Raw genomic sequence first — 57,671 nt, forward strand, 5'->3', positions numbered from 1 at the left:
GTAGTATAATATATCTCCTTATACTTCTATGTACCTTTTTGGTAGCAACATTAATAACAGGAAATACAGGTTTTGAATTTCCTGTTATGATTCAAGACAGCATTACCAAAGAATGGCATGCCATAAGCTCAATTGCATTTTTAAAAGAATGGTTTATTATTGGGGCTTTGTTTTATTTAAGCATATGCTTTTTCACTTATAGTATATCAGCCTTTATAAAAGAAGATGGAACTCTATTTTTAACAACTATATGTATGATTTTGGGTATTGCTTATTTACCCTCTGGATTAGAATCACTAAGAAGCATTTCTCATTTTTTACCTACTACATACATGAATTTTATCAAAGTTGCATCAGGTGAATTGGCGATTGAATACTCTAATATAAGTATAAATTTATACACGGGGATTGTTGTTCTTATTATATTTACGATTCTGCTATTTATATTTTGTATAATAAAAGAGCAGATGAATAAGACTAGCTATAGAAAAACACGATAAGGTTCATAAATAATATTATCTATTTTCATCTGTTCTTCTTTTGTTTTACTTCTATAATATTTCAATAATGCAACTTCTTCTTTATTTTGTAATATGATCTCTTCGCTTGGCTCTGCAAGTATACCGCAATACTTATTAACATCTACTTTCTATATATTACAAAAACGCAGAAATGTTAGAATATCAGGTGAGGCTGTACCATTTCTCCATCTGTTTATCTGTATAGGTTTTACTCCTATTATGTCGGCAGTCTCTGCTGTTTTCAAGTCTGTCATTTCCAAGCTGAGATCAATTATTTCTGATACAATTTCATTTCTCATGCGTCCACCTACTAATATCATAGAACGAATAAAAGAACTCGGAGGCTATTGTTCAGAACAATATTTGTTTCCTGACGAGGTGTTTAAATAATTACTATATCATTGATCATGAATTTCTTAGTCATACTTTAAGTTACAGTCAACGCTTATCCTGTGTTGAAAATAAAAGAAATAAATGATCACATTAATTTAAATGATATTGAATTTAATGATTTATGTCAGAAATTCCTTATTATAAGATAAAAAGTGCCTATTCGAGTGGCACTTTTTATTCTCTCAAACTGGAATTATCTTCTGACTTTTCCTCGTTAATACAATAAATCTTTAATATTGCAATATGAATATTTAATTTAATGCTAATTTAATAAATGTACTTCAAAAATCATTTGCGCCCATTTAGATTTCCATTCTTTACCAAAATTTTAATTTGAAATTTTGCTTATTTTGTGCCATTGCGATTGACAAACGTTTAAAAATAGTAACTAAAAAAATTCTAATAATCAAAGGCAGCGTAAGGAAAGCACTCCTTTTGTGTACAGGTAAAATCAGTAACTCTTTCTCAGTGGGAATCGCGGTATGGTAATAAAATGAAAATCGTGGAGAGTTTGTTGATGAAAGCCATGAAGGAAGCTATATTTTCGCACCGGCATCTGCTTGACAGCTATCGGTATGCTGCGATTCATCAGTCTGCACGCGAAGCGGGTTCAACGCCGGCTCCTGTGATTGCTTTTCACGCTCTCTGCGCTTTTTCTCCTCCAGTAGGGCCCCCATGATATCCTCAGCCATCACCGGTTCGTTATCCGGCAGGAGTACGCCCTCGAAAAACAGCTTCATATTCTGATAGCATGTCCAGCTGACCTCCGGATCCATCAGCAGACGATGATGCCCGTCATGTAGAAGAATCAGCTTTTTGCGGCTGTGTGGAATTTTATTGTAGGCCCACAGGGAGCTTTTTACAGAAATGACCTCATCGGCATTCCCATGAATGATAAAGACCGGACACTCCACAAAGCCGATATATTTCTTCAGGTTTTTTACCAGCTCCGTAAAGGCGCCGTAAAAGGCACGCGGGAGCTGGATTTCCTCTTTCTTTTCATTTCCCATCAGTGAGGATGCGGATTTTGTAAGGACACCGGTGATTATATCAACATTCATATAGCTGAATGCGGGAGCCAGCAATAGAAGGCGCTTTACGGGGCATACAACAGCCAGGTAGGAAGCAATCACACCGCCCATCGAGAAGCCGGCAAGATAGATATCTCTACCGCTGTCTCTATAGGAATCTACGACCTCCTTCGCTCTGGAGACCCATTGCATCCAGTCATGATCCTGTTCATCAAACAGATCATACATGTCAAACTGTATGATATCAAAGCCGTCCTGTTTACCCCAGGCAGCGAAATTATCAAATTCATTTCTGCGTCTTCTGCCATAGCCGTGTATCGTGATGATCACAGGCTTTTGTACGGCAGGCGGCAGTTCTTCTTTCTTTAACAGATGTTTCAGCCAATCCAGCATATTTCTCACCCTTTCTGTTTCAATTATACCATAATTCTTTTCCCATTCGACGCTTTTTGACGTATAATAAAAGAAGTCAATGTGAGGGATGTCCGTGAAGAAACGAGCTACGCTGCTTATCATAAATCTGGAAAAGATCTACACGATGGATATGGTCAACAAGCATCCGCTTGTTTTTCAGCATGCCTTTATCGCCATCCACCATGAGCGGATTCTGGCGGTCGGCTGCGGCAGCTGGAGGGAATATGCGGATAAGGATACCCGGATTCTGGATGGCAGAGGTCATATTGCAGTACCTGGCTTTATAGAGGTAGAGGCGCAGCTGAGTACAGCCTCCAAACGCGACGGTCTGCGCAGACAGCTGGAGGAGGGTATGACGTATATGCGAAACGGGACGCTGACACTTGCCTGCAGGGGTGGCGGTGCAGCAGCCCTTCGTGAACAGCCCTGCTTTGAGATACTGGATGCAAACCCTGCGTGCATACCGGTTATGTATCCGTATGCAAGCCTGTTCCAAAAAAACAAGAAGCGCCTTTGCCGCTTTTGTATCAGCGCAGCCGGGAATTATGCGATTCAGGATCAGCTGTGTGCGGCACAGCTCATGGGGATGGCGGAGGTCTATGATGCATGGACATTGCTGCAGGCACTGACTGTATGGCCTGCAAGAGCACTGGATCGCGGCGAGCTTGGACATATCCAGAGAAATGCACAGGCGGATATCCTTTTGTTTGCTCACACGGATATCCATGCACTCTTTCATACGCTGGGCAACCGATACCTGACACAGATTATAAAAAAAGGTATTCGCGTCTTTCCGGATATTCTTATTTCATGAGGAAATTCGACAGTTTTCCTTACTCCTGTCATATAGTATGGTAGAGAGGTGAAAACTATGGAAATCATTCAACATGAACAACAGAAGCATAATATTCTTCTGACATCGGATTATTGTCCGAATCAGGCGATGATCAATGAATTTCAGACCATTTTTTTTACATGCAAGCTGCAGCGGATCGAGCTGTGTGAAAAGGAGCTGAAGGATTTTATCGTCGATGACGGTGCCAGATTTCTTATGCTGCATGTGACGATACGAAATATAACCAATGAGATCCTGACAATGTATAAGGATGACTTCATGATAACCTTTGATAATGAGGGGCCGTTTGAGGCTGAGGATAATTTCGGAATCCGCAATCAGCTGCCGGACGAATATGCCCTGAAGCCGCAGGAGGAAATCAGTGGCTGTCTGGTGTTTATCATCTCCTCCTCGGCGAAGAAAATCATGCTGAGCTATACGGAGTATTTTGATGATGAAAGTGAAGGCAAGACCTATAAGCTGAAATATAAAATCGGCTGATTTACAGGAAAAAGTTTCATAAAAAGAAAAAAAGAGAAAAAGACTTGACGATTTGATTAAAATAAAGTAACATAATGGGCAGATAAACAATGACGTAGAAAAGAAGAGTAGGCACGTAGGCTTTTAAAGAGAGTTTCCGTTTGGTGAGAGGAAATAAAGAGGAACTGCTGAAAATGGTCTTGGAGTCGCGCAGTCGAACAAGGTAGGCTGCGACGTGTTCGCCCGTTACAGCGATAGGGTATAACTTTCCTTCAGGAAAGCGTACTTGATGAGGTTTCCACTGTGAGGTGGGAATAAACTTAGGTGGTAACACGAAATTCAGCTTTCGTCCTATGGGATGAAGGCTTTTTTATATGTAGAATACAGGAGGAAGAGGACATGATCAGATTAGAGCATGTCAGTAAGACATTCGACAGCAGGGCGGGGAACGTGCATGCCGTGCAGGATGTTACACTGACGATACAGGATAAGGAAATCTATGGAATTATCGGCTTCAGCGGTGCCGGCAAATCAACACTGGTACGCTGTATCAATCTGCTGGAGCGTCCAAGCAGGGGAGCAGTCGTGATTGATGATCAGGATATCACAAAAATGAAGGATAAAGAATTAAGAGCGATGCGCAAGAAGATCGGTATGATTTTTCAGCATTTCAATCTGATGCGCAGCCGTACCGTCTATCAGAATATCGCATTTCCATTAAAGGGAAGCGGATTAAGCAAGGCGGAGATGGATCAGAAAATTCGCAGATTGCTGGAGCTGGTGGATCTCAGCGATAAGGTCGATGCTTACCCATCGCAGCTCAGTGGCGGACAAAAGCAGCGCGTGGCGATTGCGCGGGCACTGGCGAATGATCCCAAGGTGCTGCTGTGTGATGAAGCAACAAGCGCACTGGATCCGCAGACGACCAAAAGCATTTTAAAGCTGTTGAAAAGGGTGAATGAGGAGCTGGGAATCACCGTCGTATTGATTACGCATGAAATGGCCGTTATCAAGGAAATCTGTGACCGTGTGGCGGTTATGGAAAACGGATATGTTGTGGAGGAGGGAAGCATTATCGACATCTTCTCAAAGCCGCAGGCAGAGGTAACGCGCAATTTCATCGCTTCAACCAGTAATGCCCATCGTGTGCAGGAAATGCTCGATGCCGGTGCCAGTGTGACGAGACTGGAAAAGGGACAGCGCATGGTGAAGCTGAACTATGATTCCGTCAGCACAAGCAAGGCGCTGATTTCGGAAATATCCAGACAATTTCTGGTGGATACCAACATCATTTTCGGAAATGTGGAAATTATCAAAAATACACCGCTTGGTGATTTGATTGTTATCCTAAGCGGGGAGGAAGCACATATCGATCAGGCACTTGCCTATCTGAAGGCGCATGAAGTAGGCGTGGAGGTGATGAAATCATGCTAGAGCTTTTGAATCAATTCATACCGAATATCATGGATAAGCTGCCGGATTTCTGGACAGCTATTCTGGAAACCTTCATCATGCTGGGAATCGTCGGAGTGATTTCCTTGTTGATCGGCACCCTGTTCGGTGTCATTATGGTCGTAACCAAAAAGGAAGGTATCCTGGAGAATGCAATTCTTTATTTCCTGATTGGAAAGGTGATTGATTTCTTCCGGGCCATCCCCTTTATCGTACTGATTTTTCTGATAGCGCCAATGACCCGTGCCATTGTTGGAACGACCATCGGATTGCGGGGGGCCATGCTTCCACTGGCAGTCGGTGCCATCCCCTTTGTGGCCAGACAGATTGAAAGCGCGTTATCCGAAGTGGATAACGGACTGATCGAAGCGAGTCAGGCAATGGGCTGTTCTCCGCTGGAAATCATATTCCGCGTATATCTGAAGGAAAGTGTACCGGGCATTATCCGTGCAACAACGATCACGCTGATCACGCTGATTGGCTATATCGCCATGGTAGGAGTCGTTGGCGGCGGCGGACTTGGTGACTTCTGTATCCGTTATGGCTATAATTCCTTCCAGTTTGATGTGATTTATGTGTGTGTTGCAGTGCTGCTGCTGATCACTTCACTCATTCAGGGAATTGGAAATTTTGCGATTCGTAAAACCACGCATTGATGTGGTAAGGGAGGGACACTTGTGAAGCACATGCTGAAGCAGAATTGCCGGATCTGTCGAATGTGCAGCTCACAGATTCGACAGAAATAATCCGGAGCCAGATGTGTGTATGCAGATACACAGGCTCTAACGCATAAATTAAAACAATATAGAAAGATGAGGGAAAGAACATGAAATTAAAAACATTGGCAGTTGGATTATGTACGATTGCACTGCTGGCAGGCTGCGGTGCAAAGGGCGATGATGCCAAAAGTGAAAAAGAGGACAAGACGATTCGCATCGGTGCGAGTGTAACACCGCATGCGGAAATTCTGAAGCATGTGAAGCCGGCACTGGAAAAAAAGGGCTACAAGGTTGAAATCGAAGAATTCACAGATTATGTAAAACCGAATCAGGCACTGGTCGATGATGAGCTGGATGCAAATTTCTTCCAGCATAAGCCGTATTTGGTCGACTGGGCAAAAAAGGCTAATGTCTCAGACAAACTCACAAGCGTGTTTGCGGTACACTTTGAGCCGCTGGGTATCTATTCCAACAATCATACATCATTAAAGGAGGTTGCTGACGGACAGAAAATTTCCGTACCGAATGACCCTACCAATGGCGGACGTGCGTTGAAGCTGCTGGCAGATAACGGAATTATTACTCTGAAAGAGGGCAAGGGTGTCGATGCGACGAAGCAGGATATCGAAGCATATAATAAAAAGGTGGAAATTATTGAAATGCAGGCAGAAACCTGTGCGACAAGTCTTCCGGATGTTGATTTTGCAGTTGTTAACGGAAACAATGCCCTGAATGCAAAAATCAGTGACAAGGTGCTGGTGACGGAATCCAAGGATAGTGAGGCTGCGCAGACCTATGCCAATATCATTGCGGTACAGACAGCTCACAAGGATGATGAGAAAATCAAGGATTTGATTGCGGTGCTGAATACCGAAGATGTAAAGAAGTTTATCGAGGAGAAATATAACGGGATCGTTGTACCACTGGTACCGGTAAACGAATAAAAGAAGAGAGATATAGATGCTGGTTTTATCGGTATTCTATATCTTTTTCTTTTCTCTGCCTGCTGATGAAATGAAATTGTAAGTGTTTTCTTTGTGTAAAATGATGTGATTTCCCATGAATATGACAAAAATCAGTGGCTTTCTACTATGGAAAACAGTATAATAGAGAGTACATAAGGAGGGCATATGAAAAACATTAAGACATATCTGAAAAAGAACGGCTTCTTTGTTTTCTTGCTGACTGTCATACTGTTGATTATCATTGCCTTATCCGTCTATATCTTTGTAAATACGCAAGCGCAGCAGGAACCGGTGAAGCCGGTGGTGACAACACCGGAGCCTGCACCTGCAAAGACAACAGCGGAAATCACGCAGTTTGAAGGAGAATATCGAAAGGATTTGCGATATATCGATGTCACCTGGAGCTATGAAAAGCATTCTTCCACAATCAACAGTGTAGAATTGTACATCAACAATACGTATGTTGACAATGTATCGGACTACAGCAGCTATCAGATTTCAAAGGATGCATACAATTATGCAACCGGAGAAAATGTGCTTCGCCTGATTCTGAATTTATCAAATGGAAAGACTGTGGAAAAAAAGACAAAGGTTTTTGTTAATTATGTAATCAGTATGGAGCAAAGCGTAAGGCAGGTTGGCAATGCCACGGAGGTAACCCTGAAATATCAGTATGATAAAGTGCATCCTGTCGATGTGCCGAGCATCTTTATAACCGATGCCAGTATCGTCAGCGGGGAAATTAAGTATATCGGCACACAAACCAAAACCAGAGATGGCAGCGTGTATGCGGAAACGACCTATCAGATCAACTGGCCGGAGGCAGTGGTCACCTATCAGCAGTTTGATGTCCGCTGGTCCTTTAAGGATATACAATACAGTAAGGATTTTCTGGCAGAAAAAGGAAAAGCAGTGGAACAGGCAACGGAGTAGGGCAGATAAATCTGCCCTGTTTTCAGGTAAGGAGGACAGGAATGAGAGTATTACATACGGCAGACTGGCATTTGGGAATGGATTTATATAAGGTGACGCTGATGGAGGATCAGCGCTGGTTTAAGCAGCAGCTGAAAGCGATTATCGAGGAAGAAAGCATCGATGCCGTGCTGGTGGCGGGAGATGTGTATGATACGATCCTGGCCAGTAAAGAGGCGATTGAATTATATGATGATATCATGTATATGCTGTGTATGGAGCTGAAAAAAAAGGTGATTGTAATTGCCGGCAATCATGATTCGGCAACCCGTCTGGCATCCCTGTCAAGGCTGCTGGAGGGGATGGGGCTGTATATCATCGGAAGTCTGAAGGAAAAGGTGAAGGGAATCCGGGTGGATGACTGTATGATATACCCGATTCCGTATTTCCATGTGGAGCAGGTAAGAAAGGTCTACCAAAAGGACGTGCATTCACAGGCGGAGGCTTTCAGCTGTATTTGTACGGATATTCTTTCTACGGCAGACTATGCATATCGGCCGATTGCCATGGCGCATGGCTTTCTGGCAAATGCCGAGGTATGCGAGAGTGACCGATTTGCGAATGTGGGTGGAGCGGAGCTGGTTCCCTCCGCTATATTTGACGGGTTTTCCTATGTGGCCATGGGACATCTGCACCGCCGTCAGCATGCCGGTGGGCGTGTTTGGTACAGTGGCTCACCGTTGCCGTATTCCTTTTCGGAGGCTGATCAGCCCAAGGGTGTGCTGATTTATGACAGTCAGACGGATACGGTAACAAAACGGGATATTCAGCCTCTGCATCCACTGCAGGTATGCAAGGGAAGCTATGCGGATTTAAAGGAGAGAATGCTGAAGCATACAGTGCCGGATCATGCCTATGTGAAAATTGAGGTCACGGATTTGCCGGTATCCTATGAAATGCTGGATTACTTTCGACAGGGCTATGAGAATCTTCTGCAGCTGAGTGGAAAAAGCATGGAGCAGGAACAGACGAATATCACGATACGATTACAGGATTTGGAGACGATATCCGATTTGGATATTGTACAGCAGTTCTTTCAGGATTATTATGGGGAAGAGCTGAGTGAAGCAGCGAGGCAGCTGTTTTTACAGGCACAGCAAAAGCTGGAGAAAGAGGAAATGTATGCGACCTGAAATATTGAAGCTGCAGGCCTTTGGTCCTTATGTAAAACAGCAGTGCATCAATTTTCATGTATTTGACGAACAGCATCTGTTTCTCATACAGGGGGAGACAGGAAGCGGAAAGACGATGCTGCTGGATGCGATGACCTATGCGCTGTATGGGAAAAGCAGCGGTTCTCAACGGGAGGATCTGTATAGTATGCGCTCCCGTTTTGCCGAGGTGCAGGATGCGACCGTCGTTGATTTTCAATTTCAGCTTCATCAGCGAACCTATCGGTTTGTGCGAACGATTACGATGCGTAAAAAACGCAATCAAGAGCTGACTCCTCAGATGCAGATTGATGCCGGAGAAATAGTCGATGGGGAATTTGTACCTTTCTTTGAAAATCCGAAACTGAAAAATGTTGAGGAAAAGGCGGTGGAGCTGCTGGGTTTGAGTTATGCGCAGTTTGTACAGGTTATGATCCTGCCGCAGGGGAAATTCGAGCAGCTCTTAACAAGCAAAAGTGAAGAAAAGCAGGAAATATTGAAAACACTGTTCCAGATGGAGCGCTGGACCGGAATCAATCAGGCTCTCAGCGATACCATGAAGCAGAAGCGGGAACAGCTGGATATGAAAAAGCAGCGCAGGGAGGCATTGCTGAGCGGAATAGAAATGCAGAGTCCTGAAGAAATCACAGTATGGCTGAAGCATGCCGGAAGCACGCGCAGAATACTGGAACAGGAGGTAAAGCAGAAGCAGGAGTTGCTGGAGCAAATCAAGCAGGAAGCAGCACAGCAACGACTGAGAAAAGAACAGCTGACACTTTTGCAGCAGGCAGAGCTGGACTGGGAGCGATTGCTGCAGCAGGAAGAAGACATGAAGCAGCTCTATGTTTATCTGGAAAGACAGAAGGAGCTGATAAAGGTGCTGCCGGAATGGAATACATTGCAGCAATGCCGCAATATATGGAAACAGCGCGTCGATAACCTGCATGCTGTGGCGAAGCAGCATGAGCTTCTAAACCAGCAGAAGCAGGCAGCCCCGCTATGGCAAACGCAGCTGCAGGAGTATAAGGGGCAGGAGCAGAATCTGCGTCAGAAGCTGCATGAAGCACAGGAGCTGCGCCCGCTGGTTCAACAGCTGCAGCAGCTGCTTGTTAAAGAGAATGCTCTGCGGGAATTGCAGGATAAACAGCAGCAGCTGGTGGAGCAGAAACAAAAGCATTGCAGCGAGCTGAACAGCAACAAGGAGCAGCTTCGACAGAAAATAGAGACAGCTCAGCTGACACTGGATGGACTAGAGCATGCTGCGCAGCACTTTGCGGTATGGAGGCAGGCAGATTACCATGAGCAGCAAAGAATCCAGCATTCCGGTAAGCTGAAGGCTGAGGAAGCCGAAGAAAAAGAGCTGATTCTGCAGATAAAGCTGCGGGAAGAGCAGCTGATACCGCTGCAGCAGGCCTATGATGAAGCAATGCGTACCTATCTGAACAACAGTGCGGTACAGCTTGCGGCTTTATTAAAGGAGCATGAGCCCTGTCCTGTATGTGGAAGTACGACGCATCCCGCACTCGCTGAAACGAAGGCGGCGTATCAGGATGTTGTGCAGCTAAAGCAGCTGCAGGAACGTTTGGATCAGGAAAAGGAAGCAGTGCAGGGAATACAGCAGCAGCTGGAGCATGTGCGATTATCCATACAAATGAGACTTACTGCTATGCAGGAGCATGAGAAAGCCATACAGACACTTTTGCAGCAGCCGTTTTCCCAGACGGAATTTACCAGACTGCAGCAGAAACAGCAGCAGGCTGAACAGCTGAACCTGGTTCTTCATGAGCTTCTGCAGCAGCAGGAGCGATTACAGCAGAAGCAGGAGGAGGAGGATGCCGCATTGCAGCAGCTGCAGCAAAAACAGCAGGAGCTGCATACGGAGGCTTTGTTGAACGATCAGCAGAGAACAGTACTGCAGGACAGTATTCCCTGTGAGCTGCGCAGTCCGCGGGCGCTCAATGACTGTTTGCAACAGCTGCAGCAGGAGCTCGACCTCACAGTCGCACTGGTGGTAAAGCAGGAAACAAGGCTTCGACAGCTGGAAATCAACCTGGCACAGCAGCAGCGGGATCATGAGCATGCACAAAAGGAAGAGCAGCAGGCAAAGCAGGCACTGCAGGCTTCAGAAATATCTTGGCAGGCGGTGGCACAGAACAGGATTCAGGAGGAGGAAATGCAGGGGCTAAAGCAGGAGGATCTGCAAAAGCGGGAACAGCAGATGCAGGAATATGCGCTGAAAAAGGAACAGCTGAAAACAAGGATACAGGATCTTCAACAGCGCTGTGCTGCGATTGCAGAACAGAATCTGGAGGCATTGCTGGCACAGCAGGAGCAGCTGATGCAGGAGGTGGAGCAGCTGCAACTAAAGCTTGCGGATATTACGACACATGAAACGATGTATTTACAGGTGCAGGCCTCCATCACGCAAATTCAGAAGGAGCTGGATGTTGAAGAGCCTGCATTTGTAGAGCTGGCTCATTTCGTCAGAGCCATGCGTGGTGATAACGGTATGGGGATTGAACGATATGTACTGGGAATCATGCTCGGCAGTATTACGCAGCAGGCAAATCAGCTGCTAAAGCTTGTTCATAATGGACGCTATCAGATTTTCCGCAGTGATGAGGCGAGTGGCAGAACACGAAAATATGGTCTTGAACTATCCATATATGACAGCTTTACCTGCAATACCCGCAGTGTCGTTTCCCTGAGCGGCGGTGAGAAATTCCTGGTTTCGCTTGCGCTGTCACTGGCATTATCCGCCGTTGTACAGGCAAGAAACGGCGGTATTCAGCTGGACACCATGTTTATCGATGAGGGCTTTGGAACGCTGGATGAGCACAGCATAGCAGATGCACTGGCTGTATTGCAGATCATGAGCAGCAGTCGCGGCTATGTCGGCATTATTTCCCATGTGGAATTGCTGAAGGAAAATATACCGGCCGGTATTCTGGTGGAGAAGAGCAGAGAAGGCAGTCATGTACAGATCAGAAAGGTGTGAAGCATATGTATGATGAACTAAAAAAAATACTGACACAGAGTGACAATATCGTTTTTTTCGGTGGTGCGGGTGTCAGTACGGAAAGTAATATTCCGGATTTTCGATCACAGAGCGGTATTTACAGTAAGAAGACCTATCCGTATCGTGCAGAAACGATGATCAGCAGTGAGTTCTTTCATGAACATCCCGAGCAGTTTTATGATTTTTATTTCCATGAAATGGTCTATGAGCGGGCACAGCCAAACGATGCGCATCTGGCGTTAGCAAAGCTGGAGGAAATGGGAAAATTAAAGGCAGTTATCACGCAGAATATTGATGGTCTGCATCAGAAGGCCGGCAATCAAAAGGTTTTGGAGCTTCATGGCAGCATACACCGCAATCGCTGCCAGCGTTGCCGTGCAGAGTATGATCTGCAGGAAATGCTGAAGCAGAAGAAGCAGGTGCCGCGGTGTCCGAGCTGTAACGGCATCCTGAAGCCGGAGGTTGTATTGTATGGAGAAAGTCTGGATATGCAGGTCATGGAGGAGGCAATTCTTTTCCTTTCACAGGCAGATGTGCTCATTGTCGGAGGGACCTCCCTTGTGGTATATCCGGCAGCTGGGCTGCTTCAATATTTTCGGGGATCAAAGCTGATATTGATTAACAAAGAAGAGACTGCGATGGATCATAGAGCGGATCTGGTTATTCACGATGCTATTGGAAAGGTCATGAAAGAAGCTGTTTTGGTATAAAGTAAGGAAATCTGAAAAACAGCTTTGGCGATAAGCTGTCGCATACTATCAAAGTAAAGTCTGTCACAATTCCTGTGTTCTTTCTTACTTTGGGGTGCTTGCAAAAAAGAGAATTCGAATGCTATTGATAATATACAATAGTGTGGAATTCTCTTTTTTTATGTATTCACGATTGTGTAAAATCCGATTCCTGTACAGCTTTTTTATGCTTACCGGCGTTTGTCCTTTAACACGGTATACAGCAGCCACATGCCCAAAAATACGGCGGTCATATAGCCGATAAACCCAATGGCGGGTATACCGAGCACCTTGGGCGTCATATCGGTTGTACAGATCAGGGAGCTTGCCATGAGCAGACCGCAGGATACGATTCCGACAACCAGCTTATTGACCATGTGATTGATGGTTTTTAAGGGTACACTGGAATCCATGATTTCCAGATTCAGCTTGATGCGTCCCTTGGTGATCATCCGCATGAGCTCACTGAACTGGATGGGAATATCGAGTGTGCGCTTTCCGGTCTCATAGAGCTTTCTTCCCGCATTTACCGCTTCCTTTTTGGCATCCAGCTTTTTGAATATATGCTCGCTGACATGGGCTGCCGCTATCTGAATGATATTCGTCTTCGGATCCAGCAGCGTCATCGTGCTTTCCATGGTTACAAGTCCTCTTGCCAGCATGCTGATGCCTTTCGGCATGGATATACGGTGCTTGTGTGCAATGGTAAAGACCTCCTGAATCGCATCCCCCAGATTGATCTCATTCAGGTCCATATGGATATATTTCTTCATGAAGATTTCCATATCGTCATAAAACAGTGTGTAATCAATCCGGCCGTCGTGAACTCCCAGCGTCAGGATGACATCGACCATCAGCTCGGTATCATTGCTGCCAATGGCCTGCACTGCCTTTTTCATAAGGTCCTTGTCGCTGCGCTGCAAGGTTCCCATCATGCCAAAATCAATCCAGATGATCTTTCCATCCCGTATGCGAAGATTTCCAGGATGCGGGTCAGCATGGAAAAAGCCGTCGTCCACGATCTGCTTGATGTAGTTCTCTGCCAGCTTGGAGGCAATTTCCCGAAGGTCATAGCCGCCTTCCTCCAGTGTTTTGCGATCGTCAATGACAATGCCGTCAATGTATTCCATGACCAGCACCCGGCTGGTCGTGTAGGCCTGCTCAATCAGCGGCGCACCGATATAGGTGATAGACTGATGATTCCGGGCAAATTCCATGGCAAAGCGCGCCTCATTCAGAAAATCCATTTCCTGCTTTGCGGTAAACCAGAATTCATCCATCACGATATTGATATCGATGACGCTCCCCAGCACCTCACTCAGACGCAGCAGCTTTCCAGCTTTACGAATCAAGGAAATATCCCGTTCCATCATCTCATAGATGTAAGGACGCTGCACCTTGACAACGATTTCTCTTCCATCGAGCAAAGAGGCCTTATGCACCTGCGCAATGGAAGCGGAACCCAGAGGTATACGCTCAAAGCTGGAGAATACCTCCTGCATGGGACAGCCGTATTCTTCCTCTATGACGCGCTGTACATCTGCAAAGGGCAAAGGTGCGACATTATCCCGCAGCTTGACAAGCTCCTTGCAATAGCGTTCACTGAACATATCCTGCCGGCTTGCCATGATCTGTCCGATTTTAACGAAGGTAGGACCCAGATCTTCCAGAATTTCCCGAAACTTAACCGGATCAACTCCCTTTGTGATATGATGCTTTTTCAGAATTCCCAGAATCTGAGCAAGCCGGCGTTTACTGCTCAGCGTTTTCGCTTCATTCGGATTGCTCATTCTCCATGCCTTTTTCGAGTTCTTCAATATGGGCCTTCAGCATTGCAAGGTCGTCCCTGCTGACCTTTTCCAAATCCTTGCGGATGCTTTCCGTATCAGCCGGAGTTCTCAGCTTTTCCCGAAGATCATGCTTCAGCTCCTCATTCAGAATTTTACCCTGTTCAACTGTTAATTCACCTTTTTTCACAAGAGCATCAATTACGTCCTTTGATTTTTCTGCTGTAGTGGCAACGGCACCAATCCCTGCCAGCATGATTTTCTTAATATCCTCACTGATGGTATTCATAAAAAATGCCTCCTTTTATTTATATTTATTGTAACACGTTTTCTGTAAAAGTATGAATCTTTTCTGTGAAAAGAATTTCTACGTATGTGCTGCCTGCGATACACGCTTGTGGATGGATTAACAGCTATTTGCGAATCCGGCACTTATCTTCACATAGTCTGCCTGTGTCTTCATTATCACGGGGTAATCAACTGTCTATAAATAAAAAAAAGAAGTCAATTGACTTCCTGATTGTTTTCTATGGGGCGACTGATGGGAATCGAACCCACGAATGACGGAGCCACAATCCGTTGTGTTAACCACTTCACCACAATCGCCATAGCGTTCCTGACATTTTATCAGGCGAGTTATATTATAGCCTATTCATTATGTTTTGTAAATACTTTTATTGAATTTTTTTGTAGAAATGTTATAATGCCTTTTAAGGAGTGATTCCATGAAAAAAATAGCGTTGATGTGTGATTCCAGCGCAGATATTACCAAAGAAGAGGCTGAAAAGCTTGGGATACATGTTTTACGGATGCCCATTACCATAAATGGAAAAGAATTTATCGAGGAAGAAACAATTTCCGATCAGGATATTATCGAGGCACTTGGTCAGAATAAGAGTGTTAAAACGGCACAGCCGATCATCGGTACGATGACCCGTATGTGGGATGAACTGCTGGAAAGCTACGATGAAATATTTTACATACCGCTGACAAAGGCCTTATCCGGCACCTGCCGTGTTGCGATGGGGATAGCGGAACAATCACCGTATCAAAATCGCGTGTTTGTTTTGAATTCTGATTTCGTGTGTTATCCGGTTGTTCATATGCTGTTAACCGCTCGCGATATGTTTGAAAAAGGATATACGTGTGTACAGGCAAAGGAAAAGATTGAGCAGGAGGGTGAGCTGTTTGCTATTCTGATTCCGGAAACTCTGACCGCATTAAAAAACGGCGGACGCATTTCGCCTGCTGCCGCAGCGCTGGCAGGATTATTGAAGATACAGCCATTGCTGAAGGTGGAGCATGGGGCGATTGATCTGGTTGACAAGGTGCGAACCCTGAAAAAAGCTTATAAAGAGGGGATCGAGGTTGTTTTAAAGGATATCGATCCAAAGGAATATGACTGGATGATCATTGATGCCTATAATCGAAAGGTCAGTGATGAGCTGAAGGCAGCATTGGAGGAGGCGTGCGGACAACCGGTTGAACAGCGGATTTTCAAGTCTGTCATCATGTCACATACCGGACCGGGAACCATCGGCTTTGGAAGAATTAAGAAAATTCGTTATTAGAACTCAGGCGGACTGAGTTTTTTCATAAAAACCAGGAGGGAATGTATGGATGGACATATTACATTAAAGGGGAATTATCGCAAGGATGTGCTAGATGCTTTTGTGGAGCAGGCGCAGAAAACAAAGCTGTCACAGCTGGTGATTCTGGAGCCTTCCAGTATGTTTCTTGAGTGCGCTTCCTTATATAAAGAGGTTAGGGCGACATATCCCTGCCAGCAGGAATGGTATCAGGCACAGAATATCTGTTCCATTATGGACTATCATGCGTTCATAGATGCGATGCGCAGGGAATCGTTTCCAATCCCTGTGAAATTTGGTATCTGTGTCGATTATTTTACACAGCATGAAATACTTTTATCTCAGATGAAGGCGGCCTATTCCTATGATTGCTTTGTGGGATGTATTCGCTTTATTGACAATATTGCATATTCCTGGGACCCGCAGTCAAAGGAGATGCTCTGGGACAAATACAATGCGGCATTTTTATACCGGCGCTATTATGAAATGATGTATGCATTGATCACCTCCCGTTTGTTTGACGGAGTGAGCGGCTTTGATAATATTCATCATATGCAGATGAAGCCGGGATATTCCCTGCAGCATACCTATAACAAGCTGGCGATGCTGCTTGCCCTGCAGCATATGTATGTGGAGGATGATGCAAGGGATGTGCTCAGTGTGCGGGGAAGCAGCGGAAGACTGAGTGAGGCATTTCGTGAAATTTGCATGGCAAAGCATATACGCATCGTCCCCTGCAGCTATGCGGAAAGACCGGAGGAAATGTGTTACTGATCTTTTTGATACCGGCAGCTCATGCTGCTGTTTAATAGGGCTGCTATGCATTTGATTCAGGTGAACAATTTAGAAAAAGTATGATACTGCTTATGCAGGGAATCTGTTTGCTTTCCTCTTTTCATGCATGCAATTCACATTCAAGAAAGAGTTCCTGATGTCGATTATCAAGCTGAAATTCATTGTGTATATAGATCAAGGAAACCAAAAACCGGAACTCACAGCGCCAGGGCACACAGGAAATAGAAGATCAGGTCTAAGTTTGAAAATCGTTTACGGGTATTGGAAAGTGATATAATTTAAAAAATTATTATAACAATTCAGATGATGCAAAATATGATCATTCAGTTTGTGAATGGAATAAATTTTCAAAAGATTTTGCCAGGATCAAAGAAATGCTCGATTCACGACAAATGGAAGGCTGCTTCTATTCTCTGGAACGTTGTTAATGAGTCATCATCACCTAACATTCATTCCTATGATTTCGTTCCATCATACAATATAAGGATGCAGTATACAAAATTAAGAAATTATATTAGGTTATCAGCGATTCGTCATCAGATAGTAATCGCTTTTTTTTCGGAAAGGAGTGTTACATGACACTTCTTAACTATCAAAAAAGCGTAGCAAAGCTTTTGCCTGATACCTTGTTTATAGTTACTGTGCCGGTTATTCATTTTTTTGTATGCTGTGCAGAACATAATTCGATATGATTATCTTGTTTTCTGATAACAGCATGCCTGTGTTTTGCATAAGTATCTTTTACCCTGATTTTCAGTCAGCGTAAGCATAAACAAAAAACGTCCCGTATGGGACGTATATTATCAATGGCGGAGAGCATGAGATTCGAACTCACGGTAGCTTTCACTACGCCACCTTTCCAAGATGGTGCCTTAAACCGCTCGGCCAACTCTCCAAGGTTACCTCTATTATTTTACTTATTTTCAAAGAAATGTCAACAATAAATTGTATAATTTCCTATTTTTTTGTTTATTCAAAGCTGCTGTTCGCCCGTTTTATTATAAGTATAGCTTTGATAAGGAAAAAAATACCGTCTGGCAGTAATCTCATACATAAAGGAGTATCCTCTCTCGTATCCCTGAGCGATGCGTGATGACTGTTCGAACAGGGAGAAGTGATGTTCTTAAGTATACGGTATTGTGATGCTGCTTAATACTACCTCCATTTTGTACTATGTATGCATTCGAAATCTACATACTGATAGAGAATCTATACAGCGGTATGCAGATTCCTTCATATTTAGTAATCTGCATATTAGCGCTTATCGTTTGTGCGAATGGCTTTGGCAACCCGGAAGAGGTCTGTCTCAAATAAAAAACAGAAGCTTCTCAGGGCTCCTGTCCGTTACTGCTCCTGCATCAGATTGAGATTTGCACTCAACAGCTTTTCCAGCTGCGCATTATCACTGCTCACCATCCAGACATCCTCTGTTTTCTTCAGCTGTATCTGAACATCCGTAGTTTTCATGACATCTGTTTTCTGCAGACTTTTAAAGAGAACAGTTGCGATGGCTGCTTCGGTTTCCGCATCGCTGACATCCTTTTTGCTAAGCTCCTGTACCTTCTTCTCCGCCTGCTCCATACCGGATTTCAGAGTTTTTGAGAAATCGTACTGCTTGATTTTCACTGTGACAGTTGCCTGATTGTCCTGGATGGTTTCCTTGCCTTCCTTATGCTCAAAATACATCATTTTCTCATATGTCTGCTTCTGCAGCTTTTTGTCAACAGAATCCATATAATCACTGTCATCGACTGAAAATGCTTTTATATTGAAATTCTTCCAGTCACTGGAAGCTTTTACCGCATCACTGTCCTGATTTTGAATGCCGTTTAAAAAGGCTGCCGTCGTTTCCGCAGGGGACCGTGGTGTTTCTTTTTTTGTACAGCCGGATACAGTACAAAGACACATCAGTGCAAGCAGTGCAATCCATTTTTTCATATCGGTACCTCCATATGCGTAATTGTACCACAGCTTTCTGCTTTTTTGACATCTGTGATTGGAAATAATAGAAAGATTTACATGAATTAGCGGATTTTTTAGGAGTTTCCCGATTTTAAATCGTATAGATATAGTGTAAGGAGGTGTTTTATCCTTTCCTGTCGAATGAGGTATGTGTCAAATGCGGGATGCATATGGTTAGGGTGAGGTGATGCATGTGGAAAATAAACGGCTGATTATGCTGTTCGGTATTCTGTTTTCCGTGGTATTCTGTCTGATGTATTATGTGCTGTTTTCCTTTACGCTGGGAAAAGCGAATGATGATAAGCGAACGCTGTATATGAATCAGGTGGGATTATATGAAAAGGCACAGAGTGTGCAGGATATGCAGGAAAAGCTGGAAAAGGAAGGTCTGAAAAGCTATACGATGAAGCAGGATAAGCTGACGGCTGTCGTTTGCGGTGTAAGCAGTGATGAAAAGGAAAGTCAGCAGGTTCAGCAGAAGCTGAAAGCGTTGAAATACAGCTACATTCCGAAAAATGTTACCGTAGAGAATTCCGATGTGGTCAAACTAATTGATGAGCAGGCATATGACAAGGCGCTGGAAAGGATTGGAAAATGAAAGTAAAGGAATTAAACAAGGAGGAGCGTCCAAGAGAAAAGGCGCTGCAGCACGGAATAGCGGCGCTTTCCAATCGGGAGCTGCTGGCTCTGGTATTACGCAGCGGCACGCGTTCCATGTCCGCACTGGAGCTGGCAGATGAGGTGCTGAGGCACTGGAGCTCTATGGGGGATTTGGGAAAGGCGAATATGCAGGAGCTGATGGGACTATCGGGAATCAAGGAGGCGAAAGCCATTTCTCTTATGGCGGCATTTGAGCTGGGACGCAGAATCGCTTTTGATGAGGTGCTGCATGCGCCGGGCATCCATCATCCGCAGGATATTCTGGAATGGGTCAATCAGCAGATCGGCTATGAACAGCAGGAGCATTTTCTCGTACTGTTCCTCAATCAGAAAAATCAGCTGATCAGCAGCCGCGTGATGTTTGTCGGCACCCTGACCAATGCGAGTGTGCATCCAAGGGAAATCTTTCGGGAAGCGATGCAGCTTGGATGTGCGAAAATCCTATGTGTCCACAACCATCCGTCCGGTGATCCGCAGCCATCCTCAGCGGATATCTCTTTGACCAGAAGTATTGAGGAGTGCGGCGTCATGACGGCGATTCCACTGATGGATCATATTATCGTCAGCCGCAATACATATTTCAGCTTCGCACAGAAGGGACTGCTGCAGCCGGGACTTTCCTAAAGTTTTCTTAAGATTTTGACAAAAACCAGATTGTCATTGAACTATTTTTCTTTCCCCTATATAATATATGGGAAACATGAAGAAATAGGTGAGAGCATGTCAAAATTGAATCGTTTTCAAAAAATAATCTTAGGCGTTATCGCGTTCTTTGTGATGATAGGTATCCTTTTAAGGAGTATGAGCGGCTCTGTAACAAGCAATATCGGCTATGATGTAGTCACGATGCTGAAATATGCACTGATTGATTATCCGACAGAAACCGTAAAAAATCTGTTCAGTGATTTTGCAAACCTATGGAGCGTGAATGAGGAAAATGACCGGCTGCGCTATGAGCTGAGCAAAAATCCTTCCTACAAGGCAAAGTATGTCAATGAGAAACAAAAAAATGCAGAGCTTGAGGAAGCATTGGGCATCAAAACGAGTGATGATACATATAAACGGACATGGGCGAAGGTTATTCTGCGTGATCAGGCTACCTGGAACAATGAGATTACCATTGATAAGGGCAGCAAGGAAGGCATTAAGGCCGGTATGGCAGTAGAAAGTACGAATGGCATGGTTGGAAAGATCAAGAGTGTTTCCGCTCATACCAGCGTTGTCAAGCTGCTGACCAGTGAAGATAAGCTGAATTCAGCATCCATTAAGATTCTGCTGGATGAAAAGAAAAGCTCTCTGGGTGTTTTGCAGAGCTATGATGTCAAGCGCGGCTGCTATATCGTTTTGCTGTTTGATGACAGCAGTGAAATCAAAAAGGGAATGCAGGTCGTCACAAGCGGCAAGGGCGGCGGCTATCCAAGCGGACTGCTGATCGGCACCGTGGACAGTGTGCAGGCGCTCTCCAATCAGACCGGACAGACCATCTATGTTCGGCCAATTGATGATTTTCAGACGTTCTCAATTGTTAGTGTCATCGTTGAAAAGGGAGATGAGTAGGCATGGCGCATATCGTCTTTGTCATCATCTGCTTTCTGATCGATGAAATACTTACCGTGATTTTTCCCAACAGCTATCTGATTAACGATCTGCTGTTCATACCGAATCTTGGCTTCTGTGCCATGGTGCTGACAATTCGTAAATTCAGTTTTCTGGATTCCTGCCTGTTCGCTTTTGGCTGCGGTATGATTTACGATTTCTGTTTTGCGAACACGTTTCTGCTCTATGCGATTATTTATACCGTCATAGCGTGTCTGCTGCAGCTGTGGAGCAAGCATATGACGGAGACGCTGATTGAATCGCTGGTTCTCTGTATTGTGACAATTTTCGTCAAGGATCTTCTGATATACTGCTATATGAACTTTCAAAGAATTACCAGTATGTCGCTGATGCTGTGGGCGGAGCGTTATGAGCTAATGACCTTGCTCGCTAATGCGATTCTTGTCATGGTTATTGTATTCCTCATTCGTATCAAGGACGACTATCTGGAAATGAAAGCACTCCGTATACGAAAAGGGGAGAAGGTCGAATGGTTCAGATTAAAATCAAAGGAATAAACGATACCTATCACATTTATGCGCAGTATGATGATGCATCTGCATTTTTCCAGCAGCTGAAGGAAAGACTCAAATTCTGTCAGAATAAGAACGGACAGTATTTTGAGGCTTTTTTTCATATCGAAGGCTTGAAGCCGCAGCATCTGCAGGAGCTGTTTCAGCTTTGTGCAGATTGTCACACCCTGATTGCCGGCATCAATGAGCTGCCGCAGGAAAAGTCAAGGCGCATTCTGGAACAGGAGCTGCGGGGTGGAGAGCACTACCGCTTTCATGAGCCGCTGCTTTTGCTGGGCAATATCCGTAAGCAGGCCTTCGTGACAAGCAGTGAATCGCTGTATGTACTGGGCAGTGTGCAGGGCAGTGTGGATTTACTGCATGAGGATTGCGTGCTGGCGGCTTCGCATATCGATGGAAATGTGCGGATATGTGATACTCATTTCCAAAATATGACATCCTTTGCGCCCTGCAAAGTCTATTATGAGAACAGACATTTGGAAATGAAGGAATATAAGGAGGAGAGAATGTGGGAGAGGCAATAGCAATTACTTCCGGAAAAGGCGGCGTTGGAAAAAGCAGCGTCTGTATCAATATGGGCATGGTCCTGGCGCAGAAGGGCTACAGGGTTTGTCTGATCGATGTGGATTTGGGCTTGAAAAACCTGGATGTTATGCTGGGTTTGGAAAACCGTGTAATCTATGATTTAAAGGATGTGATGGAGGGGCGCTGTACCCTGGCAAATGCGATGATTCGTGATAAGCGTCAGGATAATCTGTACCTGCTTCCGGCATGCAAAACGATACATATACAGTATTTCCACGGTGAGGATTTAAAAATCGTCGTAGAGGAGCTGAAAAACCAGTTTGATTACATACTGCTGGATACACCGGCAGGAATCGAAAGCGGCTTTATACATTCGATTGCCTGTGTGAGCAGAGCAATTGTCGTAACGACACTTGATGTGACGGCATTGCAGGATGCAGACCGTATCATCGGTATTCTGATGAAGGAGGGAATGGAGCATATTTCCTTTATCGTCAACCGCATGAACGTGCATCATATGGATCGGGGTATCAGCGTTTCGCTGGAGGAGGCGAAGCAGTGGCTGTCCATCGATTTTCTCGGCTACGTATTCGATGATGAGAATATGATGCGCTCCAACAATCATGGCAAGCCGATCGTATTGCAGCGGGAAACGCAGACCTACAGCTGCTTTGACAGCATTGTCCGCCGTATGCTGGGACAGCGCTGTCCGCTGCCGAAATATCGTGAAAGGAAATTTTTGCAGAAGCTGTTTGGATGAACGGTTGTCTGCTGAGGCTTATAGAGGCTTCTGACTTGCATAGCAAGGTGAGTCAGAAGCCTTATGCATTCTGCAAGGAATTCTGAAGCCGAGGATATCCGGTATACGCATCGCTGGATGGCAAAGCAGTTTCGGCAGAAACATCATCATATGTCACAATGCACGGCAGTGAGGCAATATCCTCAGAATTTGTTCAAGCATGCTTCGCTGGTTTTTTTTCCTTCGGCATGGTAGAATAGAAAAGTGAAAGTATGGTGGTGTTATGTTAAAAAGATTTCTGAAAAAAATAGATCAGAGGTTTTCTATTTATACCCTGTGCAAGGTGATCTGCGTGTTACTGATTCTGTTCCTGCTGATTAAGACACAGGTTGTATGGGGAAGCTGGTACCGGATGCTGCGATCCATTTTGCAGCCGTTTATCATCGGCTTTGTCCTTGCATATGTGATGCATCCTCTTGTGGAATTTCTGGAAAAGAAGGGGATACCGAAGAATTTTTCCATCATCGCCATATGGGTGTGCGTACTGGTGTTTCTAATCGTGATGCTTGTTATGCTGATGCCGGTGCTGTATGATAAAATCAATGAATTTATGACCAGCATGATTGACGGTGTTGTCTGGATTTCCAATAAAATAAAGACTCTGGGAAATATGAAGGATTTCTCACTGGTAAACAGCATCACAAATAATATTGTCAATATCCTGCAATCCTATGATGACTGGGTTCCGCAGCTGGTTTCCAGTCTGCCGGGACTGATGAATACGGTATTGAATGTGGTGACCAACGTTCTGTTCTCCATCATCATTGCAATCTATATGCTGTTTGACTTTGATCGCATCAAGCGCGGTCTGCGGAAATTTGTTCACCTGTTTTTCAAGAACAGCGATATATATCTGCATGAAATCGATCAGAATGTCGCTGTATATCTGAAATCCCTGATTATTCTGATGCTGATTAAATTTATTGAATACTCTGCCTTTTATTTTATGATCGGACATCAGGACTGGCTGATTATCGGCCTGCTGACATCGTTTGGTGTCATCATTCCCTACCTGGGTGGTACGATTGCCAACAGCATCGGTATCATCACAGCACTGACGCTGCCGCCGAGTAACATCGTGGCTTTGATTATCGGTATCATGATCTTATCCAATGTGGATGCCTATGTCATCTCGCCTCTGGTTCATGAAAAGCGCAGTGCCATGGGCCCGCTGATTACCTTATTCGCTGTGTTCGCAGGGGGTGTCATCATGGGAGCTGTTGGCATCATGGTGAGTGTACCTGCAGCGATCGCCATTAAAACCGCTATCGAGGTTTATGAGCAGAAAACGGACCGCAGGCTGTACGATAATGCTGTGGAGCCGGACGTATAAAAAGTAAGCGGTGAAGTGCCTGCAGGCATTACAGAAATAAGGGTACGCAATATACATATAACCATAGACCTGTCAGTATGCACTGGCAGGCTTTTTTATCTTGTGGGAAAGATAGATGCGGGAAGGTGCGGCCAACGGCATTTGCGTGTTATGCCTCTGTGTTCCTGATTTTCTGCCTGAATAATCTCAGCATCCTCATACCAGTTCCATTTCGCTATACAGCACGTGCAAAAGCACAGACTGGAAAGCGGCTGCGGCACTTCTATTTCCAGCAGCGTGCGCATATAGTGTTAGCAGGAGGGATGATATGGACGATTTAAGAAGAGTTAGAAAACGAATCAGAGGCCGAAGATTTGACGGAGCAGGGGCGCAGGAACAGAAGCAGCGTCCGTTCATCCTGTTTCGTATGATCTATCATGCGGTCATGCTCATGATGTGCATCTGTGTTGTCGTACTGGCTCTGCTGCTCAATCAGAAGCTGAATCTGGTAAAAATGCCTGCCGTGATACAGCAGTTCCATCTGGAGGATCTGGGAAGCTGGCTGCCCTTTGAAAACTGGTTTTCACTGAAGGAGGAACCGGTTTCCACATCACCGGTGTATACACTGCTGAAGGACGATCATTATTCCAACGGTACCAATCAGGCACGCAGCGGATATGCCGGTGTCGTGCTTCATGTGCAGAAGCAGGCGGATAAAAAAAGCAGCGTCACCGTAAAGCAGGACAATGGTGCAGTGGTAACCTATGGAAATCTCAATGAGGTCAAGGTAAAGCAGGATGACCGCATTCTCAAGGAGGCTGTTCTGGGGACGGCTGACAGCTATGTAACCATCAACGCATTGAAGGATAATGAGAAAATCAAGGTGAGCGATGCATTTTCATAAGCTGCGGATACGGATATCTCTGCTTTGGCTGCCGTATCTGCTGATGCTGCCGTATCTGCCTGTAGCCCGTCTGATCGGATGGATCTTTATCATGCTTACCATTCATGAGATGGCACATATGTTATGTGCCATTCTCTTTCATTACCCGATTGAACGAATCAATATATACCCCTTCGGACTGGCGGCAACCATAACGCATATCGGTCACGGCTCTTTGGTGAAGGAAATTCTCATTATTTCCGCAGGCCCGCTGATGCATGTTCTGTTTCCATCCCTGTTTCAATTCTGTGTGGCAAAGGGGATCCTGTCACCATCCTTTGCATCCTATCTGCATACGATCAATGCTTCCATTCTGCTGTTTAATCTGCTGCCGATCTATCCGCTGGACGGAGGACGGCTTATGCAGACTTTTTTTCACTGCTTTTTACGCTTTCGTACAGCGGAATATGCAACCCTTATTTGCTCCCTTATTTCCATCACAGCTGTTTTTTACTTTCATTTGCTGCAGGGAGTGAGTGCTGTCATCGTACTGATCTTTCTGATTCTGCAGATTTTCCTGTCCTGGCGCTCGCTTCCTCTGACACAGCTGCAGTTTTTTCATTATCGCAGGCTGCATCCGGTAGCTTATGATCCGATCCTGAATGAATCCTTCGATTTATACCGCGGTCGAAGGAATATCATAAAGTACGGCAGAGGCTGGATTGATGAGAAAGACTGGCTCACGCAGCGCTTCGGCAGCGAGAAAAACAGTAGGCGTCCGTAAAGAAATGTGATATACTCAAAGGGTATGCGGTACCCTTATGGCAGGTGCTGTAAAGACTATTGTACCACAGGGGCATGTAATGGTATAATGGAACGAAAGGGAGGCAGGATCTATGAAGGTAAAACTATTTCTTGTATCTGTTCTGGCGCTGTTTCTTGTCAGCGGCTGTGAAGAGAAAAATCCAAGCATTGCCACAACCGTATATCCTGTACAGTATCTGGTGGAAAGAATCGGCGGTGATGATGTAACCGTGAGCAATATAACAGAAAATACGATGATTCAGCGTGCGCAGATCAAATCCAGCTTTCAGGATATATTGAAGGACAGCGATGCCCTGTTTTATATCGGTGGTTTGGAGCCGTATATGGATTTGTATGTGGACGATATCCGGGATACCGGAGTGGATATGGTGGATCTTGCGACCAAGAGTGCAATTTATAAATTTGAACGCTATACCTCAACAACGATTGACGGCATTACGGCAGGAACGGAAGGCCCATATTACGAAGGAGAGGAATTTGCTAATCTGGATACCTATGATGCAGACCCCATGCTTTGGATGGATCCTGTAGCGATGACCAGCATGGCGAGTGATATTCGTGACTATCTGGTACAGAAGTATCCGCAGTATAAGGACATTTTCGATGAGAACTACGATGCTCTGGAATTGGATCTGGCCCGGCTGGAGGCAGACTTTCAGGCTATCCCGGACGGCAAGATGAACATCAGCTTTGTTTCCATGACACCATCGTTTGGAAACTGGCAGAAATCCTATGGCATTAAGGTATATCCGGTAACCTTGTCCAAATACGGAGCACTGCCGACAAGCGATCAGCTGGCAGCTATCAAAAAGCGCATTAAAAGCGATCATGTGCGATATATAGCAATTGAACAGAATCTGAGTGAGGATATGGAGAAGCTGCAGCAGCAGCTGATTGATGAGCTGGCACTGATACCTGTGAATTTGAACAATCTCTCCAGCATTTCAGGCGAAGATAAAAAGGCCAGCAAGGATTATCTGACAATTATGTATGATAACCTGAAAGCACTGGAATCGATAGCATCCTAAAGGTCATAACCGGACCTTTTTCTTTTGAGTTGGATAATTTATCAGGCATCCTTCTTCTAAGAAGCGAAAACTGTGGTAAAATAAGAACGTATGGAGGAACCCCCAATGAAAAAACTTTTACTGATTGATGGAAATTCCATGCTGTTTCGTGCATACTACGCGACAGTATATGGAAGAATGATGAAAACGAGCAATGGTGTACCGACCAATGCGGTATATGGCTTTATTACGATGATCAACAAGGCGCTGTCCATGGTGGAGCCGGATGCGGTGCTGGTCGCATGGGATGCAGGCAAGCCGACCTTCCGGCATGAGACGTATACCGAATATAAGGGAACCAGAAAAGAACTGGATCAGGAGCTGATCGTACAATTCCCGATTGCCCGTGAATTCCTGGATGCCTATGGCATGAAGCGCTATGAATGCGAGGGTATTGAAGCGGATGATATCATCGGAAGTATGGCAAAGAAATATCCGGATGTGGAAATACATATTTTATCCAGTGACCGTGACCTGCTGCAGCTGATTGATCCGACAACGGATGTCTATCTGATGAAAAAGGGGATTACGGAAATGGAAGTCATGGATGAGGCAAAGCTGAAGGAAAGTATGGGAATCGTACCCTCACAGATTATTGATCTGAAGGCGCTGATGGGAGATACTGCGGACAACATTCCGGGCGTGAAGGGCATCGGTGAAAAGACGGCACTCAAGCTTTTAAGCGAATACGAGACCGTGGATAACGTGTATGCACATATCGATGAAATCAAGGGCAAGCTGAAAGAAAAGCTGGAAACGGATAAGGAAAAGGCATTTTTATCCAAGTATCTTGCGACGATCAAGGTGGATGCCGAAATCCCGCTCCCCTTTGCGGATATGATGCTGAAGGAGCCGGGGGAAGAGCTGCACGATTTCTTTGTGAAATATGAAATGAAGAGCTTTGTAAAGGAAACCATGGATACCAGAGAGGTGAAAAAGGAAGGCAGCCGCACGATTGTGAAGCAGATTTCGCCTGATCTTTTACAGGATGGGGCACTGGTGTATGCCAATGTGGATAATGAAAGCTATTATGATGCACAGCTGTATGGCTTTGCCATCAGTCTGCAGGATCGCACCGAGTACATAGAGCTGTCAGACGCCTTGCAGGATACAGCATTTCTGGAATGGCTGAAAGAAGAAAACGGCAAGGCGGTATATGATGCGAAAAACTTCTATCACGCCCTGCATAAAAACAACATTCCCTTTGCGGATGTTACATTCGATGTCATGATTGCGGCATTCCTGGTGGATGGAACGCTGTCAGATTACGATAAGCTGGCGGAGAAGTATCAGTTTGACCGCAGTCTGTTAAAGGATGATGTATTCGGTAAAAAGGGCAAGGGAAAGCTGGTGGACAGTGACGAGGCTGCCCGCTATGCCATGGCGCAGGCCGATTATTTACAGGATCTGGTTGCCAAACTGGATACAGCGTTACGGGAAATGGAAATGATGGAGCTGTTTACTACCATTGAAATGCCGCTGACGCATGTGCTGTACGCGATGGAAAAGGAAGGGGTTGTTACCAGCCTTTCCACTCTGGATGAAATCGCAAAGGCGACCAGTGATAAAATCGATGCCCTGAGTGCAAAGATATACGAGATTGCCGGTATGGAATTCAATATCAATTCTCCGAAGCAGCTCGCCGGTATTCTGTATGATGAGCTTGGCTTAAAGGCAGGAAAGAAGCGCAGCACTGCAGCGGATGTACTGGAAAAGCTGGCATCCCAGCATCCAATTATTCCGCTTCTGCTGGAGCATCGCAAGTATCAGAAAATCTATTCCACCTATGCGGTTGGCTTAAGCAAACACGTTTTAAAGGATGGTAAGATTCATACGATTTTCAATCAGATTCAGACACAGACCGGCCGCTTGTCCTCCTCGGAACCAAACCTGCAGAATATTTCCGTGCGGGATGAGGAGGGAAAGGAGATTCGCAAGGCGTTTGTCGCCAGTGAGGGACATGTGCTGCTGTCTGCGGATTATTCCCAGATTGAGCTGCGTATGCTGGCACATATGGCGAATGAAGAGGTGATGATCGATGCCTTTAACCATGGCATTGATATTCATACAAAAACGGCAATGCAGATATTTGATGTGGAACACGATGCCGTGGATGCCAATATGCGCAGAAGTGCGAAAACAGTAAACTTCGGTATTGTTTACGGACAGAGTGATTTTGGACTGAGTGAACAGCTGGGTATTACCCGCAAGGAGGCACATGCCTTTATTGATAAGTATTTTGCATCCTATCCGAATATCAAAAGCTTTATGGATACGACGATAGCATTCTGTGAGGAGCATGGGTATGTGAAAACGCTATTCAACCGTCGCCGTTATATCAAGGAAATCAGTGATAAGAACTATATGATGCGGGAATTCGGAAAGCGCGCGGCTATGAATGCACCGATTCAGGGAAGTGCTGCCGATTTGATCAAGCTCGCCATGATTCATATATATAAGAAAATGCAGGAGGAACAGGTGAAATCCCGTATGATTCTGCAGATTCACGATGAATTGATTTTTGATGTCTGGGAAGATGAACTGGAACAGATGAGGACCATTGTCGAGGAGGGCATGCAGAATGCGATGAAGCTGCGTGTACCGCTGATCGCCGAGGCGAATATCGGCAGGACCTGGTATGATGCAAAGTAGGTGAAGAATATGCCGGAGCTTCCAGAGGTAGAAACAGTTGTAAGAACATTGGAGCACCAGCTGGATCGCGTGATGATTGTCGGCTGTGAGGTGTTCTGGAATAATATTATAGGCTATCCGGATGCAGCCGCCTTCTGCAGGGATATCGTTGGAAAAACAATACAGGGGTATCACCGTCACGGAAAATATATGCGCTTTGATCTGGGGGATATGGAATGGATCTGCCATATGCGGATGGAGGGGAAGTTCTATGTGCAGCAGCCGCAGGAGCCCTATGATAAGCATGTTCATGTGATTCTGCAGCTAAGTGACGGACGGCAGCTGCGCTATCACGATACAAGGAAATTCGGCAAGATGTATCTGTATGAGAAGCGTGCGGATGTTTCATCCTATCCGTGCTTTAAAAATATCGGATATGATGCCTTTGATGAACGTATTACGGCAGAGTGGATGTACCACACGCTGCATAAGAAAAAGACCGCGCTGAAGGCTGTGCTGCTGGATCAGCGCTATATCGCCGGTATTGGTAATATTTATGCGGACGAAATCTGCTTTGCCATGCATATGCATCCGGAAACGATGATCAATCATTTGCGGAAAAAGGACTTTGAGGAGCTGATCTATCATATCCGTCGAATCCTAAACGGTGCAATACGTGCCGGAGGAACGACGATTCGCTCATATACCTCCCAGCTTGGTGTGGATGGCCGCTTTCAGCTGAAGCTGAAGGTACATGCAAAGAAAGGAGAGGCATGTCCGGTTTGCGGGACGACGATCAAAAAGATTGTCGTCGCAACACGGGGAACCTGTTTCTGTCCGACATGCCAGCGAAGAAGATGAGAACAATTGGACTGACCGGAGTTATGGGAGCCGGAAAATCGAGTGTGATTCGAATATTGCAGGAGGAGGGCATTACCGTGCTGGATTGTGATGCCGTGAATGCACAGCTGCTGCAAAAGCATGAGGAAGGCTATATAGCGCTGATTCAGATGTTTGGAACCGATATTCTGAATGACGAGGGCAATATCATGCACCAGCGGATGAGTGATCTGATCTTTTGCGATCCTGAGAAAAAAAGACAGGCAGAGGGGATTTTGCATCCACTGATAAAGAAACGTATTTTTGAAGAGCTTGCATTACATGCAAAGGAGTCTATTGTCGTTGTGGAGGTGCCGCTGCTCTTTGAGGTACACTGGGAGGATGCCTTTGATGAGGTCTGGGTAGTGGCCTGTGATGAGGAGCTGCTGTTATCCCGTCTGAAGCTGTATCGCCATATTTCCAAAGAGGAAGCGCTGCGCCGCTTACGGCTTCAGCTGCCGCAGCAGGAAAAAATAAAGCGTGCAGATGTCGTTTTTTACAATAACAGCGATTCGGCAAGTCTGAAAAGACAGATTTGTGATATACTGAACATGAAGAGGCAGTTGAGGTGAGCGTGTGAACAGAAAAGAGGATAAATGCCGTATTGAGGTACAGGGCGAAATGACAGCGGAGCGCTATGCTTCCTTTACTATGCTGTATGTTCCCCTGATCGGCAGCGATGCAGCGGCACTGTATCATACGCTGGTCAGCATCGGTACGAGAAATCAGAAGATTCGCAATCATATTCTGATTCAGACTATCAGTAGGCTGAGCATGGAAGCCATGGAGAAAAGCCGGCATGTGCTGGAGCAGTATCTGTTGGTGAAAACCTTTTATGATGCTGCGAAAAACAGCTATCTGTATCAGGTGTTCATGCCCAAGGACGGCAATGAATTTCTCAGACATGAGGTGTTCGGGCGTCTGTACCTGAAGGAAATGGGGAAGGATGTATATGAGTTCAACAAGCTGAGCTTCGCCAAGCCCTGTGAGGATAAGTCAGCGTATCAGGAAATCACCATTCCCTTTGTGAATATTCTGAAGGAGGACTGGCAGGATGTGCAGGAGGAGGATTTCCGCAAGCTGAAGCCACAGCAGGATCTTCTGCATCACAACGATATCCCTTTAAGCTTCAATTATGATCGGTTTTTAACCGGTCTGCCGCAGATGGTATTTCCCTCCTCTGCCCGCAATGAGAAGAATCTGCGGATCATCGGAGAGCTAGCGACGATTCACGGCATCGATGAGATTACCATGCGCAAGCTGGTTTCCCAGAGCATGGATTTGAAAACCAATACGCTTAACGTGGAACAGCTGAAAAAAAAGGTGCGCAGCTGTAAGTCGGAATTTCATGCCGAGGAAAACAAAGATCCCTATCGTCTTCCACCGGTTCGCTTTCTGCAGAACCTGCAGCATGGCGTGGAGGTCAGCCGCAGCGACAAGTATCTGATTGAAGCGCTGATTTCCGATTTCAAAATGAAGCCGGAGGTTGTCAACGTATTGATTGAGTACGTGCTGAAAATGAAAAATCAGCAGTTTCCGAAGGCATACGTTGAAAAGGTGGCAAGCACCTGGGTGCGTCTGGAAATCGATACGAGTGAAAAAGCGCTGGCGCATATTCAACGCGAGACGGAAGAAAAGGGAAGTCGCCGCAAGCCGGTTCAGAAAAAAGAGCTGCCGTCCTGGTATCACAATCAGGAGGAAATCAAGGTGGATGTGGAAGATTTTGATGAAGATGAGCTGCTGCAGAAGATGAAGAAACTGAGAGGTGAGTAAATGGAGAAATTATCATTTGCATTTACACTGAGCGAGGAACAGAAAAAAAAGAAAGAGGCGCTTGTTGCGCGGCTGATGAAAAACGACCATGTGCTTGCCTGGCTGAAACGCAATGGCTGCGACGAGGACTTTGTGTGGAAGCACAGTGGGAAATTTGCAGACTGGACAGCTGTGATGGATAAGTGTGAAAACTGCCGGGGATTAGATTTCTGCCGACAGCCGGAAAAGGGAACACGCGTCGATCTGTATCTGGATGGAATGCTGATGAATCAGATATCGCATTGTACATACTATAAGGAACAGCAGAAGCAGTATGCACATCGCTGCTTCTATAAGCAGATGGATATGCTGGAGGATTATCTGCTGGTGGATGTTACGTGCCTGAGCCTGCAACATGAGGCTGTTGAATATAAGACAGCAGTTGCGAAGGTTATTGATCTGTTAATGAATGAACATCCGCAAAAGGGTCTATACTTATGGGGAAAGCCTGGAGCCGGGAAAAGCTGGCTGGCGGCCGGCATGTGCAATTATTATGCCAAGCAGGAAAAACGTGTGGCGTTCGTCAATGTCCCCAAGCTGATTTCCGATCTGAAGCTTTTATTTCATGAGCCGGATGCCATGGAGGCAAGACTTCGCAGCATCCGCAACGCTGAGGTTGTCGTATTTGATGATATCGGCGGTGAGAGTGTTACGGCCTGGAGCCGGGATGACATTCTGCTTCCCTTGATGGACGCACGCATGGAGAAACGGCGCCTGACGATCTTTACGAGCAATTATTCCATGGAGGAGCTGAAGCAGCGTCTGTGTGCGGCAGCAAGCAAAAGCAGTGAACCGGTAGCGGCTGAGCGGCTGTTGGAACGCATCCGTGCATTGTCTTGTGAAATATTTATAAAAGGCGAAACAAGACGAAAATAATGCTAGTAAAAATTGTAATATAATGGTATCATAGTAACCGTGAATGGAGGAATTTTTATGGTAAAACGTATTGGTGTTCTTACTTCCGGTGGAGATGCACCTGGAATGAATGCTGCAATTCGCGCCGTCACAAGGGTTGCACTCAACAGTGGAATCGAAGTCTTTGGTATTTATGATGGATACAAAGGAATGGTGGAAGGCTATATCGAGCCTTTGACAAAAGCCAGCGTCGGTGAGATCATCGACCGCGGCGGAACGATTCTAGGGTCTGCCCGACTTCCCGAATTTAAGGATATCGAAGTGCGTAACAAAGCAGTTCAGCAGTTAAAAAAACGTGGAATTGAGGCTATCGTAGTCATTGGTGGTGATGGTTCTTACCGCGGTGCTCTGGCATTGACGGAAATGGGAATCAACTGTATCGGATTGCCGGGTACCATTGATAACGACATCACATGCACAGACTTTACGATAGGGTTTGATACAGCTCTGACGACAATCGTGGAGGCAGTCGATAAACTGAGAGATACATCAAGCTCTCATCATCGCTGTTCGATTGTGGAAGTTATGGGAAACCGCTGCGGGGACCTGGCAATCTGGTCAGGAATAGCGTGCGGTGCTGAAATTGTTATTACATCCTCTACAGGCTTCGAGGAAGGTGAAGTGCTGGAGAGATTGCGTGATTTTGATTTGATCAAGAAAAAACGTCATGCGATTGTAGTCATTTCAGAAAAAATTACAGATGTTCACCAGTTTGCCAAAAAGGTAAGCTTAAATACTGGATTTTCAGGTAGAGCCACGGTGCTAGGCCACGTTCAGCGTGGAGGATCACCGACACCGACAGATCGAGTATTGGCATCCCGTATGGGTGAAAAAGCGGTGGACCTGCTGATGCAGGGTGTAGGAGGCCAGTGTGTCAGCATTAAGGACAACCAGATTGTATCGGTACCGATCGAAGAGGCGTTGAATATGCCAAGGGAATCACGCAAGAGATTGCAGAATTTATTCGACAGACTGGTATAGAGGGTTGTGCTCGCAGTATCTATTAGGTAATTAGGAAAGGAAATTAACATGTTAGCAAACAGAAAAACTAAGATTATTTGTACGATTGGCCCTGCTTCCGAAAGCAAGGAAATGATGACGAAGCTCGTCGAAAACGGAATGAACATCATCCGTTTGAATTTCTCCCACGGAGATTTTGAAGAACACGGAAACCGTATCAGGAATATCCGTGAGGTCGTTAAGGAAACAGGAAAAAATATCGCAATTCTGCTGGATACAAAGGGACCGGAGGTACGTCTGGGCGAATTTGAGAACGGCGTGGAAACGTACGAGAAGGGCGATATGGTTACCATCGTTCGTGAAAAAATATTAGGAACACACGAGAAATTTCACATTCAGTGTCCGGAAATCTTCGACGATGTTGAAGTTGGCGGAACCATTCTGATTGATGATGGGAAAATGCGTCTGACCATTCTGGAAAAGAGGGAAGGCGAACTGAAGTGCCGTATTGAGAACCCGGGACAGCTGAAGAGCAAGAAGGGCTGTAACCTGCCTGGTGTGAAGCTGAGTATGCCGTTCATCTCTCCGAAGGATGACGCAGATATCCGTTTCGGATGCCAGATGGGCGTGGATTATATCGCTGCATCCTTCACAAGAAGAAAAGAAGATATTCTGGCAATCCGTAAGATTTTAAGAGAAGAAGGAAAACCGGATATCCAGATCATTCCGAAGATTGAAAATCAGGAAGGCTTCGACAATCTGGAAGAAATTCTGGAGGTAGCGGATGGTGTCATGGTAGCTCGTGGTGACCTTGGTGTTGATGTTTCCTTTGAGCTGGTACCAATCTATCAGAAGAAAATCATCAAAACAGCAAATGCAATGGGAAAACCTGTTGTGACTGCTACACATATGCTGGAGTCTATGCAGGGGAATCCAAGACCGACACGTGCCGAGGCAAGTGATGTTGCCAACGCCGTACTGGATGGAACAGATGCAATTATGCTGAGCGGAGAATCTGCTGCAGGTCTGTATCCTATCGAGGCTGTACAGACAATGGATCGCATTGCGAAGGCAATGGAGCCGACCATTCCGTTTAGAGACCGTTTGAAGGCGAGTATTAAGACAAGCCAGAGAACAAAGAATGATGCAATCGCTATTTCAGTAGCGGATACAGCTATGGCATTGGATGTTGCGGCAGTTATCGCATTTACTCAGAGTGGTACTACAGCAAGAAGAATTTCAAAATTCCGTCCGGAAGCACCGGTTATCGCCGTTACCTTTGATGAAAAAACGCAGCGCTCTCTTGCTATGAACTGGGGTGTTACGACAGTACTTTCTGAGGTCGCAAATAATCAGAACAATGAGTGTGAGCTGGCTAGAGCGATCGCGAAGGAAATGGGAATCAAGGTTGGTGAAACCATCATTATCGTTGCCGGATATCCGGTAGGAAATGGTGCTACCAACACAATGAAGATTATTGAAGTAAAATAAGAAGAATACCGGGCATGAGTGATCATGCTCTTTTTTTGCGTTGCAGCTGCGTGTTTTTTGCCTGAAATTTGCGTGGGAACTGCACGGTGTTTCATGGTATTATACTAATGTAAAGAATTGAAGGAAACATGAGCCTGTCGTGTTTCTTTTTTTTGAAAGGAGGTTGTAAGAATAAAAGCGGTATTGCGTCTCATGAAATCTATAGTATAATGATTACGTGGGAATGAAATGGAGGAAGAAGATATGAAGAAGAGTTTTTTTTCAGCAGGCTTGCTGACGACACTGTTGCTTATGGGCTGTTCATCCACGCCGGTATTAAAAAGCGGGGAGATTGAAATACCTGTGCATAAGGAACTGGATTTGTCTGCGTCCTGCTTTTTTGATTCCGTTGACAAGACAGATAAGGTGACGGTAAAAAGCGGGAATCTGGATATTCAAAAGCTGGGAACTTATTCAATCACCATTGCTTACGGAAATGAGGATTATAAGCTGAAGGTGAAGGTTGTTGATAAAGAAAGGCCGATTCTGAAATGGAAAAAGAAGCGTTTGATTTTCAAGCTGGGTTCAAATCTTGATAAAGTGAATGATGCCATTCGCGATAATGCCGTTATCACGGATAACTATGATAAGAAGTTTCAATCGTTCGCTGGACTCAAGCGGATTCCAGAGTCTGATAAAGAAGTCGTTTTCGATGTGCAGGTTAAGGATAGCAGCGGCAATCTGTCAGAGAAAAACAGTCTGCTTGTGCAGTTTACAAGCGATGGTAAGGAGAAATCAGGGTTAAAGCAGGAGCATGCTTCCGCAGAGGTTTCCATCGATACGGGAAAAGCAGCAAAAAAGGATACAAAAAAGAAAGAGAAAAAGAAGGATAACAAAAAGAGTGAAAAGGCTTCAGAAAGTAAGGGTGCAGATAAAACAGATACAGAAACAAAAGTGCAGCAGCCTGAACAGAGCCAGGCATCATCTTCTACATCAGGTAACCAGAGCAGTGATAAACCGAAGGATGCGAATCCAAAGCCGGATTCATCGCAAGCAACAAGCGGTAATGCTGCGGAGAAGGAGCCTGTGTATCCGCCTGAAAAAGAGAAACCAGTAATGACAGTGAGTAACTTCCCTAGTTATCTGCTCGGAAATAGTGGACGTGTTTTTGCAACGTATGATGAGGCATATGCATGGGCGAATGAACAGGTAAAGTTAGAAGGGGGTCCATGGTATGGTTATTATATGGAAATAGGACAACCATTCGATGGTGATTATGCAAATGCAGGTGATGGAACAACACCTTGGACTATAGAATTTTTCAAATAGAAAGTAAAGGATGTTCATATGAACTCCTTTTTATTTTGAAAGGCAGGAGGCAAACATGAAAAAAAAGCATTTTTTAAAGATGATGATACTGCTGATTCTATGTATGAGTATAATTCCCATGAATTTAACAGAAATGAATGCAGCAGCTTTATCGAAGAAAGATTTTGTCCCAAAGAGTCAGAATGAAAAAATAATTGGGCATACAGCTATGGGAAGCTGGAATAATGGTAATTTTTTTGAAACAGTTACTTACGAATTAGTTGGCTTTGACGATGAGGCTATGACAATGAAATACCGGTTTCGATATTACATAACACATAAGGGAAATGCTGGTTCCTATATTTATCAAAAAGTACCTGTCGGTGTTTTCCTAGATAATAAAAAGGTTGCAACCTTTTCCAGCTGGATTGATAAGCATATAGCAAACAAAACACAGCTGTGCGGAGAAAAAACAGTAACCATAAAATCAGGAACACATGTCGTTGAGCTTCGTGATATTAAGGACGGAGCATTAACCGTTGTGAATGTGACCAAATCCATCAATATTCCTCTGCCATCCTATTCGGTCAAATTTCTTGATGATGACGGTACGGTATTGAAGACACAAACAGTGGAGAGGTATAAGAGCGCAACAGCTCCGAAGGTATCCAATAAAACAGATAAGACGTTTACCGGATGGGACAAGCCCTTTCAAAATGTCCGTGAGGATTTGGTGATAACAGCCCAATATGCTACCAACACCTATACTGTGAATTTTTTGGATTGGGATGGGCGTGTGTTGAAAACACAAGCGGTTTCACATGGCGGAAATGCATCTCCGCCGTCCTCGCCGACCAGAGAAGGATATATTTTTCAGGGATGGAAGGGCGATTATACCAATGTTACGGGAAACAGAACCATTACTGCCTCCTACAAAATACGGACCTTCACTGTTACCTTTGATTCCAATGGAGGCTCTTTTGTTGCATCTCAGACCATCACTTATGGAGATAAAGCAGGTACGCCAGCTGATCCAGTAAAAAAGAATAATAAATTTATGGGCTGGTATACGGCTGCAGGTGTGAGGTACGACTTCCGGCAGCCTGTGAAGAACTCTATGACGCTGTATGCCTATTGGGATGAGGAACCGGTAATCACTGCACAGGATATCCATATCTTTGAGGACTTGTATTCGGTGCAGGAATGGCAGCGGATACGCCTGGAACGGGCGAAGGCACAGGATAAGGAGGATGGTGATATCAGCGCACGGCTGACAGTTCTCAAAGATACGACGAATCTGAAAAAGCAGGGAACCTATGAGTTAACCTATGAAGTAAAAGACAGCGCAGGAAACCGTTCCGAAAAAAATATCAAGGTTATCGTTCTGGATAAACGTGCACAAGAGGATCGCTCCAGAAAATATATTCGCTCAATATCCGCCAGCCATATTCAGACACTGCATCCGGACAGCTATTGGAGAGCGACAACACAATTTCAAAGGCTGACACAGTCCCTGCAGAAAACCTCAGCGCAGGCAGAGTGCACCTGGCATCTCACGGCAGAGGATATTGCGAAAATCCGCAGGTTCAATGCAGCGCACGGGTATTCAACGCAGGAGAACAAGGCGTTTCTGGAAGAATTTTCATATCTTAGGAGGTGAGTATGAAATCCGTTATCAAATATAGTATTTTGTTGATTTGCTTTTCTGTCTCTATTCTGCTTGTGATGGATATCAATTCCATATCACAGAGAAAAAGTGAGATGGAGGATGCCGCAGAAATCAGTATGCGAAACTCGCTAAAGGCGGTAGGAATCCATAAAATGTATGCTGTGGATGAATCCGGCATGGAGGCTGAGCTTTTGCGTGAATTTGCATCCAATATTAATTCGGATACGGATTACACCCTGCGAATTATGGATATCAGCAGGGATGGATTACTGGATGTTGAGCTGATCGCAGACTTTGTTCATATGAATGGAGTCAGAGATCAGCGCAGGCTGCGAAAAACTATGATTATTGAAGCATATGATCTCCCCTAATCATATGCAGGTTATGTCTTCCTGTCAAAAAGCGCGCACATAGTAATGTGCTTTTTTTGTGGCAACCCCACGGAAAGGATAAATGAAAATGGAAAATGCACCTAAAATAGCTGTTCTTGTTGTACTGGCACTCGTTGTTGGAAGTATCTTTATCGCTACAAGCAAGGAATACTCAAAAAGTGTTTCTGATAAAACCGTAGAGCAGACAAATAACCTATTCAATTCAACCGGAGCAGGCAGCTAATATGGCATTTGATTTTGGAATTCTGCAGCCATTTGTAAATGATGCGATGATTACGGACATTGACAGTAACGGAAAAACAGTTTATACAACACATGTGCAGAAAGGTAAAAGCAGAGCAGCACTTTTGGAGCCTGGCTATCTGGAGCAGCTGTTGAACAGACTTTGCAATTCCGGAGCAATTAATGATCAGTTTAATTATGAGCATCCGAAGCTGGATGGTGAGATAGATGGCTTGCGCATACATGCGACACATCAGTCTTTCTCCACATCCGGGTTTACATTGAGCATAAGAAAAAATCCGGTAGAGCTCGTGATTACGCCAAAGACGGCAAAAAAAACGAAATACTGCAGCTCTGCGATATTTGATTTTCTGCGGGCCTGTGTAATTGCAAGGATGAGCGTGATTTTCGGAGGTGAGGTAGGAACCGGAAAAACACAGCTGATGAAAACAATGCTGAGTATGTGTGATGATCAGGCGAGTATCGTTCTGCTTAGTGACATTGATGAAATGCGTATGCTCGAATTGTATCCGCAGCGCAATATCCGACAGTATATCATAAATGATATCATGTCATATACTGCGGCAACCTCGTGTATTCTGCGTGACAATGCAGATTATGTCTGCTTTCAGGAGGTTCGTGATGAGGCTGTGGATGATCTTTTTCTGGTGCTTAGCAGTTCGGCAAGAGTAACGGCAACGCTGCATGTAAAGGATGCTCTGTTAATGCCGCAGCGCATGATACAGCTTTCTTCAAACAAGAATGATCATCATCTGCTTTCTACCATACACGACTATATTCAGGTATGCATCACCCCCTGCAGAGTCATGCGAAACGGAAGGCTGCGCCGTTATATCGGACAGATTGCTCTGTTTTGGAATGATGCAGACAGAGTACCGCAGAAATGTCTTCTCTATGAACAAAGAGAGGAACAGGCAATTCGATATGCGATGCCGGAGTATTTTAAAAAGTATTTTGCAAATCAGAATATTCAGCTGGATTGGAGGGAAGGTATTGAAAACCTATAGCTTTACAAAGAAGCCGCTGATAGAAACCTATGGCTGTGCTTATTCCAAAAGGGATCTTTTGCTTACCATCGGCGGTGCCTGTTTATGTGTGGGGGCAATCTGTTATATGCAAAGGCTGCAGCTGCTGTATACATGTGTGGTAATCGCAACGTTAATGCTGCTGCTACCGGCAGTGATCTCCTCTTATTTTATCTATCAAAGTGAGAAAAAACGCTTTGAGGAATACTGTCATTACTTTGAAGGAATGCGCATGTATTTCAAGGTATACGGAAAGTTAAATACAGCGCTGAAGGAAACCTGCAATCTGTTTGCGGATGATTCGCAAATGTCCGTGTGCATTCATCGTGCAGTTATGGAAATCGAAGACAGCGGAGAGTATGCCAAAGCACTTGGCTACATAGAGGAGTCCTACGAAAATACCTATTTGAAGCGACTGCACTCACTGCTCATAACCGGAGAGAAGCAGGGTGGGGATTCTGTCTATTACAATTTGGATTTGATTGATTACGATGGCTGGAAAAACAGCATGCTTATGTTTCAGAAAAAGAAAAAATCTGCCAAATATATGTTTTTCCTCATGACGGTACTTTCCTTTGCCATCAGTGTATACTCCGTACTTGCCTATCAGGATGCGCAGGTGCAGGCAGGCATTATTGAAAATGCGCAGTATCAGCTTTTTACATTTCTTGAGCTTGAGATACTGATGCTTTTGTTTCTGGTGGTTTATATGTCGCTGGTGAATAAGAAATGGCTGAGGAGGGATGAATAAATGAATCAGGTTATGCAATGGATGACACATGATACGACGCGATACGGCTATCTGCTTGAACATAAAGAGGAATGGCGTTATTCGCTCATACGCTTTGCTTTCATGCTTTTTATGGGACCGATAGGGGTGCTGCTGACGGTTATAAAACGCTCTTCGCTTCCTGTCTGTATAGTTTGTGCCGTAGGCTTTACCTATGGCGGCTATAAGCTGCCCTGGCTGTGGCTCAGGCTTCGACACAATCAGCGCTGCAGACAGATCAGTGATGCCATCATTCTTTGGGTTAACACGATATATGCATTGATTGGAGAAAACAATATTTATAATGCAATCTCACTCTCCTATGCTTCTGCACCGGAAATTCTCAAACCGGATCTGGAGTGCTTCATACAGCAGATTACGCTGGATCATTCCGATAAAGACGCTTATCTAAATTTTCTATCCATGTATGAAATCGATGGATTTCGGGATATCATGATGAAGCTGTATGAATATCGCAGTCTTTCGAAGGATAAATTGAAATATGAGATAGCAGCACTTACAAAAGCCCTTTCGAGGATTGAAAGGGATAAGCGCGAGCGACGTTATCGCAGCGAGCTCTTTACAGCCGATACGCTGACAATGATCATGATGAGTGTTCCCTGTATGTATATGTTTTTTGTATCTTTGATTTTATCCCAGCTGATCATGAGCTGATGGAACATGCGACAGAAACGGCTGTTGAGGTCGTAGTGATGCTGCTTTGTGCAAGTGCCATGCTTACGGTATTCTATTATCTGTTTACGTCCATGCCGCTGCTGGGAGTTTAGTATGGATACGACAGTAAAAGAAAGTGTGGAACTGATGGTAGAACTGATTTGTGCTTTTTCTGTTATGGCAATGCTGTCTCTTGCAATGTACACGGATGTCATCAGCAGACTGCTGGAGAGGCTGTTCTAATGGAAAATGCAGTCAGAATCAGCGTACCCGTCTGGGTTACGATTCTGATCATTACGGTCGTTTTTTCCGCATTCGGGGGATGGAGCCTGAGTGCAAAGACCTATATGGAACAGGAAAGTAAACAGATGGAGAATACGCAGCTGCACATCAATCAGATGCTGCTGGAGCATTCCTTTCCACAGATACTTGCACAGAATCAGCGCATACCGCAGGGCAGCAGCTATCAGATCAGGGAACATGTGAGGGCGATTGACCATATGGATGGTGATATCAGTGAAAAGCTGGAATTTTACGGGCAGGTAAACCCGATGAAAAAGGGAGTGTATACGGTTCGATGTGTCGTCCGTAATTCCCTGGGAATGAAGAGTGTGAAGCACATTCAGGTGTTGGTGGATTAAGGAGGTATTATGAAAATTAGTATCACAAGTGCATTATCAATGATATTTCTAACCTTTGTTTGTGTTTTGTTTATCAACGTGATGTCAGCACAGATGCAGATTGCCAAGCTCAATGATTTTCATTACGGAGTTGTTCATGAACTGGAAAGCAGTGATTTTTCGCCTGCAGTTATCGATCAGCTGACACATGCGGCAAATTACGATGTCCGTATTGAAAACAGGGGGGTGAAGGATGATTTGCGAATTTATCAGATCATAACCTCCGGCAGTGTCTGCATGCCGTTTTTTCATTACGAAAAAACATATGTGAAGGAGAGCAGTGCACGCTGAGAAATTTGTTATATTTAAGGAAAAGCTCCTTCAGATATGATACAATATAGACAAGTCTTAAAGGAGGAGCTTTTTTATGAAAACGTATATTGGTGTTGATTTGGGCGGTACAAACGTCAGAGTGGCAAAAGTTGATGAAACAGGTGCCATCCTGCAAATTGTAAAGGAACCTACTGAAATCGGCAAAGGTGTGGAGCAGGTAGTTAGTAAAATCATATCCATGATCGAACGTATTGAAGGATATGAAGCAGTTGCCGGTATTGGCATGGGTGTGCCGGGTCCTGTAGACACGAAAAACGGCAAGATGATTCTGGCTACCAATCTGCCGGGATTTGAGGGGTATCCAATCGCCTCCAGAATTGAAGAGCATTTCCACGTACCGACATTCCTGGATAATGATGTGAATGTTGCCGGTATGGGAGAGGCACTGCAGGGGGCTGGAAAAGGAAAAGATATCGTTTACTATGTTACGATCTCCACGGGCATTGGCGGTGCTCTGGTTGTCAATCAGAAGGTGATCGCCGGAAGAAACGGACATGCCGGGGAAATTGCCAATCTGATTATTGACAGAAACCGTGAGAAGGTGAATTATCTGAATGTCGGAGCCGTAGAAAATGAAGCAAGCGGTACGGCGATTACCCGTAAGGGAAAAGCGGCGTTTGGTGAAGATGCTGTTCAGCATGCCGGTGATGTGTTTGATCTGGCGCGCAAGGGAAATGCCAAGGCATTGGAAATCTGTGATGCGGTGGCGTATGATCTGGCAGTGATGTTTTCCCAGATTGCGCACGTTGTGGATCCGGAGGTCTTTGTCGTTGGTGGCGGTGTTATGAAGGGCAAGGATGTATTCTTCGATAAGATGGAGAATTATTTCCGTAATATGATTCATAAGGGAATGCAGACTGTGGTGTTTATGGAGGCTGAGCTGGATGAACCGGGGATTATTGGTGCAGCTATGCTGCCGATGGCATACGTAAAGGAGTAGGAAAATGGATGCACGTTTACAGAAATATGCAAAGCTTGCGGTGCGCAAGGGTGTTAACCTGCAAAAGGGACAGACGCTGATTATCAATACCTCCGTGGAAGCGCTGGAGATGACACGCGCCTGTGTGGAAGAAGCATATCAGGCAGGGGCAAAGGAGGTACTCGTTTTCTATAAGGATGATTACGTTTCCAAGCAGCATTATCAGTATCAGGACGAGGAAACCCTGTGTACAGTACGGCCCTGGCAGATCGACTGCAAACTGGATTATATGAAAGAAGGAGCCTGCATTCTGCATATCATCAGTGATATTCCCGGCATTTTAAAGGATGCGGATGCTGAAAAAATCAGCAAGGCACGTCTGGCCATGGCGAAGGCGGGAAAAGAACTGCAGTCATATACCATGATGAATAAAACACAGTGGTGCATCGTCGCGGCTCCGAATAGGGAATGGGCGAATCTGGTTTTCCCTGAATTCGAGGGCGAAGAGGCTGCTGTAGAGGAACTGTGGGATCGAATCCTCATTGCTGTACATGTTGAGGCAGAGAATGATCCAATTCAGGAATGGATCGATCTGCAGGAAAATTTTGCACGCAGGGAGCAGATCTTAAATACGCATCGCTTCCAGAAGCTGCATTTTGAAAATGCAGGGGGTACGGATTTATGGGTAGAGCTTGTTAAAAATCACCTGTGGGCCGGAGGAAGTGAAAAAACAGTAGCCGGTGTAGAGTTTAATCCAAACATGCCAACGGAGGAAATTTTTACGATGCCGAAGAAAACCGGGGTAAATGGCAAGGTGTTTGCCACAAAGCCGCTGGATTATAACGGAACGCTGATTGAGGATTTCTGGTTTCTCTTTCAGGATGGAAAGGTTATTGATTTTGGCGCCGAGAAGGGATATGACACACTGTCCTCGCTCGTTCATTTCGATGAGGGAAGCTGTTATCTAGGTGAGGTTGCTCTGGTGCCTTACGAATCTCCAATCAGTAAGAGCGGTATTCTGTTTCTGAATACGCTGTTTGATGAAAATGCCTCCTGTCACCTAGCATTGGGAGATGCGTATCCGATGAATGTCGCAGGTGGTGTCGATATGAGTGAGGAACAGCTGAAGGAAGCAGGGGCCAATCATTCCATGACCCACGTGGATTTCATGTTTGGCAGTCCGCATATGAAAATAACCGGAGTTTGTGAAGACGGGTGCGAGGTAGCCGTCTTTGAACAGGGGAATTTTGTATTCTAGACCGGGGTTTCCGGTCTTTTTTCTATCTGCGTTTTGTATAGCGAGGAAGAGGAGCTTTTATGGAAATACGCCGTGAGAAAAGAATTTCTGGTGAAGCTATGTCTTCTATGGTATAATCTAGCTAATAAAAGGAGGGAATATCTATGATAATGATTATTATTGCTGTTGTAGTCGTACTCATTCTGCTATGGGTTATTTCAACCTATAATAAATTTGTAAAGCTGCAGAATAAAGTGGAAGAGGCGTTTTCTACGATGGATGTATACCTGAAAAAGCGCTATGATTTGATTCCGAATTTGGTGGAAACCATCAAGGGCTATACAAAGCATGAATCAGAGACACTGGAAAGGGTTATCAGTGCGCGAAATCTTGCTGTAAATGCGCAGTCATTGGATGAAAAAATCAAATCCGAGAAGAATTTTCAGTCTATGCTGGGGCCTTTGTATGCCATCAGTGAGCAGTATCCGAACCTAAAGGCGGATCAGCATTTTACACAGCTGCAGAACGAGCTGCAAAATATCGAATCTGAAATTGCAAATTCACGTAAATACTATAATGCAGTATGTGTGAAATTCAACAATCTTGTGGAAATGTTCCCAAGCAATCTGCTTGCCGGCATGTTCCATAAGACGAAGAAGCCGCTGTATGAAATCGAGGATGCTGCCCAGCGTGAAAACGTAAAGGTACAGTTTTAAAGGGATAGCACAGCTATTCCTTTTTATCCTTTGAAAAATAAGGCGGTATCCGGCTGCATAGTATGTGCAACAGCTGAAGGCAGATGCACAACTGTGAGCTGAAAAGCGGCATAAAGGCGCGCTTGGAAAAACATGCAACAACATGTTCTTATGAGGGAAACAACAATGAAAAAAATTAAACGATGGATTGCGGTCTGCTGTTTGCTGTTTGCGGCAACGCTTATACCGATGGATGCGCAGGAGGCTTTCATTATTGATGATCTGCATGTGTCTATGGAGGTACATGAGGATGGTGGTATTGACATTACAGAAACCTATGTGCTGAATTTTACAGAAGCAAAGCATGGATTTTTTCGTAATATCCCAACCTCCTATGATATGGAGTGGTCTGTGGATGGAAAGCTGGAAAAGAAGAGCTATTATTTTCCGGTCAGTGAAGTAACCTGTAACCGAACCTGCTCTCTTGAGGGCAACGCTGATGCGGTGGTTGTTAAGCTCGGTGATCCGGATAAGACGGTATACGGGGAACAGAAGTATGAGATTTCTTATCATGTAAAGACGAAGGATCTGGATTTGAGTAACCATGCGCAGGCATTGTATTGGAATCTTGCATCCGGCTTTGATACTCAGATTCGTCATTTGTCCTATGACATAAAAATGCCGAAGGCTTTTGATGAAAATGCGGTGTTTACCTACAGCGGGGCTTTCGGGGAAACGACAACGAACCTCACACATGAGGTGGATCAGCTGCATATCAAGGGAGAAACCGGCAGGCTTCTTTTGTCCAATGAAAGTGCAACCATAAAGGTTAATCTGCCAAACGGATATTTTATCTATCCAAAACCGAAGGATTATTCCATACCGGTGAGTATAGCGTCCGGCATACTGCTGTTGGCGGCTCTTTCGCTGTTCTGGAAATACGGACGGGATGATGAGATCATCGCGACGGTTGAATTTAAAGCACCGGATGGTCTGGACAGTGCCGGTGTGGGTTATGTGATCGATAATACCGTAGAAAATAAGGATATTCTGTCTCTGATCATCGACTGGGCAAATCGCGGCTTCATAAAAATATATGATGAAAAGGACGGATTTCAGCTGGAGAAGCTAAAGGATATGACGAAAGAGAACAGTCATGCCTATGAACGTGCATTTTTTGATTCTATATTTCTTTATGAAACCATCGTCAGGGAAGAGGGAATGAAGAATGAAGAAGTGCGTAGAGGGCTTGCCAGTGCCAAAAGCATGCTGCGGAATTATTTTAACAAAGATCCCAAGAAACGCATATTTACGAATACCTCTGTGGTACTTCAAGTGATTATGATCCTATTGATTGGCCTTCCGGGCTTGCTGTTATCCTTCTTCAGTGCAAAGGCCAAGTACGAAATGAATTTATTCGCAATTCCCTATGTTATTCCATCCGTGCTACTGATGGCATCCTGTATCCCATGGATTATTATCATGCGTAAGCGTTATGTAATGAAGAAGCCGACTTTTGTGCTGGTTATGTGCCTTATGGTCTTTCTGAATGGAATTCTGATTGCCGTGAATGCTGTTTTGCAGTTGCTGGTAGGCGGAAGTATGTGGGCGGTACTGCTTCATGCCGTCATTACCATTTTACTGATTCTGATCATGATATTCATGGACAAGCGCAGTGAGCAGGGCACGCGCTGGCTGGGACAGATTCTCGGTCTGAAGGATTTTATCCTAACCTGTGAGAAGGACCGTCTGGAGCTTCTTGCAAAGGATGATCCCTATGCATTTTTCTCCATTCTTCCTTACGCGTATGTTCTTGGTGTAAGTGATGTTTGGGTTAAAAAATTCGAAACAATTGCGGTGGCAGCACCAAACTGGTATCAGGGCTATGATTCCACAGGTGTTTTTACCACTATGCTGTGGTGGAATCATTTCCATTACTGCTTTCATGATATTTCAGCTGCAGCTACATACGTTCCGGCACCAAAAGGCGGCAGCGGCGGAGGTAGCTTTGGCGGTTTTGGCGGTGGAGGCTTCTCTGGAGGCGGTTTCTCCGGTGGAGGCTTTGGCGGCGGAGGCGGCGGAAGCTGGTAAGCCTATCAAAAAAACAAGTCCTTGCGTTTCACGGACTTGTTTTCTTTTCCCTTTTCCTTGTTACGCAAAGCTGCTATCTTGATGTCTCAGAATTCAGCTTACCGTCCTCCAGCTCCTTGACCTTCTTATAAAAGGTTGAATATTTCAAACCGGAAATAGCGATTGCCTCCTTGCTTTGCAGCTCCCCCTGCTGCCATAAATACACAATCTCCTCGAAGTCCTCCGGTAATGCGATTTTTGGCCGGCCGAACCGCACACCACGCATTTTCGCTGCACGGATTCCCTCAGCCTGTCGCTGATGGATATTCACACGCTCATTTTCCGCAACAAAGCTGAGCAGCTGCAATACGATATCCCCAATCAGAGTGCCAATCAGATCTTTTTTCTGATCAGTGTCAAGAAGCGGCATATCCAGAATTTTGATATCCACTTTTTTGTCCTTGGTTATGTATTTCCATTCCTGCAGAATCTCATTGTAGTTTCTGCCAAGACGATCGATACTTTTTACGACAAGCAGATCCCCCTGTTTCAGTTTCTTATAGACAAGCTTATGATACGCAGGCCGATTGAAATCTTTACCACTCAGTTTATCCATGTAAATATACTTTTTGTCAATTCCCATGTCCAATAATTCCAGATATTGTCTAGCTTCATTTTGGTCCTGACTGGAAACTCGGACATAACCATAAGTTTTTCTCATGTACATACTCCTTTCCATGCTCGTGAAAATTATACTAGACTTCAGTGGAAATTAAACTGTTAAAATTTACCAATTTGTAAGCGCAATACATAAAAGCTGTAAAATACGGAATATTTTGAAAGTATGTTTACAAATTCTGAATACTATTGTGAATTTGTTTTTATGGGAGAAGTATTTGACATATCGTCTGGAATGGTGTATAAAATAGACAGGAGTTAAATACGAGGAAAAGGACATGGGATCATTATTCTGATGCAGAGAGAAGGACGGCAGGTGAAAGTCCTTTGAAGGAATGCTGATCTTACTACCTTGGAGTAGCACCCGAAAGGGAAAGCCGCATGCCTGCGTTACGGGTTTGAGTGCATATGAGGAATCATATGAACAAAGGTGGTACCGCGTGTAAGACTGAACGTCCTTTGGATGCAGTCTTTTTTTGTTGAAGGAGATGATGATATGCAGCTTGTACTGGCACAAGTTTCTGACGCTGAAGCCCTGCAGCGTTATGAGGATGCCTGTAAGGATGCAGAGGAAACAGATGTTTTGCCGTTTCGCCTTCAGTATGCGGATATGTCTGCTTTTCTGAAGGCACAGACAGATTGGCATATCGGTGCAAATCTGCCAGAGGGTGTTGTTTCCAGCAGTCTGTATGTTGTCAGGCAGCATGGTGAAGTCGTTGCCACGCTTGTATTGCGGCATGAGCTCAATGCATATCTGAGAAAGTTTATCGGGCACATCGGATACCGCGTGCTTCCGGCATATCGCAGGCAGGGAATCGCCAAAGAGATGCTGAAGCAGGCAGTTGTACTTGCAAAAAGGGAATATGGACTGCAAGCGGTTATGGTCAGTTGTCGCGATGATAATATCGCATCGAAAAAAACGATTCTGCACGCTGGTGGATGCTGGGAACGAAGCTATCGCATACCGGAAACAAATGAATGCTACGATATATTCTGGATAGGAGGAAATGAATATGATTGATATTAAAGAGCATGAGGAATTAAGCAGGCTGAATCATTCCTGTGCACATATGATGGCACAGGCGGTAAAGCGTTTGTATCCACAGGCAAAATTCTGGGTAGGGCCGGTCATCAGTGAGGGCTTCTATTATGATATTGACCTGGGTGATGAAGTAATTAAGGAAGAGGATCTTGCGAAAATCGAAAAGGAAATGAAAAAGATTGCCAAGGACGGCAAGCGTATCGTACGAAAGGAGATTTCCAAGGAAGAGGCTTTGGAAATGTTCCAAGATGACCCCTACAAAATTGATCTGATCAGTGATCTGGAGGATGGTACAATCACCTGTTATCAGCAGGGGGAGTTCATTGACCTGTGTCGGGGACCACATGTCGATACAGTTAAGCAGTTGAAAAATTTCAAGCTGCTGAAGCATTCCGGTGCCTACTGGAAGGGAGATGCCAGCAATAAGATGCTGCAGAGAATCTACGGTATCTGTTTCCCGACAGCTGAGGAGCTTGAGGAGCATCTGCATCTGCTGGAGGAAGCGAAAAAGCGTGATCACAAAAAGCTGGGAAGAGAGCTTGGATTGTTCATGATGAGCGAATTCGCTCCAGGTATGCCATTTTTCCTGCCAAACGGAATGATTATCCGCAATCTGCTGGAAAACTTCTGGTATGAAGAGCACACAAAGGAAAACTATCAGTTTATCAAAACACCAATCATGATGAGCAAAGAGCTGTGGGAAGTGAGTGGTCACTGGGAAAATTATAAAGAGAACATGTATACGACCATGGTTGATGATCGTGAATTCGCAATCAAACCGATGAATTGCCCGGGTTCTTTGCTGGTGTTTAAGAACGGGCTGCATTCCTATAAGGATCTCCCATTGCGAATGGGAGAGCTCGGACAGGTGCACCGTCATGAGGCAAGCGGCGCATTAAACGGATTGTTCCGCGTCCGTACATTTACACAGGATGATGCACATATCTTTATGCGTCCCGATCAGATTGAAAGCGAAGTTATGCAGCTGATTCAGTTTATCGACCGTGTATATTCGGTGTTCGGACTGAGCTATCGCATCGAGCTTTCTACACGTCCGGAAAAGAAATACATTGGAGATCTGGCGATTTGGGAGCAGAGTGAAAAAGCATTGGCAGATGCCTGCGTTCATGCAGGAAAGGATTATAAGGTGAATCCGGGAGATGGAGCATTCTATGGTCCGAAGCTGGATTTCCATATCAAGGATTCTCTGGGAAGAGAATGGCAGTGCGGTACCATTCAGCTGGACATGAATCTGCCGGAGCGATTTGATTTGACTTATGTTGAAAAAGACGGCTCCAAGGTACGTCCGGTCATGCTTCATCGCGTAATCTTCGGTTCCATTGAACGCTTTATCGGTATCCTGATTGAGCATTTCGCAGGACATTTCCCAGTATGGCTGGCACCGCAGCAGGTCAGTGTGGTTCCGGTTCATCATGAGAAGCATCTGGGATATGCAAATGAGGTACATGAGAAATTATGTGCACTTGGCTTCCGCAGTAAGCTGGATGCAAGAAACGAAAAACTGGGATACCGTATTCGTGAAGCACAGCTTTCCAAAATTCCGTACCAGCTTGTAATCGGTGACGGTGAAATTGAAAACCGAAGTGTTACACTGCGCCGTGCACAAAGCAGGGAATCTATAACGATGTCACTGGATGACTTCATTGCTATGATGGAGAATGCAGTGAAGGAGAAAAAACTGTAATGAAGCTGCTTAAGGGGGCGCTTGCAGCAATACTGGCTGTTTCGATGACAGCCTGTAGCACCCAGAGCAGCAAGCAGGAAGAAAAGAAATCTAAAAAAGAGGAGCCTATCAAAATTCTGGCGCCTATGGGAGCACCGTCTCTGTCCGTGCTTGGGCTTTACGGTAATCAGAACGTAACCATCGATACCGTTGACGGAACGGATGTATTGCGTGCACAGCTTGCGAAAAAGGATGGTGAGTATGATGCGATCATAGCTCCGATCAACCTGGGAGCAGCGCTGCTTTCCAAGGATAAGAGTGCGTATCTTCTGGACTCTGTCGTCACATGGGGCAATCTGTATATTATCGGAAGTGATGAAGCAGATTTACAGAAAGAGGGAATGTTTGCGGCCTTCGGTGAAAAGGCGGTTCCGCAGAAGGTATTGGAAAGCAGTATGGATATATCGTCGTTTACTCCTGAAATCCGTTATTTCAATTCTGCAAATGAAGTGCAGGCACAGCTGCTGAGTAAAAAGGCTACTGTTGGTCTTCTGGCAGAGCCTGCTGCTACTGCAACCATTGCAAAGGCGAAGGAAAAAGGAATTGAACTCAAGGTTTTGAAGGATCTGCAGAAGGAATATAAGGCAGCAAATAACATGGAGCAAAGCGGATATCCGCAGGCTGCATTGTTTATTAAGAAGGGCAGCGAGGAGAAGGTTGCCGCTTACAGAAAGGAAGCGGAGGCATTTGTGAAAAAGGCGGGTGACACCTCAATTGCCGGGGCTGTTGAAACCGCGACAGTGGAAAAGCTGGGAATTCCAAGTGTTCAGATTGCACAGAAAACATGGAAGCGTCAGAATATCCGGTTTGAAAAGGCAACAGATGTGCAAAAGGATATTGCATTGTTTCTGAAGCAGTTTGCCATCACATTAAAGGACTCTGCCTATACAAAATAATTTGTTTGATTGCTTCCTTCATTCCGTAAGACAACATCCGACACCACATGCTATGCGTGATTGAGTGCTGTAACTTATAAAGAGCAAAGAATTGAAGATAAATCAAATAAAAGGGATCCGTTCTGAGCAACGGGTTCTTTTTGCATATGCTGCAGCGCTTCTGCATAGAATACTGCGTAACCAGCCCTTACAGGGGCCATACAGATGTTACCTGAAATCTAAGAAAACTAAGCCTCCGGAATTCGCAATAAAAATTTTCTCATCTTTTTTTAGCAATCCTCTTGCCAAAGTGCTAATTTTGAGTATAATAGTATGTGTTAGCAGTTGAGAACTGCGAGTGCTAAAAGACAAGGAGGTATTTTTATATGTTGAAACCATTACACGATAACGTCATTTTGAAGAAAGAAAAGGCAGAGAAGGAAACGACGACAGCGAGCGGAATTATCCTGACTGACAATGCAAAGAATGTACCAAGCTACGCAACGGTGGTAGCAATCGGACCTGACAGCAAGGCTGATATCAAAGAGAATGACAAGGTGGTATATAAAGAGTACTCTGGTACAAATGTAAAGCTGGATGAAGAAGAATACATTATTATAGAAGCAGAAGATATCTTAGCAGTATTAGCATAAAACATAACAGGAGGTAAGGAACATGGCAAAAGAAGTACGTTTTTCAAAAGATGCAAGAACAGCAATGCTGAATGGTGTGAATGTACTGGCAGATGCAGTACGTGTAACACTTGGACCAAAGGGACGTAATGTCGTTTTGGAGAAAGAATACGGATCACCGCTGATCACCAATGACGGTGTCAGCATCGCAAAGGAAATCGAGCTGGAAGACAAGTTTGAAAATATGGGTGCCAAGCTGGTATATGAGGTTGCGAACAAAACCAATGATACTGCCGGTGATGGTACAACCACTGCTACTATTCTGGCACAGAGCATGATCAGCAACGGTCTTCGTCAGGTGGAAAAGGGAGCAAATCCTGTCCTGATGAGAGAGGGAATTGAATACGCAAGCAAGGAAGCAGCAAAGCATATTCTGGAAAAATCCCGCAAGGTGGAAACGAGTAATGATATTGCAAGCGTAGCAGCAATTTCCAGCGGAAGCAAGGAAGTTGGCAAGATCATTGCCGAGTCTATGGAAAAGGTTGGACGCAACGGTGTAATTTCCGTTGATGAATCCAATGGATTTGATACAGAGCTGGAAATCAGTGAAGGTATGCAGTATGACAAGGGCTATGTATCTCCATATATGGTAAGCGATCATGAAAAAATGCAGGCTGAGCTGGAAAATGCATATGTGCTGATCACTGACCAGAAAATCAATAATGTACAGGAAATCCTGCCTGTTCTGGAGCAGGTTGTCCAGACAAACAAACCGCTGCTGCTGATTGCAGATGATATTGAAAATGAAGTTACTTCCACATTGGTTGTTAACAAGCTGCGTGGTACCTTTAATGTAGTAGCTACCAAGGCACCTGGCTTCGGTGATAACCAGAAGGAAATTCTGAAGGATATCGCAATTCTGACAGGCGCAAACTTCTATTCCAAGGATTTAAGCATGGATCTGAAGGAGATGAAGCTGGAAGATTTGGGAACTGTTAAGAAGGTAGTTGTAACAAAAGACAATACGACAATGATTGGTGGTAACGGCTCTAAAGATGCTATTGACGCACGTGTAAAAGAAATCAGTGCACAGATGGAAAATTGCAAGAGTGATTACGACAAGAAGCGTTATGCAGAGCGTCTTGGTAAGCTGAGCAATGGTGTTGCCATCATCAAGGTTGGAGCAACTACAGAAAGCGAGCTGAAAGAAAAGAAGCTGCGTATCGAGGATGCTTTGAATGCAACACGTGCTGCGGTTGCGGAAGGTATCGTAATCGGTGGCGGTGCTGCTCTGGTTGAAGCTTATATCGCATTAAAGGATGAACTGAAATCCGATGTTGTGGATGTTCAGAAGGGTATCAAGGTTGTCATGGATGCACTGCTGGCACCAATTGCACAGATTGCAGAGAATGCAGGATACAATGCGGAAGAGATTGTTGAACAGCAGAAAACTGCAAAAGAAAACATCGGTTTCGATGCGAAGAATGGAAACTGGGTGGATATGTTCAAGGAAGGCATCATTGACCCTACAAAAGTAACAAGAAGTGCACTTCTCAATTCTGCAAGTATTTCCGCTCTGTTCCTGACGACAGAAGCTGGTGTTGCAGCAATTAAGGAAAAAGAGGCACCGGTACCTCCAATGCCTGCCGGACCAATGTACTAAGAACAAGCTATGGTGATATAAAACTGCTGTACGGACGCATATCCGCAGCAGTTTTTTATGTTAAGCACACAGGGTTAGCTGTACAGTATCCATACGTCGTCTTTAGTTAGGCGGTGTATTATTGTAATTGTTTATATCAGAAATTCATAAAAGTAACCGTATGCTGTCTTTTCTTTAGAAAATCTTTTGTTTTTTTTACCAGGTTCCTTAAATTTCGTTATTTATAATACCAATAGGGGAAAAGGAGGCTTTATGGAACAAGAAAAAAAAGAACGAAGGCAGCATGGGTTTCATCCGCTGCAGGATATCGGACAGCTGTTTCTATCTCTGTATAACAGTATGAAAAAGGGTTTGCGCGGTGTAGGTGTGCTCGCTTCTTTGCTGAAGCAGAGGGTATGGGAGCGAATAGAGGATTGTCAGCTGCGTCAGAAGAATCAGAAAAGCAGAAAACAGATATTGCGCATGGAGGATGAACAGAGTCAGCAGATAAGGGATATTTTATTTCCCAGAAATGCAAGAACCGGTCAGCATGCAACAACGATTATACTGTTTGCGACCTTTGCTCTGCAGCTGATATCGCTGACAACAACCTATCGCGGCGCTCGCTATTATCTGCTCGATCTCAATCCGCTGGCACCGTTTTTGTTTGCGCTGGTTGTTCAGGTTTTGTTGTTTTACTTCAGTAAACAGGCCGGACAGCATGCACATATGAAGCCGACACGCTATATGATATTTCTTATGATTGTCTGTATTTCCGTACTTACATCCTATGTCGGAATCATCAATAATACAATATCGCCACTGAATGATTATAAAAATCAGTATAAGGAATATCAGAGCAGCTTTGCAGCAGCCAAGGATGAGCTGCGCACGCTGTATGGAGATTACGTGTCCTATGAGCGAGCGTTGAATTCTTTGCAGAATCAGGCAAACCAGCTGATACAGATCACGGACAGTGCTATCGCATCCATTCAGAAAAAATCCGGTACGCTTCAGAACATCCAGCCTTCCACCTCGGTAACCACATCACAGCAGAGTGATGGAGGAAGCAGTGTTACACAGACTACGGATCAAAAGGAGCTGACCAGGGCTCTGGAGAAGATTGCAGATAATGAGGAGAAGGCTGAAAAGCTGAAAGCAGCTATCAAGCAGCTGCAGAACGCAAGCAGTTCTACGAGTATGAAGCATATGAAAAAAGAGCTGGATGAGCTGTCTGCTGAAACCCGTCAGCAGCCTTCGCAAAAGGCATATACCGAATTTCAGAATCTGACGATGTCCTACAATCATTTACTGGATACACTGAACGCCTTTTTGAAGGAAGCTGATGCGGAAGGCATGAAGGATTTGAAAACGCTGAATATAAGTCTGGATCAGGTTATTCAAATGGTGGGGCAGTACCGTGAATTTCAAAAGCTTACCCTTACGGATATTCAAAAGCTGCAGCAGAAACATAACATTCTGGGCTCTGACCAGCAGGAAAAGGGATCCACGGTTTCCAGTCTGCTGAGTGCCTTTCTGCCATTCCGCAATATGCATCAGGAGGAATATCAAAAATTCCGTATCGATCTGGAGCTTCAGATATCCGACAGCTATTATGCATTAAAAGAGCATGCTAAGGTATTGCAGGCCTTGGATAAAGAAGCGGTGAACAGGATTATGAAAACACTTGATGAAAGCTATCAGAAGCATCATTCCTTCACAGATATAACGGTAATTGCATTTTCGCGCTTTACACAATCGCAGGCGGCGCGCAATACAGCGCTGATCTGCTTTCTGATCGCATCGCTGGTTGATGTCATATCGGCTATTCTGCCGTTTTTCTGGATCAACCGTTACAACTCAGCACTGCATGGCAGAAAAAAACACGGCGGGGATCCGGAAGAAGAATTGCTGGAACAGCTGTATTATGCTGCGGCTTCACAGCTTCCGGTACAGCACAAGGACATTCGAATCTATGTATGTGAGGTTCTCTCCTATCTGAACACCTATATACAGCTTTATCAGGAGGTACCCTTTGCGAAGGAGGATGGTTACGTTATGATGGCTGCGCGACAAAGTGTTGAACAGCCCGGGTATCATGCAATCAATTCTGTCCTGCTAACTCTGCATCAGTTAAACACCATATCCATACAGGATCTGCATCAGATGAAAATACAGTATTACAGCTTTCATGAGGATGTGGGGCTTTTACAGGAGGATTATGTATACATCATGAGCAGCGACCTGCTACTGTGGCTGCAGCAGCATCTTCTTGCGGTACTGCATCAGCAGAGGCTGTTATCGGAAATGAAGGGAGGGATGATGGAATGCAAGCATTGAATGTTGCCGCAATCCTTCTGACAGGCAGTGCCTGCAACGTCTTACTACTGCAAGCCAGACATCGCCTTCTCATTTGCCGTATCCCTGCACTGGTGATCTTTCTTCTGCTGGATTTACCGCTTTACGGCATTCTGCTCTATCTGCACGCAGACACTGCTGAGGCATTGCTTCGCAGGGCTGTTTTGGGCGGTGGCTTCGCTATCGGATGCATCGTAATTGCCCTGCTCTTTCAAAGAAGAAAAAAAGCGCTGCTTTCTTACGGTGGTGAGCTTGTTTCCGTGACCGCGTCACTTCAGCTGTTCACCTTGCTGTATACAGGAGCAGCACTGCTTTACCTGCATTTCGTGCAGACAAGCGGACTGACAAGAGAAATCTGCATGATGATTATGGAGCACCTTCTTTTGTTCTCCATGGTTTCGTGTTTTCTCTGTCTGCTTGAACAGTGGTTTCAGGTAAATGCATGCAGTGAAGCACTGCGACAGCTGCATAAAAGCCGATTGCGGATACGGCAGAAAAAATAAGAGCGAAGCTGTCATAAAAGGAACCTTTTTACTGCAGGGTGTTTGCGAACAGGGGCTTCAAATTCTATGGTTAAATACGATCTATTGCATTATGCCATGAGTAAGAATCCCGAAAGGATATCCGCGATCTCTTTCGTGCAAGGCTGAAAGCAGTTGACAGTATCCGGTTAAAAGCAGGCGAATACAGAATCGCCTGCTTGTTCTCTCTGTTCTGCATGGGATCCATACAGCTCATGAAAATAGCTGAACCTCATCAGCGAAAAGCACAGAAAAAAAGAGATTTCCGAGCTTGTGATTGGAAATCTCCCCACTTCATGACCTAAGGAATACGCAGCACACAGCTGCTTTTTTCTGTGTTCAAAGAAGCGTGTACAATGATGTCTATCTGATATCCTTTACATACTGCAGTATATCGGCAGCGTTATTGGCGGGACTGGCCTTCTCAAAGGTTTTGATGATAACTCCCTCCTCATCGATGACATACGTGGAACGTGTTACTCCC

57 protein-coding genes, 2 tRNA genes and 1 other annotated feature (2 of these 60 only partly in view) are annotated in these 57,671 nt (G+C 44.9%); of the genes, 50 read left to right on the top strand and 9 right to left on the bottom strand.

From position 1 onward, the window contains the following. Positions 1 to 500: the 3' portion of an ABC transporter permease gene (locus ACESPQ_RS12995; RefSeq protein ID WP_118002288.1), read on the top strand. It extends 682 nt beyond the left edge of the window; the window shows 500 of its 1,182 coding nt (coding positions 683–1,182); its start codon lies off the left edge, out of view; it ends in the stop codon at positions 498 to 500. A 149-nt stretch (positions 501 to 649) separates the two neighbouring features. Here the strand turns inward: ACESPQ_RS12995 and ACESPQ_RS13000 are convergent, their stop codons facing one another. Both ACESPQ_RS13000 and ACESPQ_RS13005 read right to left on the bottom strand, forming a co-directional pair. Then, the gene (locus tag ACESPQ_RS13000) at positions 650 to 820 is read right to left on the bottom strand and encodes a hypothetical protein (RefSeq protein ID WP_257327321.1); all 171 of its coding nucleotides are present in this window, start codon (positions 818 to 820) and stop codon (positions 650 to 652) included. Positions 821 to 1,450: 630 nt separating this feature from the next. Continuing rightward, on the bottom strand, positions 1,451 to 2,338 hold the full coding sequence (locus ACESPQ_RS13005) for an alpha/beta fold hydrolase (protein WP_002608620.1): 888 nt from the start codon (positions 2,336 to 2,338) through the stop codon (positions 1,451 to 1,453). 88 nt (positions 2,339 to 2,426) lie between these two features. Between ACESPQ_RS13005 and ACESPQ_RS13010 the strand changes: the two genes are divergently transcribed. From ACESPQ_RS13010 to ACESPQ_RS13050, 9 genes are all read left to right on the top strand, one after another. Beyond that, complete coding sequence (locus ACESPQ_RS13010; RefSeq protein ID WP_373144454.1) at positions 2,427 to 3,173, top strand: imidazolonepropionase; 747 nt, start codon at positions 2,427 to 2,429, stop codon at positions 3,171 to 3,173. Positions 3,174 to 3,230: 57 nt separating this feature from the next. Then, positions 3,231 to 3,695: a DUF4352 domain-containing protein gene (locus ACESPQ_RS13015; protein WP_002608622.1), complete on the top strand. Its 465-nt coding sequence runs from the start codon at positions 3,231 to 3,233 to the stop codon at positions 3,693 to 3,695. 86 nt (positions 3,696 to 3,781) lie between these two features. After that, positions 3,782 to 4,031, top strand: a binding site (T-box leader). Between the two features lie 42 nt (positions 4,032 to 4,073). Continuing rightward, on the top strand, positions 4,074 to 5,108 hold the full coding sequence (locus ACESPQ_RS13020) for a methionine ABC transporter ATP-binding protein (protein WP_373144455.1): 1,035 nt from the start codon (positions 4,074 to 4,076) through the stop codon (positions 5,106 to 5,108). Then, complete coding sequence (locus ACESPQ_RS13025; protein ID WP_002608624.1) at positions 5,102 to 5,782, top strand: methionine ABC transporter permease; 681 nt, start codon at positions 5,102 to 5,104, stop codon at positions 5,780 to 5,782. Before ACESPQ_RS13020 ends, ACESPQ_RS13025 begins: the two co-directional genes overlap by 7 nt. A 170-nt stretch (positions 5,783 to 5,952) precedes the next feature. Beyond that, a complete protein-coding gene (locus ACESPQ_RS13030) occupies positions 5,953 to 6,789 on the top strand; it encodes a MetQ/NlpA family ABC transporter substrate-binding protein (protein ID WP_002608625.1) in 837 nt (278 codons plus the stop codon). A 186-nt stretch (positions 6,790 to 6,975) separates the two neighbouring features. Then, positions 6,976 to 7,743 (top strand): hypothetical protein, encoded by a 768-nt coding sequence (locus tag ACESPQ_RS13035; RefSeq protein ID WP_002608626.1) that lies wholly within the window; start codon positions 6,976 to 6,978, stop codon positions 7,741 to 7,743. 41 nt (positions 7,744 to 7,784) lie between these two features. Beyond that, positions 7,785 to 8,915: an exonuclease SbcCD subunit D gene (locus ACESPQ_RS13040; protein WP_373144457.1), complete on the top strand. Its 1,131-nt coding sequence runs from the start codon at positions 7,785 to 7,787 to the stop codon at positions 8,913 to 8,915. After that, complete coding sequence (locus tag ACESPQ_RS13045; RefSeq protein ID WP_109770342.1) at positions 8,905 to 11,931, top strand: SbcC/MukB-like Walker B domain-containing protein; 3,027 nt, start codon at positions 8,905 to 8,907, stop codon at positions 11,929 to 11,931. Before ACESPQ_RS13040 ends, ACESPQ_RS13045 begins: the two co-directional genes overlap by 11 nt. Before the next feature lie 5 nt (positions 11,932 to 11,936). Further along, on the top strand, positions 11,937 to 12,662 hold the full coding sequence (locus ACESPQ_RS13050; RefSeq protein ID WP_002608629.1) for an NAD-dependent protein deacylase: 726 nt from the start codon (positions 11,937 to 11,939) through the stop codon (positions 12,660 to 12,662). Between the two features lie 209 nt (positions 12,663 to 12,871). On the opposite strand, the gene ACESPQ_RS13055 is transcribed toward ACESPQ_RS13050, so the two are convergent. From ACESPQ_RS13055 to ACESPQ_RS13065, 3 genes are all read right to left on the bottom strand, one after another. Continuing rightward, the gene (locus ACESPQ_RS13055; protein WP_373144458.1) at positions 12,872 to 14,470 is read right to left on the bottom strand and encodes an ABC1 kinase family protein; all 1,599 of its coding nucleotides are present in this window, start codon (positions 14,468 to 14,470) and stop codon (positions 12,872 to 12,874) included. Next, positions 14,454 to 14,756, bottom strand: coding sequence for a phasin family protein (locus ACESPQ_RS13060; RefSeq protein ID WP_002608631.1), 303 nt, complete (start codon positions 14,754 to 14,756; stop codon positions 14,454 to 14,456). Before ACESPQ_RS13060 ends, ACESPQ_RS13055 begins: the two co-directional genes overlap by 17 nt. Before the next feature lie 241 nt (positions 14,757 to 14,997). After that, positions 14,998 to 15,073: transfer RNA gene (locus ACESPQ_RS13065), tRNA-His, on the bottom strand. Positions 15,074 to 15,192: 119 nt separating this feature from the next. On the opposite strand from ACESPQ_RS13065, the gene ACESPQ_RS13070 reads away from it, so the two are divergent. Together ACESPQ_RS13070 and ACESPQ_RS13075 are read left to right on the top strand one after the other, a co-directional pair. Continuing rightward, positions 15,193 to 16,038: a DegV family protein gene (locus ACESPQ_RS13070; protein WP_109770341.1), complete on the top strand. Its 846-nt coding sequence runs from the start codon at positions 15,193 to 15,195 to the stop codon at positions 16,036 to 16,038. 45 nt (positions 16,039 to 16,083) lie between these two features. After that, on the top strand, positions 16,084 to 16,830 hold the full coding sequence (locus tag ACESPQ_RS13075; protein ID WP_002608633.1) for a hypothetical protein: 747 nt from the start codon (positions 16,084 to 16,086) through the stop codon (positions 16,828 to 16,830). A gap of 828 nt (positions 16,831 to 17,658) precedes the next feature. On the opposite strand, the gene ACESPQ_RS13080 is transcribed toward ACESPQ_RS13075, so the two are convergent. Next, a tRNA-Ser gene (locus tag ACESPQ_RS13080) sits at positions 17,659 to 17,746 on the bottom strand. 449 nt (positions 17,747 to 18,195) lie between these two features. Continuing rightward, complete coding sequence (locus ACESPQ_RS13085) at positions 18,196 to 18,789, bottom strand: hypothetical protein (protein ID WP_109770340.1); 594 nt, start codon at positions 18,787 to 18,789, stop codon at positions 18,196 to 18,198. 217 nt (positions 18,790 to 19,006) lie between these two features. Between ACESPQ_RS13085 and ACESPQ_RS13090 the strand changes: the two genes are divergently transcribed. From ACESPQ_RS13090 to ACESPQ_RS13240, 31 genes are all read left to right on the top strand, one after another. Further along, complete coding sequence (locus tag ACESPQ_RS13090; protein WP_373144459.1) at positions 19,007 to 19,411, top strand: SPOR domain-containing protein; 405 nt, start codon at positions 19,007 to 19,009, stop codon at positions 19,409 to 19,411. Beyond that, the gene (gene radC / locus ACESPQ_RS13095) at positions 19,408 to 20,097 is read left to right on the top strand and encodes a RadC family protein (RefSeq protein ID WP_257333323.1); all 690 of its coding nucleotides are present in this window, start codon (positions 19,408 to 19,410) and stop codon (positions 20,095 to 20,097) included. Before ACESPQ_RS13090 ends, radC begins: the two co-directional genes overlap by 4 nt. 96 nt (positions 20,098 to 20,193) lie before the next feature. Next, positions 20,194 to 21,030, top strand: a complete 837-nt coding sequence (gene mreC, locus ACESPQ_RS13100; RefSeq protein ID WP_008819413.1) for a rod shape-determining protein MreC — start codon at positions 20,194 to 20,196, stop codon at positions 21,028 to 21,030. A gap of 2 nt (positions 21,031 to 21,032) precedes the next feature. Further along, a complete protein-coding gene (locus ACESPQ_RS13105) occupies positions 21,033 to 21,587 on the top strand; it encodes a hypothetical protein (protein ID WP_002608639.1) in 555 nt (184 codons plus the stop codon). After that, on the top strand, positions 21,560 to 22,126 hold the full coding sequence (locus tag ACESPQ_RS13110; RefSeq protein ID WP_002608640.1) for a hypothetical protein: 567 nt from the start codon (positions 21,560 to 21,562) through the stop codon (positions 22,124 to 22,126). The genes ACESPQ_RS13105 and ACESPQ_RS13110 overlap by 28 nt, the downstream gene beginning before the upstream one ends. Next, entirely contained in the window at positions 22,111 to 22,887 is a 777-nt protein-coding gene (minD, locus tag ACESPQ_RS13115; RefSeq protein WP_002608641.1) for a septum site-determining protein MinD, read from the top strand. Before ACESPQ_RS13110 ends, minD begins: the two co-directional genes overlap by 16 nt. Before the next feature lie 262 nt (positions 22,888 to 23,149). Continuing rightward, the gene (locus ACESPQ_RS13120; protein ID WP_373144460.1) at positions 23,150 to 24,259 is read left to right on the top strand and encodes an AI-2E family transporter; all 1,110 of its coding nucleotides are present in this window, start codon (positions 23,150 to 23,152) and stop codon (positions 24,257 to 24,259) included. A gap of 307 nt (positions 24,260 to 24,566) precedes the next feature. Beyond that, positions 24,567 to 25,142 (top strand): peptidoglycan DD-metalloendopeptidase family protein, encoded by a 576-nt coding sequence (locus tag ACESPQ_RS13125; RefSeq protein ID WP_002608643.1) that lies wholly within the window; start codon positions 24,567 to 24,569, stop codon positions 25,140 to 25,142. Next, complete coding sequence (locus ACESPQ_RS13130; protein WP_002608644.1) at positions 25,129 to 25,905, top strand: site-2 protease family protein; 777 nt, start codon at positions 25,129 to 25,131, stop codon at positions 25,903 to 25,905. The genes ACESPQ_RS13125 and ACESPQ_RS13130 overlap by 14 nt, the downstream gene beginning before the upstream one ends. A 112-nt stretch (positions 25,906 to 26,017) precedes the next feature. Continuing rightward, positions 26,018 to 26,974, top strand: a complete 957-nt coding sequence (locus ACESPQ_RS13135; protein ID WP_257379117.1) for a metal ABC transporter solute-binding protein, Zn/Mn family — start codon at positions 26,018 to 26,020, stop codon at positions 26,972 to 26,974. Between the two features lie 105 nt (positions 26,975 to 27,079). Next, positions 27,080 to 29,665 (top strand): DNA polymerase I, encoded by a 2,586-nt coding sequence (gene polA, locus ACESPQ_RS13140; protein WP_373144461.1) that lies wholly within the window; start codon positions 27,080 to 27,082, stop codon positions 29,663 to 29,665. A gap of 9 nt (positions 29,666 to 29,674) precedes the next feature. Next, a complete protein-coding gene (gene mutM / locus ACESPQ_RS13145) occupies positions 29,675 to 30,505 on the top strand; it encodes a DNA-formamidopyrimidine glycosylase (RefSeq protein ID WP_257333335.1) in 831 nt (276 codons plus the stop codon). Next, a complete protein-coding gene (gene coaE, locus ACESPQ_RS13150) occupies positions 30,502 to 31,095 on the top strand; it encodes a dephospho-CoA kinase (RefSeq protein WP_373144462.1) in 594 nt (197 codons plus the stop codon). The genes mutM and coaE overlap by 4 nt, the downstream gene beginning before the upstream one ends. A gap of 4 nt (positions 31,096 to 31,099) precedes the next feature. Then, entirely contained in the window at positions 31,100 to 32,296 is a 1,197-nt protein-coding gene (locus ACESPQ_RS13155; protein ID WP_002608649.1) for a DnaD domain protein, read from the top strand. Next, complete coding sequence (gene zapE / locus ACESPQ_RS13160) at positions 32,297 to 33,211, top strand: AFG1/ZapE family ATPase (protein WP_373144463.1); 915 nt, start codon at positions 32,297 to 32,299, stop codon at positions 33,209 to 33,211. 57 nt (positions 33,212 to 33,268) lie between these two features. After that, the gene (gene pfkA / locus ACESPQ_RS13165) at positions 33,269 to 34,231 is read left to right on the top strand and encodes a 6-phosphofructokinase (RefSeq protein ID WP_002608651.1); all 963 of its coding nucleotides are present in this window, start codon (positions 33,269 to 33,271) and stop codon (positions 34,229 to 34,231) included. A 48-nt stretch (positions 34,232 to 34,279) separates the two neighbouring features. Then, on the top strand, positions 34,280 to 35,701 hold the full coding sequence (gene pyk / locus ACESPQ_RS13170) for a pyruvate kinase (protein ID WP_002608652.1): 1,422 nt from the start codon (positions 34,280 to 34,282) through the stop codon (positions 35,699 to 35,701). 243 nt (positions 35,702 to 35,944) lie between these two features. Next, the gene (locus tag ACESPQ_RS13175; RefSeq protein WP_373144464.1) at positions 35,945 to 37,009 is read left to right on the top strand and encodes a hypothetical protein; all 1,065 of its coding nucleotides are present in this window, start codon (positions 35,945 to 35,947) and stop codon (positions 37,007 to 37,009) included. A gap of 55 nt (positions 37,010 to 37,064) precedes the next feature. Continuing rightward, positions 37,065 to 38,648, top strand: a complete 1,584-nt coding sequence (locus tag ACESPQ_RS13180; RefSeq protein WP_109770335.1) for an InlB B-repeat-containing protein — start codon at positions 37,065 to 37,067, stop codon at positions 38,646 to 38,648. 2 nt (positions 38,649 to 38,650) lie between these two features. Further along, a complete protein-coding gene (locus ACESPQ_RS13185; RefSeq protein WP_109770334.1) occupies positions 38,651 to 39,028 on the top strand; it encodes a hypothetical protein in 378 nt (125 codons plus the stop codon). An 88-nt stretch (positions 39,029 to 39,116) separates the two neighbouring features. Next, on the top strand, positions 39,117 to 39,272 hold the full coding sequence (locus tag ACESPQ_RS13190) for a hypothetical protein (RefSeq protein ID WP_002608656.1): 156 nt from the start codon (positions 39,117 to 39,119) through the stop codon (positions 39,270 to 39,272). 1 nt (position 39,273) lies between these two features. Beyond that, a complete protein-coding gene (locus ACESPQ_RS13195; RefSeq protein ID WP_109770333.1) occupies positions 39,274 to 40,299 on the top strand; it encodes an ATPase, T2SS/T4P/T4SS family in 1,026 nt (341 codons plus the stop codon). Beyond that, complete coding sequence (locus ACESPQ_RS13200) at positions 40,286 to 41,068, top strand: hypothetical protein (protein ID WP_002608658.1); 783 nt, start codon at positions 40,286 to 40,288, stop codon at positions 41,066 to 41,068. The genes ACESPQ_RS13195 and ACESPQ_RS13200 overlap by 14 nt, the downstream gene beginning before the upstream one ends. Further along, positions 41,069 to 41,761: a hypothetical protein gene (locus ACESPQ_RS13205; protein WP_373144465.1), complete on the top strand. Its 693-nt coding sequence runs from the start codon at positions 41,069 to 41,071 to the stop codon at positions 41,759 to 41,761. Between the two features lie 114 nt (positions 41,762 to 41,875). Continuing rightward, positions 41,876 to 42,004 (top strand): hypothetical protein, encoded by a 129-nt coding sequence (locus ACESPQ_RS13210; RefSeq protein WP_002608661.1) that lies wholly within the window; start codon positions 41,876 to 41,878, stop codon positions 42,002 to 42,004. Next, a complete protein-coding gene (locus ACESPQ_RS13215; protein ID WP_008819401.1) occupies positions 42,004 to 42,402 on the top strand; it encodes an immunoglobulin-like domain-containing protein in 399 nt (132 codons plus the stop codon). The genes ACESPQ_RS13210 and ACESPQ_RS13215 overlap by 1 nt, the downstream gene beginning before the upstream one ends. A gap of 9 nt (positions 42,403 to 42,411) precedes the next feature. Continuing rightward, a complete protein-coding gene (locus ACESPQ_RS13220) occupies positions 42,412 to 42,732 on the top strand; it encodes a hypothetical protein (RefSeq protein WP_373144466.1) in 321 nt (106 codons plus the stop codon). Positions 42,733 to 42,808: 76 nt separating this feature from the next. Next, on the top strand, positions 42,809 to 43,714 hold the full coding sequence (locus tag ACESPQ_RS13225) for an ROK family protein (protein WP_002608664.1): 906 nt from the start codon (positions 42,809 to 42,811) through the stop codon (positions 43,712 to 43,714). A gap of 4 nt (positions 43,715 to 43,718) precedes the next feature. Continuing rightward, complete coding sequence (locus ACESPQ_RS13230) at positions 43,719 to 44,951, top strand: aminopeptidase (RefSeq protein ID WP_373144467.1); 1,233 nt, start codon at positions 43,719 to 43,721, stop codon at positions 44,949 to 44,951. Positions 44,952 to 45,094: 143 nt separating this feature from the next. Then, complete coding sequence (locus tag ACESPQ_RS13235) at positions 45,095 to 45,646, top strand: LemA family protein (protein ID WP_008727570.1); 552 nt, start codon at positions 45,095 to 45,097, stop codon at positions 45,644 to 45,646. Between the two features lie 165 nt (positions 45,647 to 45,811). Beyond that, complete coding sequence (locus tag ACESPQ_RS13240; RefSeq protein ID WP_373144468.1) at positions 45,812 to 47,716, top strand: DUF2207 domain-containing protein; 1,905 nt, start codon at positions 45,812 to 45,814, stop codon at positions 47,714 to 47,716. Between the two features lie 73 nt (positions 47,717 to 47,789). Here ACESPQ_RS13240 and ACESPQ_RS13245 read toward each other — a convergent pair whose 3' ends face one another. Next, the gene (locus tag ACESPQ_RS13245) at positions 47,790 to 48,416 is read right to left on the bottom strand and encodes a recombinase family protein (protein WP_008727571.1); all 627 of its coding nucleotides are present in this window, start codon (positions 48,414 to 48,416) and stop codon (positions 47,790 to 47,792) included. 453 nt (positions 48,417 to 48,869) lie between these two features. Here ACESPQ_RS13245 and ACESPQ_RS13250 point away from each other — a divergent pair, with 453 nt between their 5' ends. From ACESPQ_RS13250 to ACESPQ_RS13280, 7 genes are all read left to right on the top strand, one after another. Beyond that, complete coding sequence (locus ACESPQ_RS13250; RefSeq protein ID WP_002608669.1) at positions 48,870 to 49,394, top strand: GNAT family N-acetyltransferase; 525 nt, start codon at positions 48,870 to 48,872, stop codon at positions 49,392 to 49,394. After that, entirely contained in the window at positions 49,387 to 51,120 is a 1,734-nt protein-coding gene (thrS, locus tag ACESPQ_RS13255) for a threonine--tRNA ligase (RefSeq protein WP_002608670.1), read from the top strand. Before ACESPQ_RS13250 ends, thrS begins: the two co-directional genes overlap by 8 nt. Then, a complete protein-coding gene (locus ACESPQ_RS13260) occupies positions 51,120 to 52,055 on the top strand; it encodes a hypothetical protein (protein WP_002608671.1) in 936 nt (311 codons plus the stop codon). Before thrS ends, ACESPQ_RS13260 begins: the two co-directional genes overlap by 1 nt. Positions 52,056 to 52,420: 365 nt before the next feature. Further along, on the top strand, positions 52,421 to 52,687 hold the full coding sequence (locus tag ACESPQ_RS13265; RefSeq protein WP_002608672.1) for a molecular chaperone GroES: 267 nt from the start codon (positions 52,421 to 52,423) through the stop codon (positions 52,685 to 52,687). Between the two features lie 22 nt (positions 52,688 to 52,709). Further along, on the top strand, positions 52,710 to 54,329 hold the full coding sequence (groL, locus tag ACESPQ_RS13270) for a chaperonin GroEL (RefSeq protein WP_002608673.1): 1,620 nt from the start codon (positions 52,710 to 52,712) through the stop codon (positions 54,327 to 54,329). A gap of 252 nt (positions 54,330 to 54,581) precedes the next feature. Then, positions 54,582 to 56,648: a hypothetical protein gene (locus ACESPQ_RS13275; protein ID WP_373144469.1), complete on the top strand. Its 2,067-nt coding sequence runs from the start codon at positions 54,582 to 54,584 to the stop codon at positions 56,646 to 56,648. After that, on the top strand, positions 56,636 to 57,169 hold the full coding sequence (locus ACESPQ_RS13280) for a hypothetical protein (RefSeq protein WP_373144470.1): 534 nt from the start codon (positions 56,636 to 56,638) through the stop codon (positions 57,167 to 57,169). Before ACESPQ_RS13275 ends, ACESPQ_RS13280 begins: the two co-directional genes overlap by 13 nt. Positions 57,170 to 57,550: 381 nt before the next feature. Here the strand turns inward: ACESPQ_RS13280 and bcp are convergent, their stop codons facing one another. Next, a protein-coding gene (gene bcp / locus ACESPQ_RS13285; RefSeq protein ID WP_002608676.1) for a thioredoxin-dependent thiol peroxidase crosses the window boundary here: on the bottom strand, positions 57,551 to 57,671 show its 3' end. The gene runs 344 nt beyond the window's last position; the window shows 121 of its 465 coding nt (coding positions 345–465); its start codon lies beyond the right edge, outside the window; its stop codon occupies positions 57,551 to 57,553.

The organism is Clostridium sp. HGF2 (assembly GCF_964240115.1).
Lineage (GTDB): Bacteria > Bacillota_I > Bacilli_A > Erysipelotrichales > Erysipelotrichaceae > Clostridium_AQ > Clostridium_AQ innocuum.

Bases quoted from the DNA above. Each gene is read 5' to 3' on its own strand.
- zapE (WP_373144463.1), top strand. From the start codon at position 32,297: ATGGAGAAATTATCATTTGCATTTACACTGAGCGAGGAACAGAAAAAA.
- ACESPQ_RS13250 (WP_002608669.1), top strand. From the start codon at position 48,870: ATGCAGCTTGTACTGGCACAAGTTTCTGACGCTGAAGCCCTGCAGCGT.
- ACESPQ_RS13190 (WP_002608656.1), top strand. From the start codon at position 39,117: ATGGAAAATGCACCTAAAATAGCTGTTCTTGTTGTACTGGCACTCGTT.
- ACESPQ_RS13120 (WP_373144460.1), top strand. From the start codon at position 23,150: ATGTTAAAAAGATTTCTGAAAAAAATAGATCAGAGGTTTTCTATTTAT.
- ACESPQ_RS13225 (WP_002608664.1), top strand. From the start codon at position 42,809: ATGAAAACGTATATTGGTGTTGATTTGGGCGGTACAAACGTCAGAGTG.
- ACESPQ_RS13015 (WP_002608622.1), top strand. From the start codon at position 3,231: ATGGAAATCATTCAACATGAACAACAGAAGCATAATATTCTTCTGACA.
- polA (WP_373144461.1), top strand. From the start codon at position 27,080: ATGAAAAAACTTTTACTGATTGATGGAAATTCCATGCTGTTTCGTGCA.
- ACESPQ_RS13185 (WP_109770334.1), top strand. From the start codon at position 38,651: ATGAAATCCGTTATCAAATATAGTATTTTGTTGATTTGCTTTTCTGTC.
- ACESPQ_RS13260 (WP_002608671.1), top strand. From the start codon at position 51,120: ATGAAGCTGCTTAAGGGGGCGCTTGCAGCAATACTGGCTGTTTCGATG.
- ACESPQ_RS13275 (WP_373144469.1), top strand. From the start codon at position 54,582: ATGGAACAAGAAAAAAAAGAACGAAGGCAGCATGGGTTTCATCCGCTG.
- ACESPQ_RS13230 (WP_373144467.1), top strand. From the start codon at position 43,719: ATGGATGCACGTTTACAGAAATATGCAAAGCTTGCGGTGCGCAAGGGT.
- ACESPQ_RS13005 (WP_002608620.1), bottom strand. From the start codon at position 2,338: ATGCTGGATTGGCTGAAACATCTGTTAAAGAAAGAAGAACTGCCGCCT.
- ACESPQ_RS13130 (WP_002608644.1), top strand. From the start codon at position 25,129: ATGCATTTTCATAAGCTGCGGATACGGATATCTCTGCTTTGGCTGCCG.
- ACESPQ_RS13045 (WP_109770342.1), top strand. From the start codon at position 8,905: ATGCGACCTGAAATATTGAAGCTGCAGGCCTTTGGTCCTTATGTAAAA.
- groL (WP_002608673.1), top strand. From the start codon at position 52,710: ATGGCAAAAGAAGTACGTTTTTCAAAAGATGCAAGAACAGCAATGCTG.
- ACESPQ_RS13135 (WP_257379117.1), top strand. From the start codon at position 26,018: ATGAAGGTAAAACTATTTCTTGTATCTGTTCTGGCGCTGTTTCTTGTC.
- ACESPQ_RS13105 (WP_002608639.1), top strand. From the start codon at position 21,033: ATGGCGCATATCGTCTTTGTCATCATCTGCTTTCTGATCGATGAAATA.
- mreC (WP_008819413.1), top strand. From the start codon at position 20,194: ATGTCAAAATTGAATCGTTTTCAAAAAATAATCTTAGGCGTTATCGCG.
- ACESPQ_RS13245 (WP_008727571.1), bottom strand. From the start codon at position 48,416: ATGAGAAAAACTTATGGTTATGTCCGAGTTTCCAGTCAGGACCAAAAT.
- pyk (WP_002608652.1), top strand. From the start codon at position 34,280: ATGTTAGCAAACAGAAAAACTAAGATTATTTGTACGATTGGCCCTGCT.
- ACESPQ_RS13040 (WP_373144457.1), top strand. From the start codon at position 7,785: ATGAGAGTATTACATACGGCAGACTGGCATTTGGGAATGGATTTATAT.
- coaE (WP_373144462.1), top strand. From the start codon at position 30,502: ATGAGAACAATTGGACTGACCGGAGTTATGGGAGCCGGAAAATCGAGT.
- ACESPQ_RS13215 (WP_008819401.1), top strand. From the start codon at position 42,004: ATGGAAAATGCAGTCAGAATCAGCGTACCCGTCTGGGTTACGATTCTG.
- ACESPQ_RS13240 (WP_373144468.1), top strand. From the start codon at position 45,812: ATGAAAAAAATTAAACGATGGATTGCGGTCTGCTGTTTGCTGTTTGCG.
- ACESPQ_RS13020 (WP_373144455.1), top strand. From the start codon at position 4,074: ATGATCAGATTAGAGCATGTCAGTAAGACATTCGACAGCAGGGCGGGG.
- ACESPQ_RS13195 (WP_109770333.1), top strand. From the start codon at position 39,274: ATGGCATTTGATTTTGGAATTCTGCAGCCATTTGTAAATGATGCGATG.
- ACESPQ_RS13175 (WP_373144464.1), top strand. From the start codon at position 35,945: ATGAAGAAGAGTTTTTTTTCAGCAGGCTTGCTGACGACACTGTTGCTT.
- ACESPQ_RS13050 (WP_002608629.1), top strand. From the start codon at position 11,937: ATGTATGATGAACTAAAAAAAATACTGACACAGAGTGACAATATCGTT.
- ACESPQ_RS13110 (WP_002608640.1), top strand. From the start codon at position 21,560: ATGGTTCAGATTAAAATCAAAGGAATAAACGATACCTATCACATTTAT.
- ACESPQ_RS13055 (WP_373144458.1), bottom strand. From the start codon at position 14,470: ATGAGCAATCCGAATGAAGCGAAAACGCTGAGCAGTAAACGCCGGCTT.
- ACESPQ_RS13210 (WP_002608661.1), top strand. From the start codon at position 41,876: ATGGATACGACAGTAAAAGAAAGTGTGGAACTGATGGTAGAACTGATT.
- radC (WP_257333323.1), top strand. From the start codon at position 19,408: ATGAAAGTAAAGGAATTAAACAAGGAGGAGCGTCCAAGAGAAAAGGCG.
- pfkA (WP_002608651.1), top strand. From the start codon at position 33,269: ATGGTAAAACGTATTGGTGTTCTTACTTCCGGTGGAGATGCACCTGGA.
- ACESPQ_RS13125 (WP_002608643.1), top strand. From the start codon at position 24,567: ATGGACGATTTAAGAAGAGTTAGAAAACGAATCAGAGGCCGAAGATTT.
- ACESPQ_RS13205 (WP_373144465.1), top strand. From the start codon at position 41,069: ATGAATCAGGTTATGCAATGGATGACACATGATACGACGCGATACGGC.
- ACESPQ_RS13000 (WP_257327321.1), bottom strand. From the start codon at position 820: ATGAGAAATGAAATTGTATCAGAAATAATTGATCTCAGCTTGGAAATG.
- ACESPQ_RS13220 (WP_373144466.1), top strand. From the start codon at position 42,412: ATGAAAATTAGTATCACAAGTGCATTATCAATGATATTTCTAACCTTT.
- mutM (WP_257333335.1), top strand. From the start codon at position 29,675: ATGCCGGAGCTTCCAGAGGTAGAAACAGTTGTAAGAACATTGGAGCAC.
- ACESPQ_RS13085 (WP_109770340.1), bottom strand. From the start codon at position 18,789: ATGAAAAAATGGATTGCACTGCTTGCACTGATGTGTCTTTGTACTGTA.
- ACESPQ_RS13180 (WP_109770335.1), top strand. From the start codon at position 37,065: ATGAAAAAAAAGCATTTTTTAAAGATGATGATACTGCTGATTCTATGT.
- ACESPQ_RS13060 (WP_002608631.1), bottom strand. From the start codon at position 14,756: ATGAATACCATCAGTGAGGATATTAAGAAAATCATGCTGGCAGGGATT.
- ACESPQ_RS13235 (WP_008727570.1), top strand. From the start codon at position 45,095: ATGATAATGATTATTATTGCTGTTGTAGTCGTACTCATTCTGCTATGG.
- ACESPQ_RS13010 (WP_373144454.1), top strand. From the start codon at position 2,427: ATGTCCGTGAAGAAACGAGCTACGCTGCTTATCATAAATCTGGAAAAG.
- thrS (WP_002608670.1), top strand. From the start codon at position 49,387: ATGATTGATATTAAAGAGCATGAGGAATTAAGCAGGCTGAATCATTCC.
- ACESPQ_RS13025 (WP_002608624.1), top strand. From the start codon at position 5,102: ATGCTAGAGCTTTTGAATCAATTCATACCGAATATCATGGATAAGCTG.
- ACESPQ_RS13280 (WP_373144470.1), top strand. From the start codon at position 56,636: ATGCAAGCATTGAATGTTGCCGCAATCCTTCTGACAGGCAGTGCCTGC.
- ACESPQ_RS13265 (WP_002608672.1), top strand. From the start codon at position 52,421: ATGTTGAAACCATTACACGATAACGTCATTTTGAAGAAAGAAAAGGCA.
- ACESPQ_RS13035 (WP_002608626.1), top strand. From the start codon at position 6,976: ATGAAAAACATTAAGACATATCTGAAAAAGAACGGCTTCTTTGTTTTC.
- ACESPQ_RS13070 (WP_109770341.1), top strand. From the start codon at position 15,193: ATGAAAAAAATAGCGTTGATGTGTGATTCCAGCGCAGATATTACCAAA.
- ACESPQ_RS13075 (WP_002608633.1), top strand. From the start codon at position 16,084: ATGGATGGACATATTACATTAAAGGGGAATTATCGCAAGGATGTGCTA.
- ACESPQ_RS13030 (WP_002608625.1), top strand. From the start codon at position 5,953: ATGAAATTAAAAACATTGGCAGTTGGATTATGTACGATTGCACTGCTG.